Here is a 57,210-nt window from a genome sequence, read left to right as displayed (position 1 = left end):
GGTGCACCAGCAGCCGGCCGGCGATGGAGATCTGCGTGGACAGCCGCGCGCCCTTGGTGCCGATCGGATCCTTGATGACCTGCACGGTCAAGGCCTGGCCCTCGTAGACCTGGCGCTCGATCGGCACGGCCTGGGCGCTGTCGCCGTGCGGACCGTGGTGGCTGCGGGGATTGACGCCGTTCAGGTGCAGGTCGGCGACATGCAGGAAGGCCGCCCGCTCCAGGCCGATGTCGATGAAGGCGGACTGCATGCCCGGCAGCACCCGCGCGACCTTGCCGAGATAGACGTTGCCGACGAGGCCCCGTTCCAGCGTCCGTTCGATGTGCAGTTCCTGCACGGACCCGTTCTCGACCACGGCCACCCGCGTCTCCTGCGGGGTCCAGTTGATCAGGATGTCTTCCATGTTCTTGTACTCCAGCGCTCTCGTCAGCCTCGGGGCTGGCGGCAACGCTCGAGTCGCCTTCCGGAAAGCTTTGTCGGTCCAGGGTCCGCTGCCGCTCCGGCTCCACCTCCGTCTTCAGACGGGGAAACCGGCCTCCCGCAACAGCGCCGCCGTTTCAAACAACGGCAGGCCCATGATGCCCGAATAACTGCCGGCGATGTGTTCGATCCAGGCGGCCGCCTGACTTTGTATCGCATAGGCGCCGGCCTTGCCCATGGGTTCGCCCGAAGCCACATAGGCGCGCAGGCGTTCGTCGCCGATCTCGGCGAAGCGCACCAGCGACACGTTGACCGCACTCAGCAGCCGGCCATCCGGCGCGCCGATGGCCACGGCCGTCAGCACGCGGTGCTCGCGGCCAGACAGGCTGGCCAGCATGGCCGAGGCATGGGCCGCGTCGTCCGGCTTGCCCAGGATGCGATCGCCCAGGGCCACCGTCGTGTCGGCGCACAGCACCACCGCAGGCGGCAGCCCGCGACGCGCGCGACGCTGCAGCGCGGCATCGAGCTTGGCGGCGGTGACCCGGCGCACGTAGTCGTCGGGCGACTCGCCGGCGATCAGCGCCTCGAGCGCCTCCGCGTCCTCCTCGGCGCCGGGCAGCAGCAGCTCGTGGCGGATGCCGATCTGCTCGAGCAACTGGCGTCGGCGCGGGCTCTGCGATGCGAGATAGAGAAAGTCTGCGCTCATCGTCGGTTCACTCGCGGTGATACGGATGGCCTTCCATGACGGACCAGGCCCGGTAGAGGCCTTCGGCCAGCAGCACGCGGACGAAGGCATGCGGCAACGTGAGGTCGGACAGGCGCAGCTTCTCGTCGGCGCGCGACTTGATGCTGTCGTCGAGCCCGTCCGGTCCGCCGATGAAGATGGCGACGTCCCGCCCGTCGCCGCGCCAGGTCTCGAGGCGCTGCGCGAGCTGCTTCGAGGTGACGCGATCGCCGCGCTCGTCGAGCACCACGCGCCGCGCCCCCTTGGGGCAGGCGGCGTCGAGGCGCAGCGCCTCGGCCGCCATCAGCTGCTCGGTCGACTTGCCGGTGGTGCGCGGTTCCGCCTTCACCGCCTTGAGCTCCAGCCGCATCTCGGGCGGGAAGCGCTTGGCGAAATCCTCATAGGCCTCTTCGGCCCAGGCCGGCATCTTCTGCCCGACCGCGCACAACACCAGCCGCACGGGGTCAGGCCTTGGCCTTGGACTTCGTGCCGGTCTTCACCGTGGTCTTCTTGGCGGCCGGCTTGGACACCGGCTTGGCGGCCGGCTTTCTGGCGGCCGTGGCCGGCTTGGCGGCGGCGACCTTCGGCGACACCTTCTTCGTCGCCGGCTTCTTGCTGCCGACCTTCACCGTCTCGACCGGCGCCTGGGCGGCAGGCTTGCGCGCGGCCTTGGCGGCCGGCTTGGCCGAGGCGGCCGTGGTCTTGATGCTCGTCTTCTTGGCGGCAGGCTTGGCGGCCTTGGTCGCGGCGGTCTTCGCCGGCGCGGCCTTCGTCGCCGCCGTCTTCGTCGCCGACTTGGCGGCGGCGGACTTGGTGCCCGTCGCGCGCGACGGCGCCTTCTTCGACGCCGCGCCGATCACCTCGCCGTCGACCGACTTGAGCTTGGCCGACTTCTTGTCGGCCTTTCCAGCCTTCTCGGCCTTCTCGGCCTTCTCGGCCTTCTCGGACTTCTCGGACTTGTCGCCCTTCTTGCCCGCGGACTTCTTCGCCTTCGGCGCGTCGTCCTCGTCGTCCATCGGCTCGGACGCCTTCACCAGCTTGGTGCCGCTGTTGCCCAGCTTGAGCTTCACCGGCTTGCCGCCCCAGATCTCTTCGAGGTGGTAGTACTGGCGGATCGCCGGCTGCATCAGGTGGACCACGGCGGCGCCGCAGTCGACGATGATCCATTCGCCGTTGTCCTCGCCCTCGGTGCGCATGACCTGCATGCCGCGCTTCTTGACCGTCTCGCGCACGCTGGAGGCCAGCGCCTTGGTCTGCCGGTTGCTCGTGCCCGAGGCGATGATCACGCGCTCGAACAGCGGCGACAGGCGCTCGGTGTCGAAGACCAGGATGTCCTGGCCCTTCACATCCTCAAGACCATCGACGATGGCACGTTCCAGTTTCTTGATGTCCATTCAGTTCTCACTGTAGAGACGGTGCCGGGAAATATAACCCGCCACCTCTTCGCCCACCACGGGCCCAGCGTCAGCGCCCTCGGCCGCCAGTCGGCGGGCCTCGGTGGATGACCATTCCAGCGCCGGCATCGTCAGCCGGACCAGCCGATGCGGCCGTTCCAGCAGCGCCGCCGGCGCCTGTACCTTGTCCTGCGCGCGGGCCGCGACTGCCAGCCCCACGCGCCCGACCAGTTCCTCCCAGCCGTTCCAGCTCGGGAAGCCGGCCAACTGGTCCTGCCCGAGGATCAGCCAGAGCGCGTCGTGAGGCCGCTCCTGCTGATACTCGCGCACCGAGTCGAGCGTGTAGCTCGGTCCGGCGCGTTTCATCTCGCGATCGTCGAGGACGAAGCGGGGATCCCCGCCCTTCCCCGTGATCGTCAACCGCACCATCTCGGCGCGGTCCGCGGCGTCCGCCATCCGGCGGCCCGACTTCTGCCACGGCCGCCCGGCGACGATCCAGCGGACCTCGTCCAGCGCCAGCTGATCGAGCGCCGCATGCGCCAGCGCCAGATGCGCGCGGTGCACCGGATCGAACGATCCGCCGAACCACCCGACCTGCCGCACAGGAGTCAAGGGATTCATTCAGAACCAGAGGTGCGTCGGCACCTCGTCGGCCCAGTCGCGGGGGCGGAGGAAGTCGCTGTAGAGCTTCGCCTCGGGCGAGCCTTCCTCGGGCTGCCAGTCGTAGCGCCAGCGGGCGACCGGCGGCATCGACATCAGGATGGACTCGGTGCGTCCGCCCGACTGCAGCCCGAACAGCGTGCCGCGGTCGAAGACCAGGTTGAACTCGACGTAGCGTCCGCGCCGGTAGGCCTGGAAGTCGCGCTCGCGTTCGCCGTAGGCCAGGCCGTGCCGGCGATCGACGATCGGCTCGTAGGCGGGGAGGAACGCATCGCCGACGGATTGGACCATGCCGAACGCGTTCTCGACGCCGCCCTCGGCGAAATCGTCGAAGAAGATGCCGCCGATGCCGCGCGGCTCGTTGCGGTGCTTCAGGTGGAAGTACTCGTCGCACCACTGCTTGAAGCGCGGATAGAGCGCCTCGCCGTGCGGCTCCAGCGCGGCGCGGCAGGTGCGGTGGAAGTGCTGCGCGTCGCGCTCGAAGCCGTAGTACGGCGTCAGGTCCATGCCGCCGCCGAACCAGACGACCGGCTCGCGGTCGGGCGGCAGCGCCGCGAACATGCGCACGTTCATGTGGACCGTCGGCACGAACGGGTTGTGGGGATGCAGCACCAGCGACACGCCCATCGCCTCGAACGGCGCGCCGGCGAGTTCGGGCCGATGCGCCGTCGCCGACGGGGGCAACACCCGCCCCCGCACATGCGAGAAGTTGACGCCGCCGCGCTCGAACACGGCGCCGTTCTCGATCAGGCGCACCCGGCCGTCGCCCTCCAGCCGGCCGCCGGGCTCGCGCTGCCAGGCGTCGGTGATGAACGCCTGACCGTCCAGACGCTCCAGCGTCGTGACGATCCTTTGCTGCAGACCGAGCAGGTAATCGCGGACCAACTGCGTATTCATCGGGAATCTCCGTCCTTGGATTTCAACCGGATCGGTCCGGCGTTCTGCGGATGCTTGCCCTGGCGGCCGTCGAGCACCTCGGCGAACAGCGCGAAGTCCTGCGCCGGATCGCCGCTGAGCTCGACGAAGTCGGTGAACAGCACGCGCCGGGTGGCGAAGTCGAACGAGGCCAGCCCGACGGGCACGCCCGCCTGCACGGCGACGTGGTACGCACCGGACTTCCAGTGGTCGACGTGGCCGCGCGTGCCCTCGGGCGCCACGACGAGCCAGAAGGACTCGTCGCGCGCCCTGGCCTCGCGCATCTGCTGGACCGTGTCGGCGACCATGCCGTTGGCCGAGCGGCGGTTCACCGGCACGCCGCCGATCGCGCGCATCCAGCGCCCGACGATGGGCGGCTTGAACAGGCTGTCCTTGGCCCAGAACTTCAGCGGGAAGCCGAGGCTCCACTTCGTCAGCACGCCGATCGGGAAGTCCCAGTTCGACGTGTGCGGATAGACCATCACCACCCCCTGCTTCGCCGGCAGGCCGTGGCAGACGATGCCCCAGCCGAAGGCGCGCAGCACGCCGCGCGCCAACGCGCTGCCGCCGGGCATCGGCGTCAGCGCGCCGGTCCATCGGCGGGGAGAGGAAGGGGCCACGGCGAGTCGGAATTCGGGTCGGCGCTTGAGTGTGCGCTTGGGTGGGCGCTTGAATGGGCGCTTGAGTCGGCGCTTGAATCAGCGCCGGTGTCAGCGCTTGATCGCGCGGTGTCCGATGTCCTGGCGGTACTGCTTGCCGTCGAACTGGATCGATTGCGCGGTCTGGTAGGCCAGCTGCTGCGCGTGGCGCACCGCCTCGCCCAGCGCGGTCACGCACAGCACGCGGCCGCCGCTGGTCACGAGCTGGCCGTCGTCCTGCAGCGTGGTGCCGGCGTGGAAGACCATCGCGTCCTCGCCGTCCTCCGGCAGGCCGGAGATCGCGTCGCCCTTGCGCGGCGACAGCGGATACCCACTCGCGGCCATCACGACGCCCAGCGCGGCGCGGCGGTCCCACTGCAGCTCGACCTGGTCGAGCGTGCCGTCGGTCGCGTGCATCAACACCTCGAACAGGTCGCTCTTCAGCCGCATCATGATCGGCTGCGTCTCGGGATCGCCCATGCGGGTGTTGAACTCGACGGTGCGCGGCTGGCCGTGCGCGTCGATCATCAGCCCGGCGTACAGGAAGCCGGTGAACGGGGCGCCGTCGCGGGCCATGCCCTGGATCGTCGGCATGATGATCTCGTGCATCGCCTTGGCGTGGACGTTGGGCGTCACCACCGGCGCGGGCGAGTACGCGCCCATGCCGCCGGTGTTGGGGCCCTGGTCGCCGTCGAGCAGGCGCTTGTGGTCCTGGCTGGTGGCCAGCGGCAGGACGTTGCGGCCGTCGCACAGCACGATGAAGCTGGCTTCCTCGCCTTCGAGGAACTGCTCGATGACGACGCGGGCGCCGCCCTCGTTGTGGACCACGCCGAGCTTGTTGTCGGCCAGGATCCAGTCGATCGCCTCATGCGCCTCGGCCAGCGTCATCGCCACGACCACGCCCTTGCCCGCCGCCAGGCCGTCGGCCTTGATGACGATGGGCGCGCCCTGCGCGTCGACGTAGGCATGCGCCCGGGTCGCGTCGCTGAAGGTCTCGTAGGCGGCGGTCGGGATGCCGTGGCGCTTCATGAACTCCTTGGCGAAGGCCTTGGAGCTTTCCAGCTGCGCGGCGGCCTTGGTCGGGCCGAAGATGCGCAGGCCGCGGGCGCGGAACTCGTCGACGACGCCGGCGGCCAGGAAGGCCTCCGGACCGACCACCGTCAGCGTGATCTTCTGTTCGACCGCGAAGTCGGCCAGCGACTTCACGTCGGTGATCGGGACGTTCTTCAGCAGCGGGTCGCGCGCGGTGCCGCCGTTGCCGGGGGCCACGAAGACCTGCGTGACGCGCTCGCCCTGCGCCAGCCGCCAGGCCAGCGCGTGTTCACGGCCACCATTGCCAAGGACCAGGACCTTCATTCGGACAGGCTCGCGTTGTTGTAGACGTCCTGGACGTCGTCCAGGTCCTCGATCACGTCCAGCAGCTTCTGCATGCGCGCGGCCTCTTCGCCGGCCAGCTCGATGGTGTTCTCGGCGCGCATCGTGACTTCGGCGATCTCGGGCTTCAGGCCGGCGGCTTCGAGCGCGTTCTTGACGGCTTCGTAGTCGGCGGGCGAGGTCAGCACCTCGATGGCGCCGTCGTCGTCGGTCAGGACGTCCTCGGCGCCGGCTTCCAGCGCGACTTCCATGACCTTGTCCTCCGAGGTGCCGGGCGCGAACACCAGCTGGCCGCAGTGCTTGAACTGGAAGGCCACCGAGCCTTCCGTGCCCAGGTTGCCGCCGTACTTGCTGAACGCGTGACGGACTTCGGCCACGGTGCGGACGCGGTTGTCGGTCATGCAGTCCACGATGATCGCGGCGCCGCCGATGCCGTAGCCCTCGTAGCGGATTTCCTCGTAGGTCACGCCGTCGAGGTTGCCGGTGGCCTTGTCGACGTTGCGCTTGATGTTGTCGGCCGGCATGTTGGCGCCCTTGGCCTTCTCGATGGCCAGGCGCAGGCGGGGATTCATGGTGATGTCGGCACCGCCGGCGCGGGCCGCGACGATGATTTCACGCGTCAGACGGGTCCAGACCTTGCCGCGCTTCTCGTCCTGGCGACCCTTGCGGTGCTGGATGTTCGCCCATTTGGAATGCCCTGCCATGTCCTCGTTCTCCTGTGACGCGGCCCGGAAGAAATTCTCCGGGGCGGCGCGGTGGTTGCTTCGTTAGACTGCGATTTTAGCTTTTTTGCCTCTGGAGACTTCCGCATGGCCGACCCGATCCTGCTGGCCCGCCACGGCGACATCGAGTGCCAGCTGTTGCCCGCGTTGGCCAACCGTCACGGCCTGATCACCGGCGCGACCGGCACGGGCAAGACCATCAGTCTGCAGAAACTGGCGGAATCGTTCAGCCAGATGGGCGTCCCGGTCTTCATGGCGGACGTCAAGGGCGACCTGACCGGCATCTCGCAGGCCGGCGCGCCGTCGACCAAGCTGCTGGCGGTGCTGAAGGAACGCGGCTTCGAGCCGCCGACGCCCATCGCCTGCCCGACGACGCTCTGGGACGTGTTCGGCGAGCAGGGCCACCCGGTGCGCGCCACGGTCTCCGACATGGGCCCGCTGCTGCTGTCGCGGATGCTGGGGCTCAACGAGACGCAGGGCGGCGTGCTCCAGATGGTGTTCAAGATCGCCGACGACCACGGCCTGGCGCTGCTGGACCTGAAGGACCTGCGCGCGATGCTGCAGCACGTCGGCGACAACGCCAGCGAGTTCACGACGCAGTACGGCAACGTCTCGGCGGCCAGCGTCGGCGCGATCCAGCGCGGACTGCTGCAGATCGAGGCGCAGGGCGGCGACAAGTTCTTCGGCGAGCCGATGCTCGACATCCACGACTTCATGCAAACGTCGGATGGACTCGGGGTCATCAACATCCTGGCGGCGGACAAGCTGATGGCGGCGCCTCGGCTGTACGCGACCTTCCTGCTGTGGATGCTGTCGGAGCTGTTCGAGGCGCTGCCCGAGGTCGGCGACCTGGACAAGCCCAAGCTGGTGTTCTTCTTCGACGAGGCCCACCTGCTGTTCAAGGACGCGCCCGCGGCGCTGGTGGAACGGATCGAGCTGGTGGTGCGGCTGGTGCGGTCCAAGGGCGTGGGCGTCTACTTCGTGACGCAGAACCCGCTGGACATCCCGGACACGGTGCTGGGGCAGCTCGGCAACCGGGTGCAGCACGCGCTGCGCGCGTTCACGCCGCGCGACCAGAAGGCGGTCAAGGCGGCGGCGGACACGATGCGTCCGAAGCCGGGGCTGGACATCGCGATGGCCATCACCGAACTGGGTGTCGGCGAGGCGCTGATCAGCCTGCTCGACGAGAAGGGCCGACCCGCGATCACGGAGCGCGTCTTCGTGCTGCCGCCGGGCAGCCAGATCGGGCCGATCACGCCGGAGCAGCGCAAGGCCTTGATCGCCGGATCGCTGGTCGCGGGGGTCTACGAGAAACACGTCGATCGCGAGTCGGCCTATGAAAAGCTGACCGGCCGTGCGGCCACGACGACCGACGCGGCGCCGCAGCCGTCGCAGGCGGGTTCGCCGCGCGGCGGGGCCGGGGCCGGTTCGATGGCCGACGAGGCGGACCAGGCCCTGCGCCGCGCGCCGACGACGGGCCGCGGCGGTGCGCCTGCGCCGGCGCCCGCGCAGGACGAGGGCGGCGGCCTGCTCGGTGGACTGAAGGACGTGCTGTTCGGCAGCACGGGGCCGCGCGGCGGTCGTCACGAGGGGCTGGCGGAAACGGCGGCCAAGTCGGCGCTGCGCAGCATCGGATCGTCGGTGGGTCGGGAGATCGTCCGTGGCGTGCTGGGCAGCCTGCTGGGCGGCGGGTCTAAGCGCCGCCGTTGAGCTGACGGCGCCGGCCGCCTGGGCGGCCGAGCCCGCCAGGGTCACCCGCTCCGCCGCCGTCCCGGCAGCCACATCCGCAAGGCCTGGCCCCATGCCCTCGGACATCGCCTGGGTCTGGGATCACCACGCGCCGCCGTCCAACGCCACGGCCTGGGCCGTGACGGTGACGCAGATGCGCCTGACGCCGGACGGCATCGAGGAGCGCCCCCGGCGGCAAGGCCTGCCCCCGCCGGGCGATCGCCCGGTGACGCCGGTCGTCCATGTGGATCCGCTGCCGCAATTGCGCCGACTGGTGCCCGCCGGCGAGCTGTATGACGGCCGCGGTGCCGACGCCTCGCCGGGCCGCGCGCTCAACGAACGCCAGCAGGCCGCGATCGAACAGCGGGTGCTGACCGCCGCGCGGCGCTCCACCAGCGGCTGGGTGCAGCTGGACTTCGAGGCCGTGCCCTCTCAGCGCGACAGCTATCACGCGCTGGTGAAACGCCTGCGCGCTGCGCTGCCGACGTCGACGCGGCTGTCGGTGACGCTGCTCGCCTGGCAATGTCGCAGCAAGGCCTGGATCGATCCGATCGTCGCGGACGAGGTCGTGCCGATGTTCTTCCGGCTCGGCGTCGACAGCGCGCGCTGGCAGCGCGAACTGGCCGCCGGCGCCGCGGCCCTGCACCCGCGCTGCCGCAACGAGGCGGCCGGCTTCTCGCCGCAGGACACGCCGCCGGCCGACTGGCAGCGGCGCTGGCCCAAGCGGTACTGGTTCAACCTCGCGCGCGGCCGGGCCACCGAGTGGCCGGCGGCGACCGAGGCAAGCATCTGGGGCGTTGCGCCCTCATCACGATGACAGGGAGGAAGACGATGGACAGGGCCAACGACACGGCGATCGACACGGCGATCGACACGGCGATGAAAGCGACGATGAAAACGACGATGAACGCGGCGCTGAACACGGCGACGAGCTCCAGCGTGCGCGCGACCGCGACCGCGATCGCGCTGCTGCTGGCAGGCGGCGGATGGGTTCCCGCCTGGGGGAGCGGCTTCGACGGCGGCGACGACTTCGTGTCGTCCAGCCGGACCGAGGTGCGGCTCGACCGCTACGTCCAGGGCGAGCTGGGGACGGTGCTGCCCAGCTACTCGCGGCCGATGCTGTACACGGCCTGGCGCGCGATCGCCGGCGCCGATGCGAAACGCCCGCTGGTGCCGATCGCCGGCGAGTGGCTGGACAAGGCCTGCTGCACGTCGAGCTACAGCCCGTCGAACTACGAGTCGGAAAAGCATCCGCCGATCGCCGCCTGGCTGGCCGCGCGCCAGAAGCTCGTGGCCGACGCGCCGCGCTGGCGCCCCGGCTCCATGCGGGCGGCGGACGAGAAGTCCTACGAGGAGTTCCTGAACTGCCCCGACGGCGCGTACGCCTTCGCGGTGGAGACCCTGGCCGCCTTGCGTCAGCGGCCGGACGCCACGCCGTCCCGGCTCAAGGACTGGATCGACGGCCAGGACCGGGTCTTCGCGCAATGCACGGCGGAACCGCCCGGCCGGACGGCCGCCACCGCGAAGCAGACGCCAGAACCGCGACCGTCGATCGAGGCGCTGCCGGCCAGCGAGCCGCTGCACTGGCGCCAGGCGCGCGACTACCAGCGCGCGGCCTCGGCCTTCTATGCCAGCGACTGGATCACGGCGGAGACCGGCTTCGCGCAGATCGCCGCCGACAACGCCCATCCCTGGCAGGCCTGGGCTGCGCTCGCGCGGATGCGCACGGTGCTGCGGCAGGTCACGCTGACGCCGCGCGACGAGGGCGACTACGGCCCGCAGAAGCTGCCGCCCGCGCTGCTGGGCAAGCTCCAGCCCCTGGCCGCCTTCATCGGCACGCATGCGGACTGGGCCGTGCAGCGGCGCGCCGCGGACGACCTGCTGAACCTGGTCCGGGCGCGCAGCGAGCCGGAGAAGCGGCTGAGCCAACTCACCCGCGAGCTGGCGGTGCTGGACAAGGCCCCGCCGGCGCAGGCGCTGGCGGACTGGGCGCGGATCTCGGACCACTGGCTGGACGAGGGCACGCCCAAGGACCTCGCGGCGCGCGAATCGGTCGTGCGGGCGCTGCCGGTGTTCGATTGGATCTATGCGTTGCGCGGCTGCATGAACGGCAGCTCAGTCGCGGTGAAGACGCCGGAGAGCACCGGCGCGACGCCGCTCACGCGCTGGAAGGCCCAACAGGACAGCGTGCTGTGGCTGATCCCGACGCTGGTCTGCGCCAACGGGAAGACGCTGGCGAAGGACGCTTCGACCTGGAAGGCGATCCAGGCGGCGGCGGACAAGGTGCCGGCGACGCATCCGGGCTGGCGGACCGTGCGGATGCAGCAGGTCCGCCTGCTGCGCGAGGCGGGCGACGTCGACCGGGCGCGGACGCAGCTGGCGGCCTTGACCGCGCCGGCCGGTCCGACGCCGACCGCGCGCAACCTGGCGGCCGAGGAAGCGCTGCGGCTGGCGCGCACGCCGGCGGAGGCCGTTCCCTGGCTGGCGCGCGAGAGCGGCGCCTGGTCGCGGTATTCGCAGGGCGACACCGTGTATCCCTACGACTTTCCGGCGCCCACGACGCGGGCGCTGGACGAGGACGGCGCCACGCTGCTGGTGAAACGCTTCAGCGTGGCCGACTGGCCGGCGGTGATCGGATCGAAGACCGTGCCGGACAAGCTGCGGGCGGCGCTGGCGTTCGGGCTCTGGTGGCGGGCGGACGTGCTCGATCAAGCTGAACTGGCCCGGTCCGCGGCGACGACGCTGGCCGGTCTGCTGCCGAAGGCGGAAGGGGACGCGCTGGTGGGTCCCTACCTGAAGGCGACGACGCCGGAGGCGCGGCGGGCGGCGCTGTGGCGCGCCTCGATCACGCGGAGCGGGCTGACCGCCCAGGTGGACATGGGCTTGGGCGCGAACATGATGCTGGTCGGTCAGAAGCCGGACGATCCGAAGGACGCGACGGCCGGGACCTGGTGCCGCCTGGATCAGGGCGCTGACAGCGAGAAGCCGGAATGGGATCGGGAACATCCGATTCCCGGACCGGCGACGGGGTGGCCGTCCGCCGAGACGGTGGCGAAGGAACGCGCGGCCTTGGGCGCGATGGGATCCGCCACGGGCGCCTATGCGAAGTGGGTGCTGGCCGAGAGCAAGCGCCCGGACCGCCCGGCGGACCTGCCCTGGCTGCTGTACGTCGGCATCCAGTCGACCAAGGGCGGCTGCGTGGACAAGGACAACAGCGCGCAGTCCAAGGCCATGTTCCAGACGCTGCACCGGCTGTACCCGAAGTCGGAGTGGGCGAAGCGGTCGCCGTACTTCTACTGACGCACGGGCTGCCGTGCTGCCACCGCCGCTGGCCCTCACCCCCACCCTCTCCCGCAGGCGGGAGAGGGAGTAAGAGGGCTGCCGTACTGCCACCGCCGCTGGCCCTCACCCCCACCCTCTCCCGCAAGCGGGAGAGGGAGTAAGAGGGCCGCCGTACTGCCACCGCCGCTGGCCCTCACCCCCACCCTCTCCCGCAAGCGGGAGAGGGAGTAAGAAGGGTGGCTCTCCCGCAGGCGGGCGAGGGGGTAAGAAGCGCAGGTGCTGCGAGTCGAGCCGGTCGGACTCCCTCTCCCGCTTGCGGGAGAGGGTGGGGGTGAGGGCCAGCGGCCGTCGCAGTTCACGCCTCCCGGCCACCGTTCGCGCCGGAACCGGACGCCTCATCGCAATCCCGTGGCCGCTCCGAGCAGGCACGACGACAGTCGACCCCATCGACAACACCCCGCCCACGGAGCCCACCATGCACCCCACCCCGCTTCAGATCCTGTCCCACATCCCCGGTTTCGTCTGGGCGATCCTCGTGGTGATCCTGTACTTCGGCCTCAAGCAGACCAGCACCACCGCGATGCGCGCCAAGCGCCTGGTCGTGCTGCCGGCGCTGTGGCTGGTGTTCGGCGTCTGGGGCGTGGAGAAGAGCTTCGGCCTGGACGGCCTGGCGGGCCTAGCCTGGCTGCTCGGCATCGTCGCCGGCGTGCTGACGCTGCGCGCCCTGCGCTGGCCCGGCAACGTGCGCTACGACGCCGACAGCCGCCGCTTCATCGTCCCCGGCAGCTGGGTCCCGATGATGCTGATGCTGGGCATCTTCGTGCTGAAGTTCGCCTCCGGCATGAGCCTGGCGCTGCACCCCGACTACGCCCACAACATCGTCTATGCCATCGCCTTCAGCGCCGCCTTCGGCCTGTTCAGCGGCGCCTTCCTGGGCCGGGCGATCAACATCCTGTCCCACCGTCCCCAGGCGTCCGACGCCATCACCGCCTGAGCCTGCGCGACACTCCTCCCCCATGACCCCCCTGTCCCTCTCCCCGCCCATGCGCTGGATCGCACGGCATGTGCTCATCGTGCTGACGCTGACGGTGGTGGTCTCCCTGTCGCTGGTGGCCATCTTCAACCAGCCCCTGCGCCCGACGCTGATCTACTGCTTCTTCATCTCGCTGTTCTGCGCCGCCAGCATCAACCTGCTGCGCTACGGGCTGGGCTGGCTCCGCTGGCGGCTGCTGGCCGGCTTCGGCCGCGCGCCGGCCGAGCCCTTCGACTGGCCGGGCTGGCCGCTGATGGTGCTGTGCCTGGTGCTGGGCACCCTGGTCGGCTACAGCCTGGGCGTGGAGGCCGGCAACATGGTGACGGGCCTGCAGGAGAAGAGCCTGCTCTCCAGCCCCTTGCGCCGCGTGCTCAGCGTGATGGTGATCGCGCTGATCCCCGGCTTCGGCGCGACGCTGTTCTTCCTGTCCCGCCACCGCATCGCCGCCGCCGAGGCGCGCGCGGAGACGCTCCGCCGCCAGGCCGCCGAGACGCAGTTGCGGCTGCTCGAATCGCAGCTCGAGCCGCACATGCTGTTCAACACGCTGGCCAACCTGCGGGTGCTGATCGGCATGGACGCGGACCGCGCGCAGGCGATGCTGGACCACCTGATCGCCTTCCTGCGCGCGACGCTGTCGGCCTCCCGCGCCGAGCGCCATCCGCTGAAGGACGAGTTCGCCCGCCTGGCCGACTACCTGGCGCTGATGCAGGTCCGGATGGGGTCGCGGCTGCGCTTCGAGTTCGAGCTGCCCGAGTCCCTGCGCGAGGCGCCGGTGCCGCCGCTGCTGCTGCAGCCGCTGGTGGAGAACGCCATCAAGCACGGCCTGGAGCCGCACGTCGGCGGCGGCACGCTACGGGTGCGGGCGGCCGAGGCCGACGGCCAGCTGTGGCTGGACGTCGAGGACGACGGCGCGGGCTTCGACGCCGAGGCGGCGCGCTCGCCGGACAGCGGCTTCGGCACGGTGCAGGTCCGCGACCGCCTGGCCGTCGCCTGCGGGCCACAGGCGCGGCTGGAGCTCTCGCGCCTGGACCTGTCCCGCCCGGCGGGCGGCGGCACGCGGGCGCGGATCCGCATGCCGATGCCTTCGCCCGCGTCGGCCTTGGCGTCGACGTCGGGGATGGCGTCGGGGGCGGCGTCGGGGGCGGCGTCAACACCTGGCCCCACGTCCCGCGCCACGCGCTGAATCGATACGAACCCCTTGGAGGAGTACCCATGCCCACCGCCCTGATCGCCGAAGACGAAGAACTGCTGGCCGCGCACCTGCGCCAGGAACTGAAGGCGCTCTGGCCCGACCTGGAAGTCGTCGCGATGGCCACGCACGGCGAGGAAGCCGTGACGCTGGCGCTGCGGCACCGGCCGGAGGTCTGCTTCCTCGACATCCGCATGCCGGGCATGACCGGCCTGGAAGCGGCCGCGCAGCTCGCCGACGACTGGGAGGACACGGCCGCCGGCGGTGCGCCGTTCCCGCTGCTGGTCTTCGTGACCGCCTATGACCAGTTCGCGCTGCAGGCCTTCGACCGCGCGGCGGTCGACTACGTGCTCAAGCCGGTGCAGCGCGAGCGGCTCGCGCAGACGGTCTCACGGTTGAAGACCGCGCTCGCGCAGCGGCAGCAGCCGCCGGCGGCGCTGGAATCGGCGATCGAGCAACTGCGCGGCCTGCTCGGCGTCGGCACGAGCGCGACGTCCGGCGCCTCGACGGCCAACGCCGCGGCCGCCACGTTCGCCACCGCCGGCGCGACCGGCGCGACCAGTGCGACCGGCGCGACCAGTGCGACCGGGGGCGCGTCGGCGCCGCTGCGACATCTGCAGGTGGGCGTCGGCGAGTCCATCCTCCTGGTGCCGGTCGACGACGTCGTCTACCTGGAGGCCGCGGACAAGTACGTCCGCGTGATGACCGCCGACCAGGAGTACCTGGTGCGGATCTCGCTGCGCGAGCTGCTCCCGCAGCTCGACGCGAACCGCTTCTGGCAGGTGCACCGCGGGCACATCGTGCACGTGGACGCGATCGAGCGCGTCCAGCGCGACGACACCGGCAAGCTCACCCTGCGGCTGCGCCACCGGCCGGAGAAGCTGGCGGTGAGCCGGATGTACGGGCATCTCTTCCGGGCGATGTGAGCGCCCTCAGATCACGACCGGCGCGCCGGTCAGCCCGAGCCGGAGCAGCAGCTCGGTACCGGCCTGCGACGTCACCAGGATCTGCTGGTCGAAGTTGCCCGGGAAGGTCTCGCCCTTGCCGTCGTGGTCGATCCACAGCGACAAGGTGCCGTCGGCCAGCACCTCCTTGCGCAGGTAGTTGCCGAGTTCTCCCGACGAGCCCCCGTTCGCCGGAACGTGGACCACCTCGATGACGTCGCCCTGCGCCCTGCTGTAGCCGTGGATCCAGTCGACCTGCTGCGACGGGGACCCGGCGCGGCTGCGCCAGCTGAAGACGTCCGACCGGTCGCTGCCGTAGAGATGGTCCGCGAGCCAAGTCGATCGCGCGATCGAGCGACCGTCGAGCGGATCCGGCGTCGCGGTGGCGACGTGGTTCTCGACGAACTGCCCACCCGCGTCGAGCGCGACCGCGGCGGGCGCTGTCCCCGCTGACCCCGCTGACCCCGCTCTCCCCGCTGATCCATCGGCCCCGCTCATCGGCACGAATGAGACGTTGCCCGCCTTGTCCACCGCCAGCACGACGTACATGGCGTTGGCGGGCTGTTCCCGCCACATCGGCTCCACGGTGGTCTGCGCCCCGGCGGCCAGCAAGCCCTTGCCCTGCCATCCCGCCAGATGGCTCTGCGGCGTCTCCCCATGCACGGCGCCCACCGGAACGAACACGATCTGCGCGTCCTCGTCGGCCTGGAAATCGTAGGACTGGACTTTCCCGGAGACGCCGCGCGACGTCGCGATCGCCGGCGAGTAGGTCGCCGTCACGACGGGCGCCGTGTTGTCCACCGTCAGTTCGAGAACGGTGTCGCGACTCCAGTTGCCGGCCTCGTCCTGCTGCCGGATCCGGACCTCCTGCCGCCCTTCGCCTTCCAGCACATCCAGGTTGAGGCGGTCGCCCTCGCCAGGGACATGGTCCTGCCCGCCGTTGATGCTGTACGTCCAGCGCGCCCGGTCCTCGAGACCGAGTTGAAGCCAGGTGTCCCGGTTGACGGCGGTTCCCGCGTGAAAGTCGACCTCGTCAGCGAGCGGGTAGTGGTCGCGGGCCGCGCTCCTCAAGGTCGCTGTCGGATCCGCGATCGTGGTGTCCAGACGGAAGCTCAAGGTCGCTTCGGGACCCACGTGGCCCGCCGCGTCGATCTGCCTGACCTGCACGCGCTTGTTCCCATCGCCGGCAAACTCGGCGGCCGCGATCGTGTCCCCCGTTCTCGCCGTCCACGTCCTGCCGTCCCGGCTGGACTCCCAGTGCGCCCCGGCTTCCAGGCCCGACACCTGCACACGCGCATCGTGGGTGATGAGATCGCCGGGCACGCCGGTGTCGTGCAACAGATGGACGTCGAGTGCAGCCGGCGGCGCGTCGTCGCGCGCCGGTTTCGGATCGGGCTGCGGCTGCGGCGTCGAGTCCGGCTTCGGCTGCGGTGTCGTCTCCGGCTTCGGTTCCGGCGTGAGCTCGGGCTTTGGTTCTGGCGTGGGCTCGGGCTTCGGCTCCGGCGTGAGATCGGGCTTTGGTTCTGGCGTGGTCTCAGGCTTCGGCTCCGGTGTGGGCTCAGGCTTGGTATCTGGCACGGGCACGGGCTTCGGCTCCGGCACAGGGTCAGGTCTTGGCTCCGGCTCCGGCTTCGGTCTCGGCAGTCGCTCGGGCTTCGGCTCAGGCAGAGGCTCCGTGTTGGGCGGCGGCGGCGAGCCGCCGCGGTCCGAGCCTCCGGCCAGGAAGGTCGCCGAGCCTGCGGTCAAGGTGGCGCCCACCAGCCACGCCACCATCGCGGCCGCGGACTTCCCGGTCGCTCCCTCGGCGCAGCCAGCGATCACCGCCGCGGCGTCGTGACCCGCGTCCTGCGATACGTCTTCGGCGATGACGGAGGCTTGCGATTCGGCCAGGGGTGGCTCGGCCTCGGTCTCGTCGCGCGAGACCTGGGCCGGGGCCTGATCGTCGCTGTCGTCGGCGAGGCGGCGCCGGGGTGCGCCGCGCGCTGAAGTAGCGACAGGAGCAGGAGCAGGAGCAGGAGCAGGAGCAGGAACAGGAGCGGGAGCAGGAACGGGAGCAGGCGGGACGGCGGATTCGGGAGGTCGCATGAGCGTGTCTTCGGTTGTCGGTTGAACCCCGAGAGTCTTCAAGAGTCGCCCGTTCGCCTCCATGGCTCCGATGTTCGCGATGACCCGCGCCTCGCCGGCCCATCCGGGCAAGTCCCTGCCTCAAACGAGCCAGCAGGACATCGCCCGACCCCGCCGCGGGCGACGTCCGCCGAACATCCACGCCAGAGGGTGACGCCGCCGGGCCCACGTAGAATCCCTGACCTCTCCTCGAGACTTCACCCATCGATGTCCAGCCACGACAAGACCGCCGGCGCGCACGCGCCCGACAAGACGGACGCCGCCGTCAAGCCCAGCAACTTCCTGCGCGCGATCATCGAGCGCGACCTGGAACAGGGCTTCCAGCCGGCGCGCCACTTCGGCGGCAGCCCGGGCGACGCGGCGCACCACGCCGCCGGCCCGCTGGACCCGGCGAAGATCCGCACCCGCTTCCCGCCCGAACCGAACGGCTACCTGCACATCGGGCACGCCAAGGCGATCTGCCTGAACTTCGGCCTGGCGCGCGACTACGGCGGCATCTGCCACCTGCGCTTCGACGACACCAACCCGGAGAAGGAAGAGCAGGAATACGTCGACGCGATCAAGGAGATGGTCGCGTGGCTGGGCTGGCGCTGGGACGCCGCCGACGCGGGCGGCCAGGCGACCAGCCACCTCTACTACGCCAGCAACTACTTCGACCTGATGTACCGGGGCGCCGAATACCTGGTGTCGCAAGGCCTGGCCTACGTCGACGAGCAGTCCGCCGAGGACATGCGCGCCAACCGCGGCGACTTCGGCACGCCGGGCAAGAACAGCCCCTTCCGCGACCTGCCGCCCGAGCATCACCTGGGCCGCCTGCGCGAGATGCGCGACGGCAAGCACCCGGACGGCGCGATGGTGCTGCGCGCCAAGATCGACATGGCGTCGCCCAACATCAACCTGCGCGACCCGGCGCTGTACCGCATCCGCCGCGCGACGCACCACAACACCGGCGACCAGTGGTGCATCTACCCGATGTACACCTACGCGCATCCGATCGAGGACGCGCTGGAATGCATCACGCACAGCGTCTGCACGCTGGAGTTCGAGGACCAGCGCCCGTTCTACGACTGGCTGGTCGAGCACCTGGCCGAAGGCGGCCTGCTCGCCCGTCCGCTGCCGCACCAGTATGAATTCGGCCGGCTGAACCTGACCTACGTCGTCACCAGCAAGCGCAAGCTGCGCCAGCTGGTCGACGAGGGCCACGTCGACGGTTGGGACGACCCGCGCATGCCCACGCTGGTCGGCATGCGCCGCCGCGGCTACACGCCGGCCGCCATCCGCGCGATGGTCGAGAGCACCGGCGCGTCCAAGACCAACGCCTGGATCGAGTATTCGGTGCTGGACGGCTACCTGCGCGCCGACCTCGAGGGCCAGGCCGCCCGCGCGATGGCGGTGCTGGATCCGGTCAAGCTCAAGCTCGAGAACTACGCCGAGATCTTCGGCTCGGCCGAACACCGCGAGCCCTGCTCGGCGCCGGCCCACCCGCATGTGCCGGAGCTCGGCACGCGCGCGTTCAGCCTCGGCCCCGAGCTGTGGATCGAGCGCGAGGACTTCATGGAAGTCCCGTCCAAGGGCTACCACCGCCTGTTCCCCGGCAACAAGGCGCGCCTGAAGTACGGCTACATCATCGAGTGCACCGGCTGCGAGAAGGACGCCGACGGCACCATCACCGCGGTGCTTGCGAAGCTGGTCCCGGACACCAAGAGCGGCACGCCCGGCGCGGACGCCGTCAAGGTCAAGGGCGTCATCACCTGGATCGGCGCGCATGAAGGCGTCGCCACCGAGCTGCGCCTGTACGACCGCCTGTTCACCGAAGCCCAGCCCGATGCCGGCGACCGCGATTTCCTGGAGCTGCTGAATCCGGCGTCCAAGCGCGTGACGACCGGTTATCTGGAGCCGTCGCTGAAGGACGTCGCGCCGGACACCAAGGTCCAGTTCGAGCGCCACGGCTACTTCGTCGCCGATCGCGTCGACCACCGCGCGGGCGCGCCGGTGTTCAACAAGATCACCGGGCTGCGGGACAGCTTCGCGAAGTAAGGCCGTCCGGACACTGTCCGTCCGGCTGTCCGTCCAAGTGTCCGTTCGAGTGTCCGCGGACACTCGACGGGCAGCGCTCGGTGACGGCAAGTTATTGATCTGACACGGGATTCTGAGGAATCGCAGCCTGGCACGGGGCTTGCGAACAAGTGCGGCAGTTCTCACACGACGCCGCACTCGGACACCTCATGATTCGCGACACCTCCGGACAGGACGTTCCCCTCGCCCGCCCCCATGGACGCCGCCGCCTCTGGCTGGCGCTGGCCGGCGCGGGCCTGCTGATCGCCGCCTTCGCCGCCGCGCCCGCCGTGCAACGGATGCTGGGCAGCGGCAACTCGGTCAGCCTGCAACGCCTGTCCGTCGCCCCGGTGGAGATCGGCCCGCTGGTGCGCGACGTCGCCGGCGAGGGCAAGGTCGTCGCCGCGATGAGCCCCACCGTCTACGCGCTGCACGGCGGCAATCTGGTGCTCAAGGTCAAGGCCGGCGACAAGGTCGCCAAGAACCAGCTGCTCGGCGTCATCGACAGCCCCGACCTGCGCGCCAAGCTCGCGCAGGAGCAGAGCAACGCCGACGCGCTGCGCACCGAGGCCCTGCGCGCCGAGGTCGACGGCCGCGAGCAGCGCGCCGCCCTGCGCTCCGCCTACGAGAACGCCGCGATCGACCTCCAGACCGCGCGCAACGACCTCGAGCGCCAGACCAAGGCCTTCGAGGCCGGCGCCGTCGCCGGCATGCAGGTCGAGAAGGCCCGCGACGCGATGGAGAAGGCCCGCATCACCGCCGCGCACGCGCAGGCCGGCCTGGGCCTCAAGGACGACAGCCTCAAGTTCGAGCTCCAGTCCAAGCAGCAGGCGCTGCAGCGCCAGCAGCTGCTGGTGAAGGACCTGGAGCGCCAGGTCGCGGAACTCGACCTGCACTCGCCGGTGGACGGCCAGGTCGGCCAGCTGCTGGTGGCCGAACGCGCCAACGTCGCCGCCGGCGCGGGCCTGCTCACCGTCGTCGACCTGAGCGCGCTGGAAGTGCAGATGCAGGTGCCCGAAAGCTTCGCCCGCGACCTCGCCATCGGCATGCCGGGCGAGATCTCCGGCAACGGCCGGCAGTGGAAGGGCCTGGTGAGCACGGTCTCGCCCGAGGTCGTGAACAACGAGGTCGCCGCCCGCCTGCGTTTCGACGGCGCCACGCCGGATCAACTGCGCCAGAACCAGCGCCTGTCGGTGCGCGTGCTATTGGACCGCCGCGACAAGGTGCTGACCGTCGCGCGCGGCAGCTTCGTCGAGGACGGCGGCGGCCGTTTCGCCTACGTCGTGCAGGACGGCCAGGCGGTCAAGCGCCCGATCCGCCTGGGCGCGCAGAGCCTGTCCAAGGTCGAGATCCTGGAAGGCCTCCAGCCCGGCGAGCAGGTCATCGTCTCCGGCACGCAGGTCTTCGAGGGTGCCGAGCGCGTGACCCTGAGTCCGTGATGCCGCCGCCCGCCCCTTCTTCCCTTCAACGAACGCTCCCCCTTCAACGCCCGCGAGGAACCTCATGCTGAAGATGCAATCGCTCTCCAAGGTCTACCGCACCGAAATGATCGAGACCTACGCCCTGCGCGAGTTCAACCTGGACGTGCGCGAAGGCGAGTTCGTCGCGGTGACCGGCCCGTCGGGCTCGGGCAAGACGACCTTCCTCACCATCGCCGGCCTGCTCGAAGCCTTCACCGGCGGTCGCTACCAGCTCGACGGCGTGGACGTCAGCGGCATGGACGACACGCAGCGCTCGCGCATGCGCAACGAGAAGATCGGCTTCATCTTCCAGGCCTTCAACCTGATCCCCGACCTGAACGTGCTGGACAACATCGAGGTCCCGCTGCGCTACCGCGGCATGAAGACCGCCGAGCGCCAGCAGCGCGCCCGCGACGCGCTGGCCCGCGTGGGCCTGTCGGCGCGCGAGCGCCACTACCCCGCCGAGCTGTCCGGCGGCCAGCAGCAGCGCGTGGCCATCGCCCGCGCGCTGGCCGGCTCGCCGCGCCTGCTGCTCGCCGACGAACCGACCGGCAACCTCGACAGCGCGATGGCGCGCAGCGTCATGGACCTGCTGGAGGAACTGCACCGCGACGGCGCCACCATCGTCATGGTCACCCACGATCCGCAGCTCGCCGCGCGCGCGCAGCGCAACGTGCACGTGATCGACGGCCAGGTCGTCGACATCGCCGCCGAGCTCCACATGGACGCCGAGCTGCTGCGCGCCGCCAAGCCCTTCACGCCGACCACGCCCACCACCCCCACAACCCCCTCCACGCCGACCTCGGCCTGAGCCGCGCTCCGACCATGAGACTGCCCTTCCCTTCGCGGCGCGTCACGGCGTCGGCGGGTGCCCTGCGCGCGTCGGCCCCCGCGCAGCCGGCGCGTTCGATGCTGTCGGCGATGGCGCGCCTGCCGGCGCTCGCGGTGGTCCTGCTCTGCGCCGGCTGCTGCCTGCCGGCCGCCGCCGAGGACCTGCTCGAGATCTACGCCCAGGCCCGCGCCGCCGACCCGCTGCTGGCCGGCGCCCGCGCGGTGCGCGGCGAGCAGCAGGAACTCGCCGTCCAGGCCCGCGCGCAACTGCTCCCGCAGTGGACCGCGCAACTGAGCGAATCGCACGTCCGCGACGACGGCCGCCAGCACCAGCTGACGCACAGCCTGAACCAGGTCCTCGTCGACCTGAGCCGGCTGCGCAGCTGGGATGCGGCCAAGACGCTGGTCAGCGCCGAGGACGCCCGCGTGCGCGCCGCCGAGGCCGACCTGTGCGCCCGCGTCGCCCGCGCCTACTTCGGCGTGCTGACCGCACAGGCCACGCTGCAGACCGCGCAGGCGATCGAGGACGTGTACGGCCAGCAGGTCGCGCAGGCGCAGTCGCGCTTCGACGCCCAGCTGTCCGCGTCGCTGGACGTCGAGCAGGGCCGCGCGTACTACGAGCTGGCCCGCGGCAACACCGCGTCGGTGCGCGAGGACCTGCTGGACGCGCGCCAGGCGCTGGCGCAGATCACCGGCCGCATGCCGGGCGAGCTCAAGCCGCTCGCGCCCGACCTGGCGATGCTGATGCCCGATCCGGCCGACCCCGAGGCCTGGGTGACGCAGGCGCTGCGCGACAACCCGTCGCTGCAGGCGGCCGCGCTGGCGGTGAACGCCGGCGACCAGCGCGTCGCCGCCGCGCGCGCCGCGCACCTGCCGACGCTGAGCGCCGGCCTGGACGGCCAGCGGCTGTCGGGCCCGGCCGTCGCGCCGCAGGACGCGGGCCGCTACACGACCACCGTCGGCCTGCGGCTGACGATCCCGATCTTCGCCGGCGGCGCGACCGAGTCGCAGAAGCGCCAGGCGATCTACCAGCGCGAGCAGCTGCGCGACGACCTCGAGACCGCGCGCCGGTCCATGACGCGCGAGACCCAGGCGCAGTACCAGGCCGTGCTGTCCGCGCTGAGCCAGATGCGCACGGCCGGCGCGGCGGTGCAGGCGGCGGAGAAGGCGCTGGCCTCGACGCGCAGCGGCCTCGACCTGGGCCTGCGCACGATGACCGACCTGCTGCTGGCGATCCAGACGCAGAGCAACGCCCGCAACGCCTGGGAACAGGCGCGCCACCGCTACGTGCTGTCGAAGCTGCTGCTGCAGCAGGCGGCTGGCGCGCTCGGCGAACCCGAGCTGGCCTCGGTGAACACCTTGCTGGGCGCCGCGCCGACGCCCGCCTCGGCCGCACCGGTCACATCGGCCGCACCGACCCGGGCGGCCGCATCGACGACGACGGCGTCGTCCGTCAAGCCGTGAGATGAGAGAGGACTCCCCATGCTGACCTACTACCTCGAACTCGCCCTGCGCGCCATGCGCAGCCACCGCGGCCTGACGGCGCTGATGCTGCTGTCGATCGCGATGGGCGTGGCCGCCTGCATGACGACGCTGACGGTGTTCCACGTCATGTCCGGCGACCCGATCCCGGGCAAGAGCGGCCGGCTGTTCAACGTGCAGCTCGACGCCGAATCCAAGCGCGACTGGAAGCCGGGCGACGAGCCCGTGCTGCAGCTGACCCGCTTCGATGCGGAGTCGCTGCTGCGCGCCAGGCGCGGCGTGCACCAGGTGATGATGACCGGGGCGTTCCTGGCGATCGATCCGGCCGGCTCGGGCGACGCGTCGCAGCCGCCGTTCTTCACCGGGGCGCGATTCACGTCGGCCGACTTCTTCCCGATGTTCGAGACGCCCTTCAAGTTCGGCAACGGCTGGACGGCGGCGGACGACGGCGCCGAGGCGCGCGTGACGGTGATCTCGAACGAGCTCAACGACAAGCTCTTCGGCGGCGTCGACAGCCGCGGCAAGACGCTGCGGCTGCGCGACAAGGACTTCACCATCGTCGGCGTGCTCAAGCCGTGGCGGCCCGCGCCGCACTTCTTCGACCTGACGCTGGGCGCCTACGCCAAGCCGGCCGACGCCTACATCCCGCTGTCCACCTCGCTCGGCCTGCGTTTCGGAGGCGCCGGCAACATGAGTTGCTGGGGCGACACCAACGGCCAGGATCCGCGAGCGCTCAACACCCCCTGCGCCTGGCTGCAGTACTGGGTCCAGCTGGACACGCCCCAGCAGGTGGCGGAGTACCGGACCTACCTGACGCAGTACTCCGACCAGCAGCGCGAGGCCGGCCGTTTCGAGCGCCCGTCCAATCCGAAACTCAGTGCGGTGATGGACTGGCTCAGCCTGAACAAGGTCGTGCCCAGCGACATCAAGCTGCAGGTGTGGCTGGCGTTCGGCTTCCTGGTCGTCTGCCTGACCAACACCGTGGGCCTGCTGCTGGCCAAGTGCCTGCGCCGCAGCGGCGAGATCGGCGTGCGCCGCGCGCTGGGCGCGCCGCGTCGGCAGATCTTCCTGCAGTTCCTCGTCGAGGCCGGCACGCTGGGCCTGGTGGGCGGCCTGCTGGGCCTGGCGCTGACCTGGGTCGGGCTGTGGGTGGTGCGGCAGAACCCGTCGGACTACGCCCAGCTCGCGCAGCTGGACTGGGAGATGCTGGCGACCACGCTGGGCGTGTCGCTGGCCGCCAGCGTGATGGCCGGCCTGCTGCCCGCCTGGCGCGCGTGCCAGATCACGCCCGCCATCCAGCTCAAGACGCAATGACGCACTGACGCGCTGCCGCACCGACACGCCGCCGCATCGACGCGCCGCCGCACCACCGACGAGTCAAGGAGACCGCCCCATGGACATCCTGCCCATCCTCTCGACGCTCAAGCGTCACAAGACCGCCGCCGGGCTCATCGTGCTGCAGATCGCGCTGACCTGCGCGATCGTCTGCAACGCGCTGTTCCTCATCGCCCAGCGCATCGAGCGCATCTACGCCCCCACCGGCATGGCCGAGGACAGCCTGGTCGTGCTTTCGCTGTCGAGCATGGCGCGGGTCGAGAACCCCGAGCCGCAGACGCAGGCCGACCTCGTGGCGCTGCGCCAGGTGCCGGGCGTGGTGTCGGCCAGCCTGACCAACCAGTACCCGTTCGGCCGCAACTCCAACAACTCCAGCGTGCGCCTGACCGCGGACCGGAACACCTCCAGCCGTGTCGTGGCCGGGCACTACACGGCAGGACCGGGCTTCATCTCGACGATGGGACTGCGCCTGGTGGAGGGCCGCGACTTCCAGCCGGACGAATTCGTGATGGGATCGACCCTGGACACCAATCCCGACCCGCGCGTGCCGGCGGCGATCATCAACAAGCGCATGGCGGAGCGTCTGTTCCCCGGCCAGTCCGCGCTGGGCAAGGCCATCTACGTCTACGGCAACGAGCCCCAGCGCATCGTCGGCGTGGTGGAGAGCCTGGCCTCGCCGAGCCCGGGCTCGCAGGACGAGAACGCGCTGCACACGATGCTGATGCCGGTGCAGCCGAGCTTCCGCGGCGGCACCTTCATGATCCGCGTCGCGCCCGGCGCCAATCCCGAGGCCGTGCTGAAGGCCGCGGGAGAGAAGCTGCTGGGCAACAGCCCGGGCCTGCGCCGCGTCATCCGCGAGCAGGAGACCTTCATCAAGCAGCGCAACGACTACTACCGCCAGGACCGCTCGATGATCCAGCTGCTGGCCGGCGTCTGCGTCGGGCTGCTGGTGGTGACGGCCTTCGGCATCGTCGGCCTGGCCAGCTTCTGGGTGCAGCAGCGCACGCGGATGATCGGCACGCGACGCGCGCTGGGCGCCACGCGCGGGCAGATCCTGCGCTACTTCCAGACCGAGAACCTGCTGCTGACGACCGTGGGCATCGTGCTGGGCATGGTCGGCGCGTACGGCATCAGCCTGCTGCTGATGCGCAGCTACGAGCTGCCGCGCCTGCCCTTCGTCTACCTGCCGATCGGAGCGCTGGTGCTGTGGGCGCTGGGGCAGATCGCGGTGTTCGCACCGGCTCGCCGGGCCGCGGCGCTGCCGCCGGTGGCCGCGCTGCGCGGCGGTTGACCGCCGGCGCGATGTTCTCCGGCGCCCCCGTTCCCCCGGGGGCGCCGTTTTCCGTCTTATGCTGCGCCTCCAATGAGAACCGTCCTGATCATCGATGACCACGCCGGTGTGGGCGAGGCGCTGTCGCTGCTGCTCTCGCTGCACGACATCGAGCCGCTCTACGCGGCCTCGCCGGCCGAGGGCCTGGCGCTGCTGGCGCAGCGCCGCGTCGACCTGGTGATCCAGGACATGAACTTCAGCGCCGACACGACCTCGGGCGAGGAAGGTCGCGCGCTCTTCCAGCAGCTGCGCGGACGCCATCCCGACCTGCCCATCATCCTGCTGACGGCGTGGACGCAGCTGGAGCAGGCGGTGGCGCTGGTGAAGGCCGGCGCGGCGGACTACCTCGCCAAGCCCTGGGACGACACCAAGCTGCTGGCGACGGTCGAGAACCTGCTGGAGTTGGCCGAGAACGGCCGCGCGCTGCGCGAGAGCCGGCACGAGCAGCGCCAGCGCCGTGACGCGCTGCGCGAGCGCTACCGGCTCGACGGTCTGGTGGTCGAATCGCCAGCGCTGCTGCGCTGCCTGGAGCTCGCATGCCAGGTGGCGCGCTCGGCGGCGCCGGTGCTGGTCACCGGCCCGAACGGCAGCGGCAAGGAACGGGTCGCGGCGATCGTGCATGCCAACTCGGCGGTGGCCGACGGTCCCTTCGTCGCGATCAACTGCGGCGCGCTGCCGGGCGAACTGATCGAGGCCGAACTCTTCGGCGCCGAGAGCGGCGCCTTCACCGGTGCGGCGCGGGCGCGCGAGGGCCGTTTCGAGACCGCCGACGGCGGCACCCTGTTCCTCGACGAGATCGGCAACCTGCCGCTGGCCGGCCAGGTCAAGCTGCTGCGCGTGCTGGAGACGGGACGTTTCGAGCGCCTGGGCTCGAGCCGTTCGCGGCAGACGACGGTGCGCGTGATCTCGGCGACCAACGCCGACCTGCGCGCGATGGTGCGCGCCGGCACCTTCCGCGAGGACCTGTACTACCGGCTCAACGTGATCGAGGTCGCCCTCCCGGGGCTGGCCGAGCGCGTGCCCGACATCCTGCCGCTGGCGGAGCATTTCCTCGCCGGCCGCGCGACCTTGAGCGACGGCGCACGCGAGGCGCTGATGGCGCATCCCTGGCCGGGCAACGTCCGCGAGCTGAAGAACGCCATCGAGCGCGCCGCCTTGCTGGCGCCGGACCGCGTGATCGGCGAGCAGGACCTGGCGCTGCCGGCCGCCTCGCCGCTGACCGCGCTGCTGGCTTCGCGCAACCTCGACGAGCCCAGCCGCGAGGCCGTGGTCGCCGCGCTGGCGTCCGCCTCGGGCGTGGTCAGCCGGGCGGCGCAGTCGCTCGGCTTGTCGCGCCAGGCCTTGTACCGGCGCATGGAGCGTTACGGGCTGGACGCGGGATGAAGGAGGCGCCGTCGCGCCCACGTGAGCGCCCAGACGAGCGCCCAGACCAGCGCCCAGGAAAGCGCCTAGACGGGCGCCCAGACGAGCGTCAGGAGCGGCACGCGCGCTGGCATCGCTCGCTGCACATGCGGCTGGCGCTGTGCCTGATCGCGGCGGCGGTCGCGGCGGTGTCCATCCACCTGACGCTGACCTTGTGGCCGGTGCCGCAGCTGCTGCAATCGATGGGGCACGAGGCGCCCGGCACCTGGAGCATGAGCGCGGTGGGGCTCACCTTCCTGCTGATGCTGCCGATCGTCTGGGGCCTGGCCAGCCTGCTGCTGATGCCGCTGACGCGCCTGCTGCGGGCGCTGGAAAGCACGGTGCTCAGCTACCGCGACGGCGAGTTCGGCAGCGGCATCGCCGCGGATCCGCCCGGCGGCCTGTCGGAGCTGTCGACGCTGACGCGGCTGCACAGCGAGCTGGGCCTGGCGCTGCGAGAGCAGCGCCGTCACCTCGCGCAACGCGAGCTGCTGCTGGACACGGTGGTGCAGAACACGCCGGTGGCCCTGCTGCTGACCGATGCGAACGAGCGCATCGCCTACGCCAACATCGCCGCGCGGCAGTTGATGGACCAGGGCCGCAGCCTGGCCGGCCGCGGGCTCGAGGAGCTGCTGGCCAACGCGCCGGAGGATCTTCGCCTGGCCTTCGCGGGCGCCCAGGACGGCCTGTTCAGCGTCATGCAGGACGGGCAGGAAGAGCGCTACCACCTGTCGATGCGCGACTTCCGGCTGCAGGGTCAGCCGCACCGGTTGCGGCTGCTGCGGCGCATGACCAGGGAGTTGTCGCGGCAGGAGGTGGCGAGCTGGAAGCGGGTGATCCGCGTGATCAGCCATGAGCTGAACAACTCGCTGGCGCCGATCTCGTCGCTGGCGCACAGCGGCGCGGAGTTGTCGCGGCGCGGCATGCACGAGCGCGTGCCGGGCGTCTTCGCCAGCATTGGCGACCGGGCGAAACACCTGCACCAGTTCCTGGCCGGCTACGCGAGCTTCGCCAAGCTGCCGGCGCCGGTGCTGGCGCCGGTCGAATGGCGGCCCTTCGTCGACTCGCTGGGGGCGCACTACCCCTTCGCGCTGACGGGCGAGCTGCCCGCGGCACCGGGTCGCTTCGACGCGGCGCAAATGGAGCAGGCGCTGATCAACCTGCTGAAGAACGCGCATGAGTCCGGCAGCGCGCCGGAGGGCGTGAGCCTGAGCGTCGGTGCCGGTGTCGGCGTGGCGCGCGAGGACTGGCGCATCGAGGTCGGCGACCGCGGCCCCGGCATGACGGAGGCGCAGCTGTCGCAGGCGCTGATGCCGTTCTACTCGACCAAGCGCGGCGGCAGCGGGCTGGGCCTGGCGCTGGCGCGCGAGATCGCCGAGGCGCACGGCGGCCGCATCGCGATGGGCCACCGCGAGGGCGGCGGCCTGTGGGTGGCGATCAGCTGGCCGAGAAGCTGAGGCTCGCCGGGACAGGCCATGGACCGATCATGGGCCGGTCACTTGTAGAACGCTTCGACCTTGCCCTTGAGCTTGATCATCATCGGCTGGCCCTTGCGGTCCAGCGTCTTGCCGGCGGGGACGCGGATCCAGCCTTCGGAGACGCAGTATTCCTCGACGTCCTTGCGTTCCTTGCCGTTGAAGAGGATGCCGATGTCGTGCTCGAACACGGCGGCGACGTGATGCGGGCTGCGCGGGTCGATGGACAGGTGGTCGGGCAGTTCGGGGCGGGTGGTGTCGCTCATGACAGGATCGTGCGTGGGGAATCGGAAAACGCGTGATTGTCCCGCAGACCGCGCCCTGATATCGCCGGGTTGAAGCGCGTCGCGCGCTTCGAGGCCTACGGGCACTGCTCGTCGCAGCGCTGGACCACCGGCGTCGCGTACTCGTGACCGACGACGGCACGCGCGAAGAGGTAGTTCCCCCGGGCCTGCTCGCTGAGCTGGTCGAGCGTGACCTGGCCGCGCTCGTCGCACGGGAAGGACAGGCCGCGGCCGGAATGGAAGAGCGACTCGAACCGCAGCAGGTAGCGGCCGCCGTGCCCGTGAGCATGCGCAGGGCTGCCGTGGAAGCCTGTCTCGCGCTGGAGCGCACCGAACTGGGAAGGACTCATGGACGCTCTCCGCGGCCCCCGGGGAGGTGGGGCCGGACGAGGCAACCTTAGGACGTCGCCCCGCCGGCCGCACGTGCAAACGTCGCAACTGGCGTCACTGTCTGCAACCCGACCCCTCACTCGCGTGACGGTATTCGCCCCAGGCCGTCCGAGGCGGGTGGGTGGGGCTGCGGCATCGCTGGCGACTATGGGCTTCTCGCACCATTGAAACGGAACTCAATATTTCGCATACTCAGCTTATTTACTCGTTGCGAAATAACGGTCAAAGACGAAACATGAGCGAGTCGCGACTCTCCAACGACGTTCGCGCGAAGGTCGTTGCACTCAGCGAGGCGTTGGGCCGGCTGCCGCATGTGTCGCAGGTGAAAGCTGGATCGGCGGCGCGATCCTTGGGACACGATGCCTCGATCGACCTCCTTGTGGCCGGGCGCAGGCTCACGCTGCTGGTCGACGTGAAGTCGGCGGTCTACCCCCAGCAGGCCCGCGACCTCCTCGTCCGGCGAGAACAGGGTCAGCAAGTCGTCGTCGTGGCGAATGTCATCTCCCCGGGCGCACGGGAACTCCTGCTGGAGTCCGGGACGGGGACCTTCTCCGCCGACGGAAAGTTGCGCCTCCCCTTCAAGGAGATCTACGTCATCGTCGATCACGACCCGGCCCCGATCCCTCCCACCATCCGGCCTTCTCGTTTTCAGCTGTTCTCTCCAGCCCGCACTCCTGTCATCCACGCGCTGCTGCTGGCTCCGGACCGATGGTGCTCGGTCAGCGAACTGTCCACGGCGAGCGGGATTTCCACCGCCAGCGTGTCCAAATTGCTGGCCCATCTGGAGAAAGATGAATGGGTCATTTCGCAAGGCAACGGTCCGACCAAGGTCCGCAAGCTGGCGAACGCGCCCGCCTTGCTGGATGCCTGGGTGGCCCATGAGCAAGGCCAACTTACCACCCGACGTATGCGCAAGTTCTATGTGCCCGGCAGCAAGGGCGACGAGCTGCTGAATCTCGTGGCGAGCGCGATGGCCGACGGCTCCGGATCTGACGGAAACGCCTACGCCATCACGGGCGAAGCGTCGGCACAGTTCTACGCGCCTTACTTGACCCATTGGAGTGTCGCGATGGTTCGGGCAACGCCTGAAGCTCTGGAGCGACTGCGCCAGTCGCAGGGCGCCCGCGAAGTCCAGCAGGGCGCCAACCTGCTGGTGGTCGAGGTCGAACCTTCCGGCCTGCGCTTCGCACAGCGGAAGGACGAAGTCCTTCTGGCCTCGCCCGTGCAGACCTACGTTGATCTGATGGTCGCCCCGGGTCGCGCGCCCGATGCTGGCCGTTTCTTGCGGGAGCAGGTGCTGGGCTTCTGAACGAAGGAGCCTCCACCATGAACAAACCTCAGACGGCCGACGCCTATGCGGCCGATCTCACCCTCGATTGCGAGCGCCTGCTCGTCACCCTGATGCGTGGACTCGGGCCTTGGGCCGACTCCGTCGTCCTGGTCGGCGGGTTGACGCCGCGCTACCTCGTCAAGCGCAGTCCGCCCGAGGTCCCGGAACACGCCGGCACGCAGGATGTCGACGTCGTCGTCGAGACCGCCCTGCTTGCAACGGTCGACGCCTACCGCTCACTCGAAGACAACCTCAAGAAGCTTGGCTTCGAACGAGGACTGAACGAGCGACAACAGCGCATCAACTGGCGGTGGGAGGTCCGGACCGGCCGCACGCTGCTGCGGCTCGAGTTCCTGACCGACATGCCCGGCCAGAAGCGTGTCGAAGCGCTGCCCACCGAGGGCAACATCAGCGCGCTCAACGTACCTCACTCATCGATCGTTTTCGATCACTTCGAGACAGCGACGATCACGGCCGAGACGCTGGGCGGAAACGGCATCGTGACGCAACGCTTCAAGCACGCGGACCTGGTAGCGTTTACCACGCTCAAGGCTTTTGCGTTCCACCAACGCTGGGAGCGCAAGGATGCGCACGACCTGGTGTTCTGTCTCGAGCACGCCCGTCCGCTCCAAGTCGCGGCCGACGCGTTCATGCGCGCGCTGACGGGCAGGCATGCGGCGGCCATTGAGGAGGCGCTGCAGCTCCTGGCGCAACACTTCGCGGACGACGTCGGCGTCGAGGGTTACCTCAAGGACGGTCCGGTCGCGACGGCCCGCTTCGAACTGGGTGACGTGCCGGACGACGAGGAACTCCGCCTGCTGCGGCAGCGCGAAGCGAGCCACATCGTGTCCGAACTCCTCAAGGCCATCGCGACGCGGCGTGTCGGCGGAGCGGACTCGACTGCCAGTGCTTGAGGCCTCAGCCCCCCGCCTTCTTCGGCGCGAATCCCGCCGTCGTCAGCCAGGCCAACACCTTGTCCAGGTGGTCGCCCTGGATCTCGATCGTGCCGTCCTTGACGGTGCCGCCGCTGCCGCAGGCGGCCTTGAGCTTCTTGGCGGTCTCGGTCAGCTCCGCCGCCGTCATCGGCAGCCCGAGCACCACCGTCACGCCCTTGCCCTTGCGGCCGGCCGTCTCGCGACGCACCCGCACCTTGCCGTCGCCGAGCACGGCGTTCGCCGCCTGCGCCTTGCAGCGGCAGTCGGCCTGCGCCTGGCGGCAGTCCGGGCACACGCGCCCGCCGTTCGTCGAATACACCAGCGCCATCGCTTCGCTCCCGTCTCGTGAGGCCGGCGCTCAGCGCGCCAGCGTCTTCGCGAAGAAGGCGTCGATCGTGCGGTACAGGTGCAGCTTGGCGCTGCGCCCCGCGATGCCGTGCGCCTTGCCCGGGTAGATCATCAGCTCGAACGGCCGCGCCTCGTTCTGCAGCGCCTCGGTCAGGCGCAGCGTGTGCTCGAACAGCACGTTGTCGTCGGCCGTGCCGTGCACGATCAGCAGTGGCTTGGTCAGAAGCTTCGCGCGCAAGACCAGGTTGGACTGCCGGTACGCGTCGCTCTGAACGTCCTTGCCGTCCTTGCCGGCCTCCGGCATGCCGAGGTAGCGCTCGGTGTAGGCCGTGTCGTAGAGCGTCCAGTCCGTCGGCGGCGCGACCGCCACCGCGGACGCCAGCGGCGTGTCGGCGTCCAGCATCGCGCGCTCTGCCAGGAAGCCGCCGTAGGACCAGCCGAAGAAGCCGATGCGCTTGGGATCGACGCCCGCCACCTGCTTCGGCAGCTGGCGCACCGCGGCGAACAGGTCGTTCACGTCGACCGCGCCGAAGGCCAGGCGATGCGCGCGCGTGAACTCGCGGTCGCGGTTCTGCATGCCGCGCGTGTCCAGCGTGAACACGCCGTAGCCTTGCCGTTGCCAGTAGGCGATCAGCGCGGTGTCGCGGCTCCAGTTCCAGTTGGTGGTCGAGGTGCCGGGGCCGCCGTAGGCCATCGTGATCACCGGGTGCGATCCGGCCTTGCCGTCCAGCGGCGCGAAGTACAGCGCGTTCAGCGGCGTGCGGCCGTCGGCGGCGAGGATGTCGACCACCTCCGGCTTGGGCACGATGCGCGCGAGCAGCGCGTCCGGAGCGTCGCCCGGCAGCGCCACAGGCTTGGCGTTGGCCGTGGCCGCATTCACCGCCTGCAGCGACGACAGCGCCGGCGGCTCGCCCCACGCGCCGCGCGTGACCAGGACCCGCGAGCAATCACCGTCGCCGCGGGCGTCGCGCCATTGGCGCGGCTGCGCGCCGTCGAGCGGCCGGCTCGTGCCGTTCAGGTCGATCGCGAACAGCTCGCGCGAGCGGCCGCGATCACGCGCCGCCGCGTAGACCACGGTCCTGCCGTCGCTGCACACGCGGTGCGCGACCGGCTCGGGCTCGTTCGTCAGCGGACGGCGCTCGCCGGTGCGGCGGTCCACCAGCACCAGTTGGCGGCGGCCCGAGGACTCGCTCGACCACAGCAGCGCCGGCTGTCCCGACAGCGTCAGGCCGTCGATCTCCTGCAGGTCGTCATGCACCTCGACCCACGCCGGATCGCGCTCGTCGATCACCGTGCGGCCCGGGCCGGCGCCGTGGGCGTATTCGGTCAGCACGAGCTTGTGCTGGTCGCGCGTCAGCGTCTGCAGCCACGGCGTGCCGTCGCCGAACCAGCCGGCGCGGGCGACATATTCCGCGTCCGAAGGCAGCGGCAGCGGCGTCATGCGGCCGTCCGCCACTTGCAGTGTCCACGCGGTGACACGGGCGTTGTTCTCGCCGGCGCCCGGATAACGCTGCTGCGTCATCGTCGTGCGGTCGGAGAAGATCTGCGCGCGCGTCTTTACCGGCACGTCGCGCTCGTCGACGTTGAGCGCGAGCAACTGTCTCCCGTCCGGCGACCACCAGTAGCCGCGCTGGCGGCTGAGTTCCTCGGCCGCGATGAATTCGGCCAGACCCCAGAAACGGGTCTCCGTCGCGCCCTGGGTCAGCGCGCGCGCGGCGCCGTCGCCGTCGAGCGGCTGCACCCACAGCTCGCCGCCCTTCACGTAGGCGATGCGGCTGCCGTCGGGCGAGCAGGTCGGATCCTGTTCCGGCACCTGCTCGTCGTTGGTGAGCCGTTGCGCCTTCGGGCCCTGCTCGCCCAGGCGCACGAGGTACAGGTCGCCGGACAGCGGGAACAGCAGCGCCTTGCCCGACGGGCCGCACCACTGGTAGCCGGTGATGCCGCCCTGCGAGATCCGCTTGCGCTCCAGCGCCATGCGCTCGGCCTCGGTCAGCTGCTGGCTGCGACCGCCGAGCACGTCGGCCGCCGACACCAGCTTGCGCGGCGCGCCGCCGGCCGCGGGCTGCGCCCACAGCTCGAGCTGCTCGCTGTCGGTCTCAGAGGGGCGCAGGTAGCTGACCCACGCGCCGTCGGGCGAGATCTCGGCCTGGCGCACGAGGCGGCCCTGCAGCGGCGGATCGCCGAGGACGCGTTCGAGCGTCAGCGGCACGACGTCCTTGGCCGTCGTCGGCGCGGCGGGCGTGGTCGACGCGGCGTCGGCGAACACCGGCGCCAATGCGGCGGCGAGCGCCAGCAGGCGCGAGGTCAGGCGGTAAGCGGTCATGCGGCGATCAGCGAGTCGCTGTCTTGTTGTTGATCGGGATCGGAGGCGCTTTCAGCGGCCTCGTCCGAGGCGGGTTCGTCCGCCTCGCAGGCGTTGAAGGCGTCGACGATGTCGTCGTCCTCCCTGTCGGGCGGCGGCGCTGTCGGATCGAGCGGACGGCCGAACAGCGTCATGGCCAGGACGTCCGGCGCGTTGATCGTGCGCACGCGCTGGTAGGTCTCGTCCGCCTCGGGATAACGGCGGCGCAGGTAGTGCAGCCACTGTTTGAGCCGGCCCGCCTGGTGGCGCGTCGCCACGTTGCGGCGCACCTGAGCGAAGAAGCTCTCCATCAGCGGGATCACGTCCGACCACGGCAACGCGGTGGCGTCCAGCCCGTCGCCCTGCCCAGCGCCTTGCCCAGCGCCGTGAGCGCCGCCGCGCGCGAGGCCGCGCGCCGCCCGCACCGCCAGCGCCAATCCGGGATCGGCCACCATGCCGCGCCCCAGCATCAGCGAGGTGCAGCCGGATTCCTCGAGGCAGCGCAGCGCGTCCTCGACGGTCCACACCTCGCCGTTGGCGACGACGTTGATGTTCACCGCCTCGCGCAGCACGGCGATCTGGTCCCAGTAGGCCGGCGGCTTGTAGCCGTCGCGCTTGGTGCGGCCGTGCACGACGAGCTCGGAGGCGCCGGCCGCCTCTATCGCGCGGGCGCAATCGAGCATGCGTCCGCGATCCTCGTTGCCCAGCCGCATCTTGGCCGACACCGGCAGATGCGCCGGCACCGCGCGACGCACCGCGGCGACGATCTCGCCGACCAGTTCCGGCTCGTCGAGCAGCACCGCGCCGCCGCGATGCCGGTTCACCGTCTTGGCCGGGCAGCCGAAGTTGAGGTCGATGCCTTCCGGATCGAGCTCGGCGAGCCGCGCGGCGTTCTCGGCCAGGCACTGGGGGTCGGAGCCGAGCAGCTGCGCCCGCACCGGCACGCCGGCGCGCGTCCGTCCGCCGTGGAGCAGCTCCGGCACGATGCGCGTGAACACGCGGCGCGGCAGCAGCCGGTCGGTGATGCGGATGAACTCGGAGACACAGCGGTCCACGCCACCGACACGGGTCAGCGTGTCGCGCAGCATGTGGTCCAGCAGGCCCTCCATGGGCGCCAGCAGAATCATTGGAGGCAGGGGTGACAAGTCCGGAAACAGGCGCGTGCCGCTCGTGGCGGCCGTCCGTGGATGGCGACGTCAAGAAGGCCGACAGCATAGCGGATCGCCCCCACCGGCTGTGGATAAGGCAGTGCAGAACCTGCGCAGTGAGCGTGCAAGCCGTTGATTCACAACGGTGGCGATAGCACTGCTCGAAAAAACGGCAACACACTGAAGCCGACGTCTTAACTCGCTGTCTCCCTAGTCCCCGACAAATAAAGTCCGTCTGGCTCAAATAAAGACGGTCGGACGCTTTCCACACGTGGGAGTTCGGGCCGCATATCTTGCTGAGCAAAGGCGAGCCGTAGTCAGGCCTTCGGTTCGCCTTCGCCAAAAGAACTTGATCAAGGCGGATCCTGGAGTGGCCATCTAACGGGAACTGCGCCTCGATCCGATTGAGCGCTGCACCGCAACTAGGTCGTTGTTACTTGGGCGCGAAATGCTGTCAGCTCAGCCAAGTGCTCTTCACAAAATTGGAGCGCATGCACCTTCCTATCCGTCAGTTCGATGTGCATGTAGTGCTCCGCCCTGAAGGACAGAACGGCGCGGCCGGGAACTGATTCCGTAACCGGCGCAAGTCGAGGCAGTCTGCGAAAAGTTAGTACGACCTTGTCTCCGCGAGGAGGGATGTAACCGGAGTGCGCGGTCTCGACGTGAGCTTTGTGCACGGTCTTTGCGCGCTCCCCGCGGCCGTGCGCGTAGATAGCTGGATGGGCGGCCCTGAACGCCTTCGCGTTCACGCCCTCCTCCTCCATCATCACGATCGTCGAGTAGAACGCATTGAGGATAGCGGCAAAGAGGAACGACGCCTCGAGCGCCGGGTCGTCGCACCAAGTCAGAGACGTACCCCGTTCTTCCAGGGCATGAAGCAGTTCGATAAAGAACGCTGCCTCTTGGAGCTTCTTTGCAGAGGACATGGGCCGAGTATCGCAGCGCCAACATGGATTGCTTGGCGCCAATGACGCGGACGGGAGATGCCAACAAGGCACGCATGGAACATGCGGACCGCGGCACCGAAGGACTTCTGCGCCCCATGCTGCCGCGATCAACCTCCCCATTCGAGGGTCGACCACGCCTCATCGATCATGGCTAAGTGAATATCATGGGTCGCAAAGGGAGCTCACATGACAACTAACGAAGCGGTGGTGGACACCCGCGTCGCAGTCCACGCGGATTGCGACAAAGCCTCACCCGAGATCCTGAAGTACGCGCTGTGCATCGTCGCTCAGTTAGGCCGCGTCTTCCTGCGCAAAGGCTACGGTGATCGATGCAGTTCGGCTCCAGGCGAGCGGTACACCCGATGGCCGAGTTCATGTCGGCACGTTGGGTTCGTCTCTACGTCGAACCGATCCCGCGTTCTCGCCCCAAACCTACTGGCATTCAGGTCTGGTCAGAGTTCAAAGATTACGACCTGCTCAGTCTGCGCCAAGAAGTCGGCGGCAATGGGACAGTCGCAATTGCACTCTCGGAGGGGCGTGATGCATCCGAATCTGGAGGGAGCCTCGCATGGCTAGACACAACCGCTCCTTCATCGCCCGCATGGACATCCGGCAGCTCGCGCCCGAACTTTATGAGTACCAGATCAAGTTTGCGAGCGAGGTGATCGACAGCGCCGCGGGCTTCAATTCGATCAGTGACGCGATTGAGACGGCAGCCGACATCGCGGGGAGCGTGAGGGGCTTCGAGGTCTCCTATGACGGGTTGGTCGTCGAAACCTATCCGCTGGAAGCTTTGCGCGCCGCTGCGCAACAGGTCGCTTTACGCGCGATTGAAACGACAGCTGCGTTTTGCAATGGTTGAGGTGGCCTTGGCAACAATGCGAACCCGATTCGGTCCGAACGGGGTTCACCTTTTCGACCGAGCCTCTGGGGTGAATATCCTGCTGGACGAGCTGCGGCCGACCGAGGCGACATGGTCAGCCTCCCCTCGCCAAGTATCCATCGCACTCACCAATGTCTGTGACCTTCATTGCGCATACTGCTACGCGCCGAAGCACAAGGCGTCGCTGCGTACAGAACAGGTGCTTGGTTGGTTGAAAGAGCTGGACACTGAAGGATGCCTAGGCGTCGGTTTTGGCGGCGGCGAACCGACACTGCACCCCGACTTCGTCGATATATGTAGACGAGCGGCGCAAGAGACTCAGTTGGCAGTCACCTTCACGACGCATGGACATAGGCTGACGCCGCAACTGGTCCAGCAGCTCAGAGGCTCAGTCCATTTTGTACGCATCAGCGTCGACGGCGTGGATCGCACCTATGAAGAGCAGCGCGGCAAGCCGTTTGCTAGCCTGCTCCGAACTATGGAGTCAATCGCGACGTTGTCGCCCTTTGGGATCAATGTGGTAGTCAACGAGCGGACGGTCGCAGAACTTGACGCAGTGGCCGAGCTCGCGCAGACAGTGGGGGCCAGCGAATTGCTGCTGCTGCCTCAGCAACAAACCAGCGTGGTTGCGGGCATGGGCGAAGCAGCCAATTTATCGCTCCAGGACTGGGTCTCAAAATACAGAGGCACTGTTCGTTTGACAGTCAGTGAAGCGGGTGCGTCGGGGCTTCCGACATGCGACCCGATCCCCAATGAGCGAGGCCTTCAGGCCTACGCACATATCGACGCGTCCGGCACGCTGCGCGCAAGTTCTTACGCGACCGTGGGCGCGAAGATCGACGACTCGGGAGTCATTTCGGCGCTCAAGCGACTTGGCACCACCTTCAATATCAAACGGGAGAGGCAATCATGAAGATCTGGAGCGGATACGGGTCCGAGCACTCGATGAACTTGGTTCTAATTGGCAAATTCAAGAAGGCGCAGGACGCAGAGAAGGTCGAGAAAGACATCGAGAAACTGGGTGAGCAGGCTTTAAAGGATGAAAGCCACTCACTTGCCTTCGCCCCCGACCCGGAAGATCTGAGATTTTCGGAGGACATGCTCTCATTGTTGCGAAGCCTGAGACTGAACACCTTGGGGCCCGCTGAACTAGGCCAGTTGGTATCGGACCATCGACTCGAGCGTGAACACGACCAGATCACGGTCAAGACAGACGAAGCTGACGTATCCGCGTTCGTGAAGCTGTTCATCGAAGCCGGGGCGAAAGTTGAAATCTTCTCGGCACACGATTACCCGGCCGATTCCGCCAACGCGAGCTGACGGAGAACACGCCGATGCCTGAAGCCAATTGGGACGTCTTCCGCGAGCTGCCTGGCGCCGCGACCGAGAACTTCGAAAAGCTTTGCCGCGCTCTGGTACGCCGTCACTACGGTCGCTTCGGTCGCTTCAAACAACGCGCGAACCAGCCTGGGGTGGAGTTCCACCTCGAACTGACTGAGTCTTGCGATCTTGGAGCGCCGCCACGCTGGGTTGGTTGGCAATGCAAGTGGTACGACCTGGAGAACGGAGAGAGCCTGGGAGCCGCGCGCCGCAAAACGATCATCGAGGGGATGGAGAAGACGCAAATCCATGTCAAAGGAGTGACCGACTGGAAGCTCTGGACGCGACACACATTGACGGCAGACGACCAACGGTGGTTCTTCGCTCTGGAACAGGACCGCTTCCCCGACTTCAAGTTGGACCTGCTGACCGCAGCCGACATCGAGGACCTTCTGGTGGGTCCAGCAGCGCTACTTCGGCAAACCTATTTCGGCGAGCTTGTTCTGACGCCTGATCACCTCGCCGAACAGCACAAGCTCGCCGCAGCTCCGTTCAAGCGCCGGTACCAGCCAGACGTCCATGTTCCTGTTGGGGCAGAGACGAAGGTCTTCAAGCATCTGGGCCGCTTGAGTGCGTGGGAATCATTGAAGAAGCTCTCAGGTGCTATCGGGAAGACCTGCACTGAAGTCTCGTCGCAGACGGCGCACCTTAGAACAGAAATCAAGGCTGAAGTCGAAGCGCTCTTGGCCAGGGCCACGGGACTGGCTGACCTGCTCGTTGACTTGCATGCTGCGCTCGAAAAGGGGGACTTCGAGGCTGTAGCGCAGTCGCTCGCTTCGAATCCGCCGCAGCCGGTGCGCTACGACAGGTTGCTCTCGAAGCTACGTGGGGCGCGTTCTGAGGGGGCTCCATTGGCGACGAACCTGGTCGCCGACCTCCATGCAGTTTCCTACGCGTTGCTCGGACTGGAGCGGTCGACCAGCGTGCGAGCCGTCTCCGTGCTTGCGGCTGCCGGCGAAGGAAAGTCCGAGCTGGCTGTCAAGGTGACGCATGTCGATGGCGACTACCCCGGAGGAGTCTTGCTGCTGGGGAAGAATCTTCACGCAGGGCAGACGCTCGACGACCTCGTGGCTGCCTTCAAGATCTCGGGCACATCTGCGGAGAGCTTCGACCGGTTGGTTGAAGCCGTCGATGCCGCCGGCCAGCGAGCGGGTAAGCGCATCCCCATCGTCATTGACGGTCTGAATGAGGCGGAAGACCCAAGAAACTGGGCAGATGAGCTCGCTCGTGCGGATGAGCTGCTGAAGGATTTCCCCTACGTCTTGTTGGTTGTCACACTGCGCAATGAGTTCGCGCCAATGTGCCTGCCCGAGGATTTTTCCAGGATTGAGCACAATGGGTTTCAGGAAGATCCGCAAGCGGCCATAGATAAGTACTTCAGCTACTACAAGATCGACGCCACAGACGCGGACCTACCCATCGAGTTCCTACAGCATCCGTTGACACTGAGGATTTTTTGCGAGGTGGCGAACGCTCGTCGCCAGAATGTTGTCGGCGTAGAAGCACTGCCTACCTCGCTCGCAAGCCTATTCGAAGAGCACTTCAAAAAGGTTGCCGCGCGAATTGCCGAACTGTCTTCGACGGGGAATCGCATCTATCAACAGGAAGTGCAAGAGGCGCTGCTGACGATCGCGCGCTTGCTCTGGGAGGGCAACGCGAGAAGCGTTGAGTTCCGAGCTGTGCGGACCGCCGTTGGAGACGTAGGCAGTTGGGACGCCAGCGTTGTGCGCGCGCTGGAATCTGAAGGAGTCCTCGTTCGGACGACCTTTGGAGAAGGCGGCCAAGGCATCGCGTTCTCGTACGACCTGATGGCCGGCCACATGATGGCGTGCTACCTGCTCTCCAGACCGTCGTCCTTGGCGCAATGGCTGCAAAGCGACGAAGGAAGTGCTCAGCTGAAATTCAATCAGGCTGGATCGCACACCTTCGCCTATGACGTGTTCCAAGCTTTGGTGGGTCTGTACCCAGAGCGGACCAGCAGGCGCCAGCTCTGGCAAGACCTTTCAGACGAGATCCTCGTCATGAACGCTCTCCTATTGACGGTGCAATCCGATCCAGGACAGATTGACCGGGAAACGGTGTGGCGGTTCGCGCGCGCAATGCAGGAGTCGAAGAAGTTCGCACAGCTCGCCTTCAAGAAACTCCGGAGTACGAGGGCGGCGCGAGCACATCCGTTTGACGTGGACTTCCTTAATGGCGTGTTGATGGCAATGCCCAACACGCAGCGCGACCTGTTCTGGACCGAGTGGATTCGCGGGAACTCGGAGGAAACAGAAGGCGATTTCACGTTCCTGTCGGCTAGATGGACATCAGGAGCGCTGGACGGGCGGGAGATCCGGCGGGCCCGCTGGGTCATGTGGACGCTCACCTCCACCTCTAGAAGCCTGCGTGACCTTGCCACGAAGACCCTGTACGACTTCGCCGTCAAGCGACCCGCAGAGTTTTTCCAGCTGGCAATCGATGCCATTGGTATCTCAGACCCCTATGTGCCCGAGCGGATGTTGGCCGCAGCCTATGGGGCGGCACTGACCACTTGGTCCGATGTCAACGCCGTGGGGATGCGCGAGGCCCTGCCTAGAGTTGCGCGCGAGATCTATCAAGCGATGTTCGCGCCTAGCGCTATGCATCCTACTTGCCACGCTCTGTACCGACAGTACGGATTGGGGATCATCGCCATTGCGCAGATGATCAATCCGACGTGCTTGTCAGAGAACGAGGCAGCACATCTCCTTCCGCCATTCAGTCATCTTCCCAGCCCGTTTTCGAGCTTGCCGCAGTTCGACGCGGATGTGATTGAACGGACGAGGCGTGCGGCGATTCGCATGGATTTCGGGAACTACACGATGGGGAGGCTGATCCCCGGTCGGTCGAACTACGACGACGCCAACCCACAGTACCAACAAGTGCTGCCCGCGATCGTTTCCCGAATGCTGGTGCTTGGATATGACCCCCAACAGTTCGAGATCGTGGACCGGCAAATGAACTCCGGTCCTCGTATCGGCAGTGACAAGCACAAGGTCGATCGCTACGGGAAAAAGTATGGCTGGATCGCCTACTTCGAGATGTGGGGCGTCAGGCACTCGCAGGGCCTGCTTGACGAGCGACGCGGCGCACGTCCCTCGGATGCAGACATCGATCCGACGTTCCCGCTCGAAGCCCCGGTCCTTGATCTGGCCCTCCCTGACTTGTTCAACGGTCAGCCTACAGACATTGGTGGCTGGATGGTGGGCGGGCCGCAACCGGACTACCTGGACTTCCTCCAGATCGCAGAGATTGATGGCTCGATCGGTCCCTGGATCGTGCTCGATGGATTTCTCGAACAGACCGCAGATGATGACCGGCAGGTCTTTTCGTTTATACGAGGCGTGCTCGTGGAATGTGGAGACGTTGACCGTCTGTGCACGCTGTTCGGTGGCCTCGATTACCCCGGCAATGATGCCATTCCGGACATACCGGAGTACTACTACACGTATGCGGGCGAGATGCCCTTCCCCTCAGTGCCGGGGCTGCCTGCGGCGGATGAGCAAGAGGACGACAGCTGCGAGCACATGGTGTCTGCGGATCGTTGGTCCGGCAATGGCGTCTCCGTCGAAATCCCAGTGCAGAAGTACAACTGGGAGAGCTACCACAGCGTGATGAACCAGAACAGCGGTGCGGTTCTGCCCTCGAAGGCGATCTGCGTGGCGTTGAATCTCACGTACCAAGCCAACAAATGGGACTTGAATGATGCTTCAGGCCTAGCGTCCCTGTATCGCGAAGTCGGTGAATACGGATCGCAGATCAGCGGCTCTTTCAGCTACCTACGCCGTGACCTACTCGACAATTACTTGACGCAATCGGGTAAGACGCTGGTGTGGCTCATGTGGGGTGAACGAGGATTCCATCACCGCTCGTCCGTGGCGCAGAACATGAATTTGCACGAGTACTACGAGAACTATCAGCATATCCACAAGCGCTCGCACATCTATCGACCCGCGTCGAGCGCTTCAGCGCAGCCCGACGCCGGCGCACCTTGTGTCGTCAAACCTTCATAGGCAGTGCGCACCGGCGAGGTTGCTTTTGCCAAGGTATGACGGGCTTCGTTTCCAACCTTGCGGCTAGGGCCACCGGTTAGAGAGTCTCCGACGGACTCTCATGCACCGCTCGGATGCAGTCAATTAACAACTTGCCATCACTGATCCCGACGGCCCTCATTTGTTGGATACACCCCGCCAAGCCAGTCATCCTCAACCTTGAGGACGCGCGCGTGGATCCTGTCCCGCACGTCGACGGCAACCTGATATGAACGGGCATCAAAGATCAGGGAGTACAACATGGACTTCATCGACCACCTTCGCGTGCTCTCCAACCGGATAGCCAATACGCGGGACATGATCCAGACGGAGGAAGCCACGAAGAATGCGATGGTCATGCCGTTCATTCAGATCCTCGGCTACAACGTCTTCGATCCGATGGAAGTGACGCCGGAACTGAATGCGGACGTCGGGATGAAGAAGGGGGAAAAGGTCGACTACGCGATCCTTCGCGATGGCAAGCCGATCATGCTCTTCGAATGCAAGAAGTCGGGCGGTAGCCTCAGCATCGATCACGCAGGTCAGCTGTTCCGCTACTTCCATGTCACCGACGCCAGATTCGGTGTGCTCACCAACGGTCTTATCTATCGCTTTTTCACCGATCTGGAGAAGCCGAATAAGATGGATGAGAAGCCGTTCTTCGAGTTCAACATCCTCGATTTCAATGAACGCGACGTCGAAGAATTGAAGAAGTTTGCGAAGCCTTCGTTCGACGTCGAGAACATCCTCAACACGGCCACTCACCTCAAGTACACGCGTGCGATCCAGACCCGCCTTGCCGAGTGGCTGACCCAGCCGTCAGAAGACTTCGTGAGGTTGGTGTCGACAGATCTGCTGGGCAGCAGGAAGTTCACGGCCTCGGTAAAGGAACAGTTCACCGCGATCACTCGCCAGGCATTCGAGCAACTCATCGGCGAGAAGATCAACGATCGGCTGAAGGGTGCGATGAGCCCCGAATCGCCTTCATTGACCGAACCTCTTCCGGTGCTGCCCTCTACGACTGCCGTACCCGCCGCGCCGGCGGAAAACCCGGCCAAGGAAGCGCAGGTCGTCACGACAGCAGAAGAACTGGAAGGATTCCATATCGTCCGTTCCATCGTGCGGGAGCTGGTCGCCACACGTCGGGTGGTCATGCGGGATGCGCAGAGCTACTGCGCCATCCTGCTGGACGACAACAACCGCAAACCGATCTGCCGTCTGCGGTTCAACAACACCCAGAAGTTGAGGATTGGCCTGTTCAACGAGACAAAGGAGGAAGAGCAGTTTCCGCTGGCGTCGCTGGACGACATCTACAACTTCGCGACACAGCTCCGGTCTGCGGTCGCCGGCTACACAACGCCGGTGCTGGTTCAGACCACGGGAGACTCCCGCGCCGAAGCGTGATCAGAGTTCGTCGGCGGCGCCCTTCGCATCGCGCTTCGCCCGCTTCTCTTCGTCATCACGCACGCTCAGCCACAGGCGCACGTCGAATTCCAGCTGCGCGTAGTCCGGCGCCATGTGGTGGCACAGCGCATAGAACGCCTTGTCGTGCTCCAGCTCCTTCAGATGCGCGAGCTCATGGACGACGATCATCTTCAGGAACTCCGCCGGCGCCTCGCGGAACAGCGTCGCGACGCGGATCTCGCGCCGCGTCTTGAGCCGGTTGCCGTGCACCACCGCCTGCCGCGTGTGCGTACCCAGCGCATGCTGGATGACCTTGAGCTTGGCGTCGTAGGCGACCAGCGCCAGCGGCCCCGCGTTGCGCATGAAGCGCTGCTTGAGGTCCTGGGTGTAGTCGAACAGCGCCTTGTCGCTGCGGACCTCGTGCGGGTCCGGATACTTGCGCGCCAGCAGCGGGCCGAGTTCGCCCGCCTCCAGCAACTGCTGCGCCTGCGCGACCAGCGCCGGCGCGTAACCCTGCAGGTACTTCACGAGGCGGTCAATGCGCGGCGGCCGAGGCTGTCGGCGACGCCGGCGCGCCGTAGTGCGCGCTGATCCAGTGCTCGAAGCGATCGAACATCGCCTGCTCCGCCGCCGCGCCGCCGTCGCCGTTGTCGGCCAGCAGCTCCGCGCCGTGGACGACGCGGACATGCGCATCCAAGGGCGGGCCGTCGTCGGCGCGTTCGCCGCGGCGCTCGGACGCCTCCAGCAGGTCCTGCGCCTTCGCCCAGGCCTGCTCGACCGTCTCGTCGCAGGCCTCGGCCAGGTAACGGGCGGAGAAGCCCTCGCCGGTCAGCCGGCGCAGCGTCGCGTCGTGCGACAGGCTGTTGCCCGGCGCCCAGTAGGCCTGCGCGAGCGCCGGCCCGATCGCCGGGTTGTCCGTGAGGTAGCCGTCGCGGCGCAGGAAGAACGCCCGCGTCTGGTAGACCGCCATGTGGGCCAGCAGGTAGCCCTGGTACGAGGCCGCCGACTCCTGGTTCAGCAGGTGCGGGATCGCCAGGATCGGGCGCGGCGCGCGGTCGACGCCCTGGATGCGGCGCTCCGTCGCGCGGGCCAGGGCGAGCACGGCCTCCGGCGTGCGCTCCTCGCCGGCCATCGCGTACAGCGCCGCCTCGAAATACGGCACCACGGCGATCGCCCGTTCGTCGAAGGCGCGCATCGGCTGCGCGGAGGCGATGCGGTCGTGGATCAGTTCGTCGGGGATCGTCTGCCCGTCGACGGTGCGCGCATAACGCTTGAGCCAGTCCGCGTCGCCCAGCAGGCTGTCGCAGAACATCGACTGCGTCTCCGCATAGGCCATCGAGGTCGGCGCGAACTCCTGCGAGAAACACGGCGAGTTCTGCGTCACGTTGGCGAAGTGGGCCGCGTGCCCGCCCTCGTGGAAGAGCGTCATCATCGCCCGCGCGCCGCTGCCGACCTGGTCGGGCTTGGCCTCCGCAGTGAAGTTGATCTCGCCGGCATGCCAGCGGCCCTGCTCGTCGAACCAGGTCGGCAGCGGGCCGTGGCAGAAGCCGTTCTGGTACTTGCCCGGGCGCTGCAGCAGGTCCAGGCGCATCGTCGCGCCGCGGTACTGGATGCCCAGCCGGCGGAAGCTCCGCACCCAGCGCCGCAGCGCGGGGCCGAAGGGCATGTACGGATCCATCCGGCGCGTCACGTCGCCGGCGCTGTGGAAGCGCAGGTTCCAGGGCGCCAGCGCGTCGGGACCGTGCTTCGCGGCGAGCGCGTCGTGCGCGCGCTGCTGCGCCGCTTCGGTGCGGGCGACGAAGTCGTCGAGCACGCCGAAGAGCTCCGCCTTCGTCATGCGCTCGTTCTTGCGCAGCTTCATCTCGAAGTAGTCGGGGAAGCCCAGGGCCCTCGCCAGCCGGTTGCGCAGCGCGACGATCTCCAGGAAGCCGTTCTCCAGCACCCAGCGCTCGAGGCCGTGCAGCGCGTCGTAGGAACTGCGGCGGCGCGCCTCGTCCGGGTTGGTGGCGAGGTTGGTCGACAGCATCGTCAGCGTGGCGGATTCGGTCTCGCCGCGGTCGTTGACGTGCGTCGGCGCGAAGTCCTTGCGCTTGGCGAAGAGGACACGCTCGGCCTCGATCAGCTCGGCCATCAGGCGGCGGCCTTCGTCGTTGTCGACGATGTTGGCCTCGAACACGCCCAGCCAGCCACGCAGTCCGTGGGCCAGCGCCTGGCGCGCATCCCGACCGGCGCCCGAGCCCGAGCCCGAGCCTGAGCCAGTCGGCGCGGCGTCCACCGCGGACTCGACCGCCGCCAGGTGCGCGCGCGTCGCGCGCAGCGTCTCGGGATCGGAGATGAAGGCCTTGTAGTCGGTCTCCGCGCGGCCGAAGCCCTCGTGGTCCTCGCTGGTGGCCATGTAGGTGGCCCAGAAGAGGTCTTCCTTGCGCTTGTGGACCGCGACGTAGTCGCGGTTGAGCCGGTCGAAGAAGACCTGGGCGGCCTGGACGGCGGGCTCGCCGTTCAGCGGGGTGGAAGTCGATACGTGAGGCATCGGGCGAGCTTAGCGCACGGCATGATGGCGACCATGGATCACGCCCATGACGCCGCCGAGGACTCCGGCGCGCCTTCCCTGCCCTCGCCCGCCCCGCCCGCCGCAGCCGCGCTGGCCGTCCACGCCGTCGAGCTCCATCCCCAGGGCTGGCGCTTCGACGCGCCCGAGGACCAGACGCTGCTGCTGGCGGCGCTGGACCACGGCCTGCGCCTGCCGCACTCCTGCCGCAACGGCACCTGCCGGGCCTGCATCGCGAAGTTGGTGACCGGCCGCATCGACTACCGCATCGACTGGCCCGGCCTGTCCCGCGAGGAGAAGGACGAAGGCTGGATCCTCCCCTGCGTCGCCTGCGCGCGATCGGACCTCGTGCTGGACCAGCCGCAGACGATCAATCTCTTCGACATCCCGCCGCCACCGGGGTCGGGTGTGAAGCCGGGTGCAAAGTCGGGCTGAGCCCGGCGCCATGGCCCGCAAAACTGGACGCATCTCGCACAAGTCGCCGCCAGCCTGAGGCGATAAGCCCACACACGGGTTCGCGAAAACGCCTTCCGCGCTTTTGTTCACGGCAAACCCCGCATATCAACCGATCAGTTTTCACCTTCGACAGGCAGCATCGCGTCCGCGTATCAAACATTCCAATGCTGACAAGACCGCCCACCGGGTTCGACGCCCGCGCGAGCGGACTGCCGCGAAGAAGAAGGACTCCCGACATGCTGAATCTGAATCGTTGGCGGCTGCGTAGCCGTGTGCTGGCCGGCTTCGCGCTGGTGATCGTGCTGATGGCCGTGGCCTCGGCGGTGGGCGTCATCCGGGTGTCGATGCTGCACCAGCGCATCGAGCGCCTGGTCGAGGTCGACATGCACACGCTGGAGATCTCGCGCCAGTGGTCGGGCCTGACCGAAGGCAACATCCAGCGCCGCATCGTGCAGCTGGTCGTTGACGACGAGAACTTCGTCAAGGCCTTCACCTCGCGGTCGAAGGAGCTGTCGGCGCGCATCGACAAGATCCAGAAGGAACTCGACGACAACATCACCGAGCCGGTGGGCAACAAGCTGATCGACGAGATCGGCGCGGCCCGCAAGAAGTACCAGGACGCCCGCGAGGCCGCCATCAAGGTCAAGGAAGGCGGCGGCGACATCAAGCCGATCGCCGCGTCGCAGCTGATCCCGGCGATGAACGACTACCTGGCAGCGATCGACAAGTTCGCCGAGCACACCCGCGACCTGCTGCAGGCCGCGCGCCTGGAGGCGCAGGCCGAGGCCGAAAGCACCCGCAACCTTGTGATCGCACTGATGACCGTGGCGATCGTGCTGGGCGTGGGCATCGCGCTGGTGATCACGCGCTCGGTGACCGAGCCGCTGGCCGAGGCGCAGTCGCTGAGCCAGGCCATCGCCGACGGCGACCTGAGCCGCCGCGGCACCGACGTGGCCGGCACCGACGAGGTCGCCGCGCTGCGCCGCTCGCTGCAGGAGATGCAGCAGCGCCTGGCCAGCACCATCGCCAGCGTGCGCTCCTCCGCCGACCAGGTCCGCCACGCGTCGTCCGAGATCGCCACCGGCAACGCCGACCTGTCCAACCGGACCGAGCAGGCCGCCAGCAGCCTCGAAGAGACCGGGGCCGCGATGGCGCAGCTCGGCGAAGGGGTGAAGCTCAACGCCGAATCGGCGCGTGAAGCCGACGCGCTGGCGCAGACCGCCTCGCAGGTCGCCGGCCGAGGCGGCGCGATGGTCGAGCAGGTCGTCGCGACGATGAACGAGATCCAGCAGTCGTCCAACAAGATCGCCGACATCATCGGCGTCATCGACGGCATCGCCTTCCAGACCAACATCCTGGCGCTGAACGCTGCGGTGGAAGCGGCGCGCGCCGGCGAGCAGGGCCGCGGCTTCGCGGTCGTCGCGAGCGAAGTCCGCTCGCTGGCCCAGCGCAGCGCGGAAGCCGCCAAGGAGATCAAGTCGCTGATCTCGGCCTCGGTCGAACGCGTGGACGGCGGCTCGCGCCTGGTCGGCGACACCGGCGCCACCATGCGCGAGATCGTCACCAGCGTCGAACGCGTCACCCGCGTCATCGGCGAGATCTCCGCCTCCAGCGCGGCGCAGTCGCTGACCCTCGGGGAAATCGGGCAGGCGGTGCGCCAGCTGGACCAGATGACGCAGCAGAACGCGGCGCTGGTCGAGCAGTCGGCCGCTGCCGCTGAATCGCTCAAGGACCAGTCGGCGCAGTTGGTCGAAACCGTCGCGAGCTTCAAGCTCGGCTGACCCTCGAACGGCGGCTTGCCACGGCCGCTGGCCCTCACCCCTGCCCTCTCCCGCAAGCGGGAGAGGGAGTCGTTGCAACGAGTGTTGCGCTTTCCCGAAAGCGGGAGAGGGAGTCGTTGCAACGAGTGTTGCGCTTTCCCGAAAGCGGGAGAGGGAGCCGTTGCAACGAGTGTTGCGCTTTCCCGAAAGCGGGAGAGGGAGCCGTTGCAACGAGTGTTGCGCTTTCCCGCAAGCGGGAGAGGGAGCCGTTGCAACGAGTGTTTCGCTTTCCCGCAAGCGGGAGAGGGAGTCGTTGCAACGAGGGCTGCGCTTTCCGCAAGCGGTAGAGAGGGTCAGAAGTAAGCCGCTCGAACTCCCTCTCCCGCTTGCGGGAGAGGGTGGGGGTGAGGGCCAGCGGCCGGCGCCAAGCACCATTCCGTCCTCCGTGAAACGGCCTCACCGGGGGGCGTTTGTTCGCGGCCCCCACCCCGGGCACCGCAGGGCCATGAAGGCGTCGGTAAACTGACCCGATGAATGCGCCTCTCAACGCGGCCCTCCACGCGGACTTCCCAGGCGCCGAGCCTGAACGCTGGACCCATCGCTTCGCGACACTCGGTCCGGACTTCTTCACCGAACTCCCCGGCACCGGACTGCCCGATCCCCATTGGGTCGCGACCAGCCCGGATTGCGCCGCCCTGCTCGGCTGGCCCGAGGACTGGTGGACCCGCCCCGCCGCGCTCGCCGCCTTCAGCGGCAACACCCCCCTCGACGGCATGAAGCCGCTGGCCACCGTGTACAGCGGCCATCAGTTCGGCGTGTGGGCCGGACAGCTCGGTGACGGGCGCGCCCTGCTGCTCGGCGGCGTCGACGGCCCGAACGGCCACTTCGAACTCCAGCTCAAGGGCGCAGGCCTGACGCCCTACTCACGTCGCGGCGACGGCCGCGCGGTGCTGCGTTCGTCGATCCGCGAGTTCCTCTGCTCCGAAGCCATGGCCGCGCTGGGCATCCCGACGACGCGCGCGCTCGCGATCACCGGCTCGACCTCGCTGAAGGTGCAGCGCGAACGCGTCGAGACCGGCGCCATCGTCACCCGCGTCGCGCCGAGCTTCCTGCGCTTCGGCCACTTCGAGCACTTCACCCATCACGGCATGGAAGCCCGCACGCGCGAGCTGTTCGACTTCTTCCTCCGCCACCACGCGCCGGAGTGCGCCGACGCGCCGAATCCGGTGACCGCCGCGCTGGCCAAGGTCGCCGCGCAGACCGCGGAGCTGGTCGCGCAGTGGCAGGCCGTCGGCTTCATGCACGGCGTGATGAACACCGACAACATGTCGATGCTGGGCCTGACCATCGACTACGGCCCGTTCGGCTTCATGGACGGCTTCGATCCCGGCCACATCTGCAACCACTCGGACCACCAGGGCCGCTACGCGTTCGCGCGGCAGCCGCAGGTCGCCTTCTGGAACCTGCACGCGCTGGCGCAGGCGCTGCTGCCGCTGATGCCGAACATCGAGACCGACGCGGAGGCCGCCGGCGACGAGCTGGTCGAGGCGCTCGAGATCTACCGCGACCGCTTCGGTGCCGCGCTGCTTGGCGCGATGCGCGCGAAGCTCGGCCTGAGCGCGGAGGTCGACGAGCGCGGCGAGGACGGCCCGCTGATCGACGACTGGCTGCGGCTGCTGGCCGCGCATCACACCGACTACACGATCGCGCACCGCCGGCTGGCGGGCTTCGATCCGGCGCAGGCGCTGGAAGCTCCGGGGAACGCGGGCCTGCGGGACCTGTTCCTGGACCGCGCCGGCTTCGACGCGTGGGCGGCGCGGTATGCGGCGCGCTTGAAGATCGAGCCGGCGGACGCATCTGCGACCCGTGCCCGACGGATGAACGCGGTCAATCCGGCGGTGGTTCTGAGGAATCACCTGGCCGAGACGGCGATCCAGCAGGCCGAGGCCGGCGACTTCAGCGAAGTGCGCCGGCTGCTGGACGTGCTGCGCCGTCCGTTCGACGAGCCCGCGCTGGCGTCCGACGCCGGTTTCCCGCCCGACTGGGCGCAAACGCTGGAGGTTTCCTGTTCATCATGAGCCGCTACGACAAGTTCATCCAAGACGCGACCGACCAGGACCGCGATCGCGACACCGCCTATCCCGTGAAGAAGACGGACGCCGAATGGCGCGAGCAACTGGACCCGACGCAGTACCAGGTCGCCCGGCACGCCGCCACCGAGCGCGCCTTCACCGGCAAGTACTGGGACCACTGGGAAGCCGGCAACTACAACTGCGTCGGCTGCGGCACGCCGCTGTTCAAGGCCGACACCAAGTTCGACGCCGGCTGCGGCTGGCCCAGCTACTACGAGCCGATCAACGCCGAAGTCGTGGAGCGCGTCGTCGACTCGACGCACGGCATGGTCCGCGTCGAGGTCCGCTGCAACCACTGCGGCACCCACCTGGGCCACGTCTTTCCCGATGGACCGGAACCGACGGGCGAGCGCTTCTGCATCAATTCCGCCGCGATAGACTTCGAGCCCCAGCGCTGAGCGCCGCCGACCCGATCCCGACCGAATGAAGCTCCTGCTCGATTTCCTGCCGCTCCTGCTGTTCTTCGTCACGTTCAAGTACGCCGACGGACAGCCGGACTGGGCGGCGGCCTTCGCCACCGAGCACCTGGGTTTCCTGGTCTCCGGCGGCAAGGTCGGCCCGACCGAGGCGCCCGTGCTGCTCGCCACGCTCGTCGTGATGCTGGCGACCATCTCCCAGGTGCTCTTCCTGAAGCTGCGCGGCCGCAAGGTCGACCTGATGCTGTGGATCAGCCTGGGGCTGGTGGTCACGCTCGGTGCGGCCACCGTCTACTTCCATAACGAGACCTTCATCAAGTGGAAGCCGACGATGCTCTATTGGGCGTTCTCCGCGGCCTTCTTCGTCAGCCATGTCTTCCTGGGCAAGAACCTGCTGCGCAAGATGCTGGGCGCCGAGCTGGCGCTGCCCGATGCCGCATGGACGCGGCTCAACTGGGCCTGGGTGGCGTTCTTCGGACTGATGGGTTTTGCCAATCTTTACGTCGCTTACTCGTTCAGCACCGAGGCCTGGGCCAACTTCAAGGCCTTCGGATCGACCGGGCTGATCCTGCTGTTCACGCTGGGCCAGGGCGTCTACATGAGCCGCCATCTGCCTCAGGACGCCGAGACGCCCGCCGAGGAGACCAAGCCATGAGCGGCGACGGCGCAAGCGGCCATCCCCCGTCGGCATCGGGGGCGGCGCCCGGTCCGACGCCGACGGCGGCCACGCCCTCGGTCGAGATCGAGGCCCGTCTGCGGGCCGCGCTGGCGCCCGTCTCGCTGCGCCTGCGCGACGACAGCGCGCACCATGCGGGGCATGCGGGCGCCCGCGAAGGGGGCCACTACTACCTCGAAATCGTGAGCGCGCGCTTTGCCGGTTTACCCAGGGTGCATCGGCATCGGCTCGTATATGATGCCCTCGCCGATCTGATGCAGAAGGGCATCCACGCGCTCGCCATCGACGCGCGCGCGCCCGACGAACAGCAGAAACCAGGTCCTCAGTAGCGCCGCCAGTCGGCGCTTTGTTTTGGAGCGCTCACGCTCACCCGAGAGTCGAAAGGCCCTTTACCCATCATGAAGAAGTTTGTGCTCGCCGCCACCGTGGCGGTCATCGGCGCCGTCGCCCTGCCGGCCCTGGCTCAGAACATCGCGATCGTGAACGGCAAGCCCGTGCCGAAGGCTCGCGCCGACCTGCTGATCACCCAGATCACCAAGGGCGGCCAGCCGCGCAGCCCGGAGATGGAAGCCAAGGTGAAGGAAGAGGTCGTCCTGCGCGAGATCTTCCTGCAGGAAGCCGAGAAGCGCGGCCTGAACAAGACCGACGACTACAAGAACCAGATGGAACTGGCGCGCCAGTCGCTGCTGATCCGTGAGCTCTTCGCCGACTACGCGAAGAAGAACCCGATCACCGACGCCGACGCCAAGGCCGAATACGACAAGTTCAAGGCCCAGGCCTCGGGCACCGAATTCCACGCCCGCCACATCCTGGTGGAGAAGGAAGAAGACGCCAAGGCGCTGGTCAAGCAGCTGAACGGCGGCGCGAAGTTCGAGGACCTCGCGACCAAGAACTCCAAGGACACCGGTTCCGCCCAGAACGGCGGCGACCTGGGCTGGTCCGCGCCGGATGCCTACGTGCCTGAGTTCAGCGCCGCGCTGGCCAAGCTGAAGGCGGGCGAGATGACGCAGGAACCGGTGAAGTCGCAGTTCGGCTTCCACATCATCAAGCTGGAAGAAACGCGCGCGGCGCAGTTCCCGGCCTTCGACGACGTCAAGGGCCAGATCATGCAGCGCATGCAGCAGCAGAAGGTCGCGGAGTTCCAGGAGGAACTGCGCACCAAGGCCAAGACCGACTTCAAGTTCTCGCAGAACTGATCGCCGATCCGAACAGTCTTTGCTGTACTGTTCAGAGCCCGCGCCGCTGCAGGTCAGCCGCGCGGGCTTTTCACATCTGAGGCTTCCCTGATCCTGATGCTCCCATGACGGCTTCCCGACTTGCCCGCCGACTGCTGCCCTCGCCCGAGTCCCTCGAACAGACCAAAGGCTTGAAGTGGCTGGGTCTCTACCTGCGGGAGCGGCCGTGGCTGTGGGTGGCGCACCGGCGCCGCGTCGCGCTCGGCGCGGGACTGGGCCTGGCGGTGGGCGTGATCCCCTTGCCGACGCAGATGCTGCTGGCGGCCGTGGTGGCCATCGCCTGCCGGGCCAACGTCGCCGCCGCGATCGCGGCCACCTGGCTGACCAATCCGTTGACGCTGGTGCCGATCTGGACGCTGGCGATCTTCCTGGGCCGTCAGGTGCTGGGCATCCACGGGCCGATCTCCGCCCCCAAGGAACTGGCGCTGAACTGGGGCGATCCGACGAGCTGGTGGCACGCCCTGAGCCAATGGCTGTCCGAACTGGGCACGCCGCTGCTCGTGGGCCTGCCGCTCGCCGGCGTCCTGCTGGGCCTGGCCCTCTACGTCATCGTCTACATCGGCTGGTGGGCCGTGATCCGCTACGAGCGCAGACGGCGTCTGCGCGAACGCGCGCTGCGGACCTGAGGCTCAGGCGGGCAGATCCGCCATCGTGATGTCCTGCAGGTGCCCGGCCGAGATCTTCAGCTGCCGCTCGCACCGTGCCGCGATGCTCTGGTCGTGGGTCACCATGACGAGCGTCGTCCCCAGCTCCCGGTTGAGTTCGAACATCAGCGCCATGACCTGCTCGCCGGTGGCGTAGTCGAGGCTGCCGGTCGGCTCATCGGCCAGGAGCAGCGCCGGCTGCTGCACGAACGCGCGGGCGAGCGCGACGCGCTGCTGCTCGCCGCCCGACAGCACGCGCGGGTAGTGCGACAGGCGCTGCCCCAGTCCCACGCGCTCCAGCATCAGCCTGGCCTGCGCGCGCGCATCGCGTTCGCCGCGCAGCTCGAGGGGCAGCATGACATTCTCCAGCGCCGTCAGGTGCGACAGCAGCTGGAAGCTCTGGAACACGAAGCCCAGGTGCGCGCCGCGCAGCGCGGCCCGGCCGTCCTCGTCGAGCACGAACATGTCCTGCCCGCGCAGGCGCACCGTGCCTTCGGTAGGCGTGTCCAGGCCCGCGAGGATGGACAGCAGCGTGCTCTTGCCGGACCCCGAGGCACCAACGATGGCGACCGATTCCCGCGCCTGCAGCTGGAAATTGATGTCATGCAGAATGGTCAGCACGCCGTCGGCATCCCGGACCGACTTGCTGACGTGATCGACTTCGAGGATGTTCTGAACCATGAATCAACCGCAGATGCGCCGCCGTGAATGGATGCTGCACTGTAGCGCCTGTGTCGCGACCCTCGTCGCGGCGGGGGCCCTGGCCGGGCCTGTCGCGGCCCAAGGTCGCACCGAAGGCGGCGCCACACCGGGCGCATCGGGCACACCGGGCGCGGCAGGAGCGGCCGCACGCCGCATCGTCGTGCTGGGCGACAGCCTCTCGGCCGAGTACGGCCTCGCCCGCGGCAGCGGCTGGGTGGCGCTGCTGGACCAGCGGCTGAAGGCGCAGAAGCTCGAGGCCGAGGTCGTCAACGCCAGCATCAGTGGCGACACGACCTCGGGCGGTCGCTCGCGGCTGCCGGCGCTGCTCAAACAGCATCGCCCGACGCACCTGATCATCGAGCTCGGCGGCAACGACGCGCTGCGCGGCCTGCCGCTGAAGATGACGCGCGAGAACCTGAAGGCCATGGTGCAGGCCGGCAAGGACGCGGGCGCCAAGGTGCTGCTGGTCGGCATGCAGATCCCGCCCAACATGGGCGCGAGCTACGCGCGCGATTTCGAGGGCAGTTTCAAGACCGTCGCGCAGGAGGAGAAGGTGCCGCTTCAGCCCTTCCTGCTGGCCGGCGTGGCCGACCGGCCGGACATGGCCGACTGGTTCCAGGGCGACCGCATCCATCCGCTGGCCAAGGCGCATCCGGTGATGCTGGACAACGTCTGGAAGGTCCTGAGACCGATGTTGTGAGCGGGTGCGTAGACTCCGCGCCTTCGCTCCCTCCTCCGGTCTGATGTCCGATTCCATTGTCAAGCGCCCCGCGCTGCTGCGCTGGGGCGCCCTGGGCCTGCTCACGCTTGCCTGTGCCGGCGCGGTGCTGGCGGGCCACGAGAGCCGCCGCGCGGCGCAGATCGGGCTGCTCGCCCTCCCCGTCCTGCTCTGGCTGCTGTGGCCCATCGAGCGTCCTGCGTGGCGTCGCGTGCGCTGGACCGCGGCCTTCCTCGTGATCTCGGCGTTCCTCGTCGACGGCGCAGTCCGCGGCTTCCTGCAGCGTGCGTACCAGGCCGCGCCGGACAGCTCGCTGGTGCTCGCCGCGGCGGCCAACACGACCACTCGCGAGTCGATCGAGTACCTCACCTCGCAACTGCCGGCGATGGCCTTGGCCGTCGCCGCGCTGATCGGGATGCTCGCGCTCACCGGCGTCGCGATCACGCTCGCCACGCGCGTGACCGGCAATCAGGCGGCGCTCTCACGGCGCGCGCGCATCGCGCTGCTGACGGTGCTCGCGGTCTGCGCCCTCGCCCACTTGAGCAAGCCCTGGCGGCGGCACCATCCGCTGCTGTTCTGGCCCGCGTGGACGCAGCAGGTCGCGGACCTGCGCGCCAACTGGGCCGACCAGCAGGTCCAGCGCGAGCAGCTGATGCGCAATGCCCGCGCCGCGGCGCCCGCGGTGGCGACGGCTGCGCCGTCGACCGTGATGCTGGTGCTGGGCGAAAGCGTGAACCGCGACAACATGAGTCTCTACGGCTACGCGCGCGCCACGACGCCGCAGCTGATCGCGCTGCGCGACGAGGAACAGTCGCGGCTGCTGACCCTGCGTCATGCGTGGTCGACGCAGGCCACGACGGTCGCGTCGCTCAGCGGCCTGTTCAGCTTCGGCGAGCGCGACGACGACGATCCCGCCGGCCGCACGCAACATCTCCTCGCGCTGGCCAAAAGTGCGGGCTACAAGGTCTGGTGGGTGAGCAACCATGACGACGTCGCCGTCGACCAGCAGCATGCGCGGCTGGCCGACGTGGTCGAGATGATCAACCGGCAGCCGGGACGTTCCTCGGGCTCGCTGGACGGCGAGCTGCTGGACGAGGTCGAAGCGGCGCTGGCCGATCCGGCGCCGCGCAAGCTGGTGGTGGTGCATCTGCTGGGCGCGCATCCGCATTACCGGCTGCGCATGCCGCCGGGCGAGCATCCCTTCGACCACGACGACGGCGACGCCGTGGACACCGCGATGGCGCGCGACGGTCGCGCGGCGTGGGTGCGCGAGTTCCGTCGGGACTACGACGCGGCCATCCACTATCACGACCGCATCGTCGCGCAGACCTTGCGGCTCACGCGCAGCCACCTGCCGGCCGGCGGACGCGGCGCCTGGATGTTCGTGTCGGATCACGGGCAGGAGGTCGGACACGGCCTCGACCACGCCGGTCACAGCCCCGGCACGGCCTCGGGGTACCGCATTCCCGCGCTGCTGTGGCGCAGCGACTCGCGCTTCGACGCGGCGACAGGCTCCCGGCCCTTCCGCGCCGACTGGGCCGGATGGACGCTGGCCGAGCTGATGCAGCTCCGCTGGCCCGGCATGCACGACGAGCGCAATGTGCTCCATCCCGCTTATGCGTGGGAGGCGCCGGCGCTGCCGGTGAAGGACGTCGCGTTCGACCGCTAGCAGCTCGCCAGTTGCCTCTGCAATCGCCTCTGCAACCGCCCCCGCAGTCGCCGCCCCACGGCATCGGGCACTCGCCTTGCCTCTCCTTCTCCTGTTCAAAGGAGTTCGGCATGGAACGATTCAAGGGCAAGACCGTCATCGTCACCGGCGCGTCGTCCGGCATCGGCCGCGGCGTCGCCGAGCGCTTCTCGCAGGAAGGCGCCAACGTGGTGATCTGCGCGCGACATGAGGACAAGCTCCAGCAGGTGGCCGGCCATCTGCCGCAGGACCGCACGCTGGCGCAGGTCGCCGACGTC

The 57,210-nt window shown here is 68.4% G+C and carries 51 protein-coding genes (2 of these 51 only partly in view); 32 read left to right on the top strand and 19 right to left on the bottom strand.

The features are described 5' to 3' along the window. The 9 genes from rng to AC07O8_RS11885 form a co-directional block, all read right to left on the bottom strand. A protein-coding gene (gene rng / locus AC07O8_RS11925; RefSeq protein WP_495048233.1) for a ribonuclease G crosses the window boundary here: on the bottom strand, positions 1-403 show its beginning. Its footprint begins 1,091 nt before the window's first position; 403 of the gene's 1,494 nt are visible here — the first part of the coding sequence; it begins with the start codon at positions 401-403; its stop codon lies off the left edge, out of view. A gap of 114 nt (positions 404-517) precedes the next feature. Beyond that, positions 518-1,126 (bottom strand): Maf family protein, encoded by a 609-nt coding sequence (locus AC07O8_RS11920; RefSeq protein ID WP_495048232.1) that lies wholly within the window; start codon positions 1,124-1,126, stop codon positions 518-520. A 7-nt stretch (positions 1,127-1,133) separates the two neighbouring features. Continuing rightward, positions 1,134-1,604: a 23S rRNA (pseudouridine(1915)-N(3))-methyltransferase RlmH gene (gene rlmH / locus AC07O8_RS11915; protein ID WP_495048231.1), complete on the bottom strand. Its 471-nt coding sequence runs from the start codon at positions 1,602-1,604 to the stop codon at positions 1,134-1,136. Between the two features lie 4 nt (positions 1,605-1,608). Next, entirely contained in the window at positions 1,609-2,538 is a 930-nt protein-coding gene (gene rsfS / locus AC07O8_RS11910; protein WP_495048230.1) for a ribosome silencing factor, read from the bottom strand. After that, the gene (nadD, locus tag AC07O8_RS11905) at positions 2,539-3,159 is read right to left on the bottom strand and encodes a nicotinate (nicotinamide) nucleotide adenylyltransferase (RefSeq protein ID WP_495048229.1); all 621 of its coding nucleotides are present in this window, start codon (positions 3,157-3,159) and stop codon (positions 2,539-2,541) included. Further along, complete coding sequence (gene hemF, locus AC07O8_RS11900; RefSeq protein ID WP_495048228.1) at positions 3,160-4,095, bottom strand: oxygen-dependent coproporphyrinogen oxidase; 936 nt, start codon at positions 4,093-4,095, stop codon at positions 3,160-3,162. It lies immediately after the preceding gene. Continuing rightward, a complete protein-coding gene (locus AC07O8_RS11895) occupies positions 4,092-4,733 on the bottom strand; it encodes a 1-acyl-sn-glycerol-3-phosphate acyltransferase (RefSeq protein WP_495048227.1) in 642 nt (213 codons plus the stop codon). The genes hemF and AC07O8_RS11895 overlap by 4 nt, the downstream gene beginning before the upstream one ends. 90 nt (positions 4,734-4,823) lie before the next feature. Continuing rightward, positions 4,824-6,107 (bottom strand): phosphoribosylamine--glycine ligase, encoded by a 1,284-nt coding sequence (purD, locus tag AC07O8_RS11890; protein WP_495048226.1) that lies wholly within the window; start codon positions 6,105-6,107, stop codon positions 4,824-4,826. Continuing rightward, entirely contained in the window at positions 6,104-6,829 is a 726-nt protein-coding gene (locus AC07O8_RS11885) for a YebC/PmpR family DNA-binding transcriptional regulator (RefSeq protein WP_495048225.1), read from the bottom strand. Before AC07O8_RS11885 ends, purD begins: the two co-directional genes overlap by 4 nt. A 105-nt stretch (positions 6,830-6,934) precedes the next feature. Here AC07O8_RS11885 and AC07O8_RS11880 point away from each other — a divergent pair, with 105 nt between their 5' ends. The 6 genes from AC07O8_RS11880 to AC07O8_RS11855 all read left to right on the top strand — a co-directional run bounded on the left by AC07O8_RS11880 (position 6,935) and on the right by AC07O8_RS11855 (position 15,005). Next, positions 6,935-8,557, top strand: coding sequence for a helicase HerA-like C-terminal domain-containing protein (locus tag AC07O8_RS11880; protein WP_495048224.1), 1,623 nt, complete (start codon positions 6,935-6,937; stop codon positions 8,555-8,557). Positions 8,558-8,648: 91 nt separating this feature from the next. Then, positions 8,649-9,392, top strand: coding sequence for a hypothetical protein (locus AC07O8_RS11875; protein WP_495048223.1), 744 nt, complete (start codon positions 8,649-8,651; stop codon positions 9,390-9,392). A 14-nt stretch (positions 9,393-9,406) separates the two neighbouring features. After that, complete coding sequence (locus AC07O8_RS11870) at positions 9,407-11,875, top strand: hypothetical protein (protein WP_495048222.1); 2,469 nt, start codon at positions 9,407-9,409, stop codon at positions 11,873-11,875. A 457-nt stretch (positions 11,876-12,332) separates the two neighbouring features. Further along, positions 12,333-12,851, top strand: coding sequence for a DUF6622 family protein (locus AC07O8_RS11865; protein WP_495048221.1), 519 nt, complete (start codon positions 12,333-12,335; stop codon positions 12,849-12,851). A 22-nt stretch (positions 12,852-12,873) separates the two neighbouring features. Then, entirely contained in the window at positions 12,874-14,073 is a 1,200-nt protein-coding gene (locus AC07O8_RS11860) for a sensor histidine kinase (protein ID WP_495048220.1), read from the top strand. A gap of 29 nt (positions 14,074-14,102) precedes the next feature. Beyond that, positions 14,103-15,005 carry a LytR/AlgR family response regulator transcription factor gene (locus AC07O8_RS11855; RefSeq protein ID WP_495048219.1) on the top strand — a complete coding sequence of 301 codons (903 nt, stop codon included), beginning with the start codon at positions 14,103-14,105 and terminating at the stop codon, positions 15,003-15,005. 6 nt (positions 15,006-15,011) lie between these two features. On the opposite strand, the gene AC07O8_RS11850 is transcribed toward AC07O8_RS11855, so the two are convergent. Beyond that, complete coding sequence (locus AC07O8_RS11850) at positions 15,012-16,607, bottom strand: hypothetical protein (protein WP_495048218.1); 1,596 nt, start codon at positions 16,605-16,607, stop codon at positions 15,012-15,014. Between the two features lie 747 nt (positions 16,608-17,354). Here AC07O8_RS11850 and AC07O8_RS11845 point away from each other — a divergent pair. The 8 genes from AC07O8_RS11845 (at position 17,355) to AC07O8_RS11810 (ending at position 28,498) form a co-directional block, all read left to right on the top strand. Continuing rightward, on the top strand, positions 17,355-19,184 hold the full coding sequence (locus AC07O8_RS11845) for a glutamine--tRNA ligase/YqeY domain fusion protein (RefSeq protein WP_495048217.1): 1,830 nt from the start codon (positions 17,355-17,357) through the stop codon (positions 19,182-19,184). A gap of 188 nt (positions 19,185-19,372) precedes the next feature. Further along, complete coding sequence (locus tag AC07O8_RS11840; protein WP_495048216.1) at positions 19,373-20,641, top strand: efflux RND transporter periplasmic adaptor subunit; 1,269 nt, start codon at positions 19,373-19,375, stop codon at positions 20,639-20,641. Positions 20,642-20,705: 64 nt separating this feature from the next. Next, positions 20,706-21,473, top strand: a complete 768-nt coding sequence (locus tag AC07O8_RS11835) for an ABC transporter ATP-binding protein (RefSeq protein WP_495048215.1) — start codon at positions 20,706-20,708, stop codon at positions 21,471-21,473. A 14-nt stretch (positions 21,474-21,487) separates the two neighbouring features. Continuing rightward, positions 21,488-22,957: a TolC family outer membrane protein gene (locus AC07O8_RS11830; protein ID WP_495048214.1), complete on the top strand. Its 1,470-nt coding sequence runs from the start codon at positions 21,488-21,490 to the stop codon at positions 22,955-22,957. A gap of 18 nt (positions 22,958-22,975) precedes the next feature. Next, a complete protein-coding gene (locus AC07O8_RS11825; RefSeq protein WP_495048213.1) occupies positions 22,976-24,289 on the top strand; it encodes an ABC transporter permease in 1,314 nt (437 codons plus the stop codon). Between the two features lie 79 nt (positions 24,290-24,368). Continuing rightward, entirely contained in the window at positions 24,369-25,601 is a 1,233-nt protein-coding gene (locus AC07O8_RS11820; protein WP_495048212.1) for an ABC transporter permease, read from the top strand. Between the two features lie 72 nt (positions 25,602-25,673). Further along, entirely contained in the window at positions 25,674-27,023 is a 1,350-nt protein-coding gene (locus AC07O8_RS11815; protein ID WP_495048211.1) for a sigma-54-dependent transcriptional regulator, read from the top strand. 125 nt (positions 27,024-27,148) lie between these two features. Next, the gene (locus AC07O8_RS11810) at positions 27,149-28,498 is read left to right on the top strand and encodes a sensor histidine kinase (protein ID WP_495048210.1); all 1,350 of its coding nucleotides are present in this window, start codon (positions 27,149-27,151) and stop codon (positions 28,496-28,498) included. Between the two features lie 38 nt (positions 28,499-28,536). Here the strand turns inward: AC07O8_RS11810 and AC07O8_RS11805 are convergent, their stop codons facing one another. Together AC07O8_RS11805 and AC07O8_RS11800 are read right to left on the bottom strand one after the other, a co-directional pair. After that, complete coding sequence (locus AC07O8_RS11805) at positions 28,537-28,782, bottom strand: DUF3297 family protein (RefSeq protein WP_431102299.1); 246 nt, start codon at positions 28,780-28,782, stop codon at positions 28,537-28,539. Between the two features lie 95 nt (positions 28,783-28,877). Then, complete coding sequence (locus AC07O8_RS11800; protein WP_495048209.1) at positions 28,878-29,150, bottom strand: hypothetical protein; 273 nt, start codon at positions 29,148-29,150, stop codon at positions 28,878-28,880. A 275-nt stretch (positions 29,151-29,425) separates the two neighbouring features. Here AC07O8_RS11800 and AC07O8_RS11795 point away from each other — a divergent pair, with 275 nt between their 5' ends. Further along, on the top strand, positions 29,426-30,499 hold the full coding sequence (locus AC07O8_RS11795; RefSeq protein WP_495048208.1) for a MarR family transcriptional regulator: 1,074 nt from the start codon (positions 29,426-29,428) through the stop codon (positions 30,497-30,499). A gap of 17 nt (positions 30,500-30,516) precedes the next feature. Further along, complete coding sequence (locus AC07O8_RS11790) at positions 30,517-31,434, top strand: antitoxin (RefSeq protein WP_495048207.1); 918 nt, start codon at positions 30,517-30,519, stop codon at positions 31,432-31,434. A gap of 4 nt (positions 31,435-31,438) precedes the next feature. Here the strand turns inward: AC07O8_RS11790 and AC07O8_RS11785 are convergent, their stop codons facing one another. The 4 genes from AC07O8_RS11785 to AC07O8_RS11770 form a co-directional block, all read right to left on the bottom strand. Then, entirely contained in the window at positions 31,439-31,783 is a 345-nt protein-coding gene (locus tag AC07O8_RS11785; protein ID WP_495048206.1) for a translation initiation factor Sui1, read from the bottom strand. 30 nt (positions 31,784-31,813) lie between these two features. Then, complete coding sequence (locus AC07O8_RS11780; protein ID WP_495048205.1) at positions 31,814-34,126, bottom strand: S9 family peptidase; 2,313 nt, start codon at positions 34,124-34,126, stop codon at positions 31,814-31,816. Beyond that, the gene (locus tag AC07O8_RS11775; RefSeq protein WP_495048204.1) at positions 34,123-35,271 is read right to left on the bottom strand and encodes a tRNA dihydrouridine synthase; all 1,149 of its coding nucleotides are present in this window, start codon (positions 35,269-35,271) and stop codon (positions 34,123-34,125) included. The genes AC07O8_RS11780 and AC07O8_RS11775 overlap by 4 nt, the downstream gene beginning before the upstream one ends. A 443-nt stretch (positions 35,272-35,714) precedes the next feature. Then, positions 35,715-36,218, bottom strand: coding sequence for a hypothetical protein (locus AC07O8_RS11770; protein WP_495048203.1), 504 nt, complete (start codon positions 36,216-36,218; stop codon positions 35,715-35,717). 589 nt (positions 36,219-36,807) lie between these two features. Between AC07O8_RS11770 and AC07O8_RS11765 the strand changes: the two genes are divergently transcribed. The 5 genes from AC07O8_RS11765 (at position 36,808) to AC07O8_RS11745 (ending at position 43,958) form a co-directional block, all read left to right on the top strand. Beyond that, positions 36,808-37,101: a hypothetical protein gene (locus AC07O8_RS11765; RefSeq protein WP_495048202.1), complete on the top strand. Its 294-nt coding sequence runs from the start codon at positions 36,808-36,810 to the stop codon at positions 37,099-37,101. Between the two features lie 70 nt (positions 37,102-37,171). After that, positions 37,172-38,035, top strand: a complete 864-nt coding sequence (locus AC07O8_RS11760) for a radical SAM protein (RefSeq protein WP_495048201.1) — start codon at positions 37,172-37,174, stop codon at positions 38,033-38,035. Continuing rightward, positions 38,032-38,442, top strand: a complete 411-nt coding sequence (locus tag AC07O8_RS11755) for a DUF6375 family protein (RefSeq protein WP_495048200.1) — start codon at positions 38,032-38,034, stop codon at positions 38,440-38,442. The genes AC07O8_RS11760 and AC07O8_RS11755 overlap by 4 nt, the downstream gene beginning before the upstream one ends. A gap of 14 nt (positions 38,443-38,456) precedes the next feature. Next, positions 38,457-42,536 (top strand): NACHT domain-containing protein, encoded by a 4,080-nt coding sequence (locus AC07O8_RS11750; RefSeq protein WP_495048199.1) that lies wholly within the window; start codon positions 38,457-38,459, stop codon positions 42,534-42,536. Between the two features lie 279 nt (positions 42,537-42,815). Further along, a complete protein-coding gene (locus AC07O8_RS11745; protein WP_495048198.1) occupies positions 42,816-43,958 on the top strand; it encodes a type I restriction endonuclease in 1,143 nt (380 codons plus the stop codon). Here AC07O8_RS11745 and AC07O8_RS11740 read toward each other — a convergent pair whose 3' ends face one another. Both AC07O8_RS11740 and AC07O8_RS11735 read right to left on the bottom strand, forming a co-directional pair. Further along, positions 43,959-44,486, bottom strand: coding sequence for a M48 metallopeptidase family protein (locus AC07O8_RS11740; protein WP_495048197.1), 528 nt, complete (start codon positions 44,484-44,486; stop codon positions 43,959-43,961). 7 nt (positions 44,487-44,493) lie between these two features. Beyond that, a complete protein-coding gene (locus AC07O8_RS11735) occupies positions 44,494-46,488 on the bottom strand; it encodes a M3 family metallopeptidase (RefSeq protein ID WP_495048196.1) in 1,995 nt (664 codons plus the stop codon). Between the two features lie 111 nt (positions 46,489-46,599). Here AC07O8_RS11735 and AC07O8_RS11730 point away from each other — a divergent pair, with 111 nt between their 5' ends. From AC07O8_RS11730 to AC07O8_RS11695, 8 genes are all read left to right on the top strand, one after another. After that, the gene (locus AC07O8_RS11730; RefSeq protein ID WP_495048636.1) at positions 46,600-46,941 is read left to right on the top strand and encodes a 2Fe-2S iron-sulfur cluster-binding protein; all 342 of its coding nucleotides are present in this window, start codon (positions 46,600-46,602) and stop codon (positions 46,939-46,941) included. Between the two features lie 257 nt (positions 46,942-47,198). After that, positions 47,199-48,743: a methyl-accepting chemotaxis protein gene (locus AC07O8_RS11725; RefSeq protein WP_495048195.1), complete on the top strand. Its 1,545-nt coding sequence runs from the start codon at positions 47,199-47,201 to the stop codon at positions 48,741-48,743. 509 nt (positions 48,744-49,252) lie between these two features. After that, on the top strand, positions 49,253-50,800 hold the full coding sequence (locus AC07O8_RS11720) for a protein adenylyltransferase SelO (RefSeq protein ID WP_495048194.1): 1,548 nt from the start codon (positions 49,253-49,255) through the stop codon (positions 50,798-50,800). Further along, positions 50,797-51,252, top strand: coding sequence for a peptide-methionine (R)-S-oxide reductase MsrB (gene msrB / locus AC07O8_RS11715; RefSeq protein ID WP_088409021.1), 456 nt, complete (start codon positions 50,797-50,799; stop codon positions 51,250-51,252). Before AC07O8_RS11720 ends, msrB begins: the two co-directional genes overlap by 4 nt. A 25-nt stretch (positions 51,253-51,277) precedes the next feature. Continuing rightward, entirely contained in the window at positions 51,278-51,925 is a 648-nt protein-coding gene (locus tag AC07O8_RS11710) for a septation protein A (protein WP_495048193.1), read from the top strand. Further along, positions 51,922-52,275 carry a BolA family protein gene (locus AC07O8_RS11705; RefSeq protein WP_495048192.1) on the top strand — a complete coding sequence of 118 codons (354 nt, stop codon included), beginning with the start codon at positions 51,922-51,924 and terminating at the stop codon, positions 52,273-52,275. Before AC07O8_RS11710 ends, AC07O8_RS11705 begins: the two co-directional genes overlap by 4 nt. Positions 52,276-52,344: 69 nt before the next feature. Further along, positions 52,345-53,142, top strand: coding sequence for a peptidylprolyl isomerase (locus tag AC07O8_RS11700; protein WP_495048191.1), 798 nt, complete (start codon positions 52,345-52,347; stop codon positions 53,140-53,142). A gap of 104 nt (positions 53,143-53,246) precedes the next feature. Then, on the top strand, positions 53,247-53,807 hold the full coding sequence (locus AC07O8_RS11695; protein ID WP_495048190.1) for a DUF2062 domain-containing protein: 561 nt from the start codon (positions 53,247-53,249) through the stop codon (positions 53,805-53,807). Positions 53,808-53,810: 3 nt separating this feature from the next. Here AC07O8_RS11695 and AC07O8_RS11690 read toward each other — a convergent pair whose 3' ends face one another. Beyond that, positions 53,811-54,506 carry an ABC transporter ATP-binding protein gene (locus AC07O8_RS11690; protein ID WP_495048189.1) on the bottom strand — a complete coding sequence of 232 codons (696 nt, stop codon included), beginning with the start codon at positions 54,504-54,506 and terminating at the stop codon, positions 53,811-53,813. A 31-nt stretch (positions 54,507-54,537) separates the two neighbouring features. On the opposite strand from AC07O8_RS11690, the gene AC07O8_RS11685 reads away from it, so the two are divergent. From AC07O8_RS11685 to budC, 3 genes are all read left to right on the top strand, one after another. After that, the gene (locus tag AC07O8_RS11685; RefSeq protein ID WP_495048635.1) at positions 54,538-55,227 is read left to right on the top strand and encodes an arylesterase; all 690 of its coding nucleotides are present in this window, start codon (positions 54,538-54,540) and stop codon (positions 55,225-55,227) included. A gap of 43 nt (positions 55,228-55,270) precedes the next feature. Then, entirely contained in the window at positions 55,271-56,914 is a 1,644-nt protein-coding gene (locus tag AC07O8_RS11680) for a phosphoethanolamine transferase (RefSeq protein WP_495048188.1), read from the top strand. 110 nt (positions 56,915-57,024) lie between these two features. Beyond that, positions 57,025-57,210, top strand: the 5' portion of a protein-coding gene (budC, locus tag AC07O8_RS11675) for a meso-2,3-butanediol dehydrogenase (RefSeq protein ID WP_495048187.1). 576 nt of this gene lie beyond the right edge of the window; only the first 186 of its 762 coding nucleotides appear in the window; its start codon is at positions 57,025-57,027; the stop codon falls past the right edge of the window.

Source organism: Roseateles sp. GW821-FHT09G09 (assembly GCF_059415965.1).
This window is presented reverse-complemented; position numbering and strand designations above follow the sequence as displayed.

Coding starts and splice junctions, on each gene's coding strand:
- AC07O8_RS11920 (WP_495048232.1), bottom strand. CDS start 1,126: ATGAGCGCAGACTTTCTCTATCTCGCATCGCAGAGCCCGCGCCGACGC.
- rsfS (WP_495048230.1), bottom strand. CDS start 2,538: ATGGACATCAAGAAACTGGAACGTGCCATCGTCGATGGTCTTGAGGAT.
- nadD (WP_495048229.1), bottom strand. CDS start 3,159: ATGAATCCCTTGACTCCTGTGCGGCAGGTCGGGTGGTTCGGCGGATCG.
- hemF (WP_495048228.1), bottom strand. CDS start 4,095: ATGAATACGCAGTTGGTCCGCGATTACCTGCTCGGTCTGCAGCAAAGG.
- purD (WP_495048226.1), bottom strand. CDS start 6,107: ATGAAGGTCCTGGTCCTTGGCAATGGTGGCCGTGAACACGCGCTGGCC.
- AC07O8_RS11885 (WP_495048225.1), bottom strand. CDS start 6,829: ATGGCAGGGCATTCCAAATGGGCGAACATCCAGCACCGCAAGGGTCGC.
- AC07O8_RS11880 (WP_495048224.1), top strand. CDS start 6,935: ATGGCCGACCCGATCCTGCTGGCCCGCCACGGCGACATCGAGTGCCAG.
- AC07O8_RS11875 (WP_495048223.1), top strand. CDS start 8,649: ATGCCCTCGGACATCGCCTGGGTCTGGGATCACCACGCGCCGCCGTCC.
- AC07O8_RS11870 (WP_495048222.1), top strand. CDS start 9,407: ATGGACAGGGCCAACGACACGGCGATCGACACGGCGATCGACACGGCG.
- AC07O8_RS11865 (WP_495048221.1), top strand. CDS start 12,333: ATGCACCCCACCCCGCTTCAGATCCTGTCCCACATCCCCGGTTTCGTC.
- AC07O8_RS11860 (WP_495048220.1), top strand. CDS start 12,874: ATGACCCCCCTGTCCCTCTCCCCGCCCATGCGCTGGATCGCACGGCAT.
- AC07O8_RS11855 (WP_495048219.1), top strand. CDS start 14,103: ATGCCCACCGCCCTGATCGCCGAAGACGAAGAACTGCTGGCCGCGCAC.
- AC07O8_RS11845 (WP_495048217.1), top strand. CDS start 17,355: ATGTCCAGCCACGACAAGACCGCCGGCGCGCACGCGCCCGACAAGACG.
- AC07O8_RS11840 (WP_495048216.1), top strand. CDS start 19,373: ATGATTCGCGACACCTCCGGACAGGACGTTCCCCTCGCCCGCCCCCAT.
- AC07O8_RS11835 (WP_495048215.1), top strand. CDS start 20,706: ATGCTGAAGATGCAATCGCTCTCCAAGGTCTACCGCACCGAAATGATC.
- AC07O8_RS11830 (WP_495048214.1), top strand. CDS start 21,488: ATGAGACTGCCCTTCCCTTCGCGGCGCGTCACGGCGTCGGCGGGTGCC.
- AC07O8_RS11825 (WP_495048213.1), top strand. CDS start 22,976: ATGCTGACCTACTACCTCGAACTCGCCCTGCGCGCCATGCGCAGCCAC.
- AC07O8_RS11820 (WP_495048212.1), top strand. CDS start 24,369: ATGGACATCCTGCCCATCCTCTCGACGCTCAAGCGTCACAAGACCGCC.
- AC07O8_RS11815 (WP_495048211.1), top strand. CDS start 25,674: ATGAGAACCGTCCTGATCATCGATGACCACGCCGGTGTGGGCGAGGCG.
- AC07O8_RS11810 (WP_495048210.1), top strand. CDS start 27,149: ATGCGGCTGGCGCTGTGCCTGATCGCGGCGGCGGTCGCGGCGGTGTCC.
- AC07O8_RS11805 (WP_431102299.1), bottom strand. CDS start 28,782: ATGAGCGACACCACCCGCCCCGAACTGCCCGACCACCTGTCCATCGAC.
- AC07O8_RS11800 (WP_495048209.1), bottom strand. CDS start 29,150: ATGAGTCCTTCCCAGTTCGGTGCGCTCCAGCGCGAGACAGGCTTCCAC.
- AC07O8_RS11795 (WP_495048208.1), top strand. CDS start 29,426: ATGAGCGAGTCGCGACTCTCCAACGACGTTCGCGCGAAGGTCGTTGCA.
- AC07O8_RS11790 (WP_495048207.1), top strand. CDS start 30,517: ATGAACAAACCTCAGACGGCCGACGCCTATGCGGCCGATCTCACCCTC.
- AC07O8_RS11785 (WP_495048206.1), bottom strand. CDS start 31,783: ATGGCGCTGGTGTATTCGACGAACGGCGGGCGCGTGTGCCCGGACTGC.
- AC07O8_RS11780 (WP_495048205.1), bottom strand. CDS start 34,126: ATGACCGCTTACCGCCTGACCTCGCGCCTGCTGGCGCTCGCCGCCGCA.
- AC07O8_RS11775 (WP_495048204.1), bottom strand. CDS start 35,271: ATGATTCTGCTGGCGCCCATGGAGGGCCTGCTGGACCACATGCTGCGC.
- AC07O8_RS11770 (WP_495048203.1), bottom strand. CDS start 36,218: ATGTCCTCTGCAAAGAAGCTCCAAGAGGCAGCGTTCTTTATCGAACTG.
- AC07O8_RS11765 (WP_495048202.1), top strand. CDS start 36,808: ATGGCTAGACACAACCGCTCCTTCATCGCCCGCATGGACATCCGGCAG.
- AC07O8_RS11755 (WP_495048200.1), top strand. CDS start 38,032: ATGAAGATCTGGAGCGGATACGGGTCCGAGCACTCGATGAACTTGGTT.
- AC07O8_RS11750 (WP_495048199.1), top strand. CDS start 38,457: ATGCCTGAAGCCAATTGGGACGTCTTCCGCGAGCTGCCTGGCGCCGCG.
- AC07O8_RS11745 (WP_495048198.1), top strand. CDS start 42,816: ATGGACTTCATCGACCACCTTCGCGTGCTCTCCAACCGGATAGCCAAT.
- AC07O8_RS11735 (WP_495048196.1), bottom strand. CDS start 46,488: ATGCCTCACGTATCGACTTCCACCCCGCTGAACGGCGAGCCCGCCGTC.
- AC07O8_RS11725 (WP_495048195.1), top strand. CDS start 47,199: ATGCTGAATCTGAATCGTTGGCGGCTGCGTAGCCGTGTGCTGGCCGGC.
- AC07O8_RS11720 (WP_495048194.1), top strand. CDS start 49,253: ATGAATGCGCCTCTCAACGCGGCCCTCCACGCGGACTTCCCAGGCGCC.
- msrB (WP_088409021.1), top strand. CDS start 50,797: ATGAGCCGCTACGACAAGTTCATCCAAGACGCGACCGACCAGGACCGC.
- AC07O8_RS11710 (WP_495048193.1), top strand. CDS start 51,278: ATGAAGCTCCTGCTCGATTTCCTGCCGCTCCTGCTGTTCTTCGTCACG.
- AC07O8_RS11705 (WP_495048192.1), top strand. CDS start 51,922: ATGAGCGGCGACGGCGCAAGCGGCCATCCCCCGTCGGCATCGGGGGCG.
- AC07O8_RS11700 (WP_495048191.1), top strand. CDS start 52,345: ATGAAGAAGTTTGTGCTCGCCGCCACCGTGGCGGTCATCGGCGCCGTC.
- AC07O8_RS11695 (WP_495048190.1), top strand. CDS start 53,247: ATGACGGCTTCCCGACTTGCCCGCCGACTGCTGCCCTCGCCCGAGTCC.
- AC07O8_RS11690 (WP_495048189.1), bottom strand. CDS start 54,506: ATGGTTCAGAACATCCTCGAAGTCGATCACGTCAGCAAGTCGGTCCGG.
- AC07O8_RS11685 (WP_495048635.1), top strand. CDS start 54,538: ATGCTGCACTGTAGCGCCTGTGTCGCGACCCTCGTCGCGGCGGGGGCC.
- AC07O8_RS11680 (WP_495048188.1), top strand. CDS start 55,271: ATGTCCGATTCCATTGTCAAGCGCCCCGCGCTGCTGCGCTGGGGCGCC.